The sequence below is a fragment of the Mycoplasma zalophi genome, assembly GCF_025486335.1.
Taxonomy (GTDB): domain Bacteria; phylum Bacillota_I; class Bacilli_A; order Mycoplasmatales; family Metamycoplasmataceae; genus Metamycoplasma; species Metamycoplasma zalophi.
The window spans coordinates 115343-173013 of the sequence record NZ_JAOOPZ010000002.1; the positions used below are offsets into that span (position 1 = coordinate 115343).

Consider the following 57671-nt stretch of genomic DNA (forward strand, 5'->3'; position numbering starts at 1 on the left):
TGTAATTTTTTGATTCTCATCTTCTATTTGATTTGAATCAATGCTTAGAGCTTTGTTATTTAAAAATTCTCTAAATTCTCTTCTACTACTTAATATTTTATTTTCAACTATAAAATCAATAATAGATTCATTTTTATATTCAAATGTTCTTAAAAAACCTTGTAATAAGTTAATATCTTCTAATGTTAAATCTAAAATATTATTTTTAAATAATTTATCAGAAATTTCAACACATTTTTGAGCTGTTTCTTTTCCGTGAATAATAGTTGTAGTTTCAAATGCAAGAGTTTTTTGAGCTAATCTTAACTTAGGATTTTTAGTATGTTCACTTATGATATTTTTTATTTCAGAAGTTTCTAAAAAAGTAAGTCAATTCAATAATTTTTCAACATCATTATCACTTTGATTTAATAAATATTGATAAATATTATAAGGACTGGTTAATTCTTTATCTAGTCATAAACTACCACCACCAGAACTTTTTCCTATTTTATTACCATTAGCATCTGTTAAAAGATTACTGGTAATTGCCAGCGCTAAATGATCATCACCATGAAAATTTTTAATAAATTCTAATCCTGTTGTTATATTTCCTCATTGGTCACTTCCACCCATTTGTATGCAAACATTTTCATTTTCATATAAATATTTAAAATCTCAACCTTGAATTAGTTGATATGAAAATTCAGTAAATGTCATACCATTTGCTAATCTTTGTTTAACAGAATCTTTTGCTAACATATAGTTTATATTAATTTTTGTTCCAACAAGTTTTAAAAAGTCAGCTATGTGCATATTTTTGTAAAACTCTAAATTATCAATAACTTCAAGGCCGAAACTTTCAAGTTGTTTAATTATATGATTTTTATTATCTAAAAGTGTTTTAGGATCTAAAAATTTTCTTTCACTATCTCTAAAACTTGGATCACCAATCATTCCAGTAATTCCACCAACTAAAGCAATCGCTCTATAACCTTGTTTTTTAAATCTCATTAAATTAATGATATGAATAAAATTACCTAAATGTAAACTTTTAGCAGTAGGATCAAAACCAGTATAAATTGCATGATTTGTGTTTATTTTGTTTAATTTATCAGTATTTGAAATATCTTTTAGTATTTTTCTTTCAATTAAATCATCAATAACTTTTTTCATAAAACTCCTTTAATATAATAATTTTATATTAAATTTATACATTTTTATTTAGATAATAAAAATAAAAAAATATTAACTCTAAGGTTAATATTAAATTATTTAATAAATGTTTAGTTATCTTAGTTAGAAGATGCTAATTTTTGTGCTCTTCTTAAGTCACGTGCTTGTTCTTTTGCTAATTTTTTAGCTCTTTTCTCTGCACGAACTTTATTTCTTAGTCTAATTTCTTTACGCATATTAAGCCTCCTAAAATGTTATAAATAATATTATAAATGATAAAGCGATTATTTTGCTTTTTTAAGAGCAGAATTGATTAATTCATCTACATCTAATCATTCAGCTCTTTTGATTGTTTCTTCGCTATTTTGTTTTGGTTTTTGTTCTAAAAGAACAGGTTTTTCTATTTCTTTTGGTGTTTCTTTTTTTGGTTTTTCTAATTGAATATTTTCAGTGTCATTATATAAAAAATCTTTTAAATCAGAAGTTATATTTTCATTATAAATAAATCTACCTAAATTATTGATGCTAATTTTTGGATTACTAAAGTTTTCTTGTACATTAGATGTTGAAATATTATTTGTATTGTAAACATTAATTTTATTTTCATTATCTAAGTAATAAAATTCTAAGTTTTTTTGGAATTTTAAAGCATCTATTACTGAAAATGGTACTGTTTTTAAAGGTCAATATAATACTTTTGCAACATTTTGTCTTTTTACTTCTTTAATGTTTTTAGCAGCAATTCTTTTAAATTGTCCACGATTATTTGCAAGAATTAATTCATCTTCATCACTTAGTAATTCAATTTTGTTAACTGAATTTTCAAATAATTTAACAGCAGTAATTCCACTTGCTTTTAAAGAGTAAATTGGTATTTGAGTTTCATCAAAAAAGTGATATAAACCATCATTTAAAATGAAAATAACTTTTTTATCATTTGTTGATATTTTAACATCAATAATTTCATCATTTGATTTTATTTTCATGCAATTAAATTTTCTTGCAGTTGTTTGTGAAAATTCTGCTAACTTAACTTTTTTAGCAGCACCTTGCTTAGAAACTACTAAAAATAATAAATTAAGTGATAAATCTTCAATATTAAATACACTTATAATTTTTTCATTATCAGATAATTTTACATAATCACTTATATGATAACCTAAATCTTTTCAACCTGAATCTTTTAATGTAAATGCATCTAAAATAAAATAATTACCTTGTGATGTAAAACATAATAATTTTGAGTGTGAATTAATGTTTGAAATATATTGAATTACATCATTTTCTTTAATACCAAATGTGCTAATTTCGTTGGCTGAATATATTTTCTGTGAGATTTTTTTAATATATCCATCAACTGTTACATAACATCAAAAATCTTCACTTTTTACTAAATCTTTTTCATTTATATTAATTTCAATATTTTCAGCAGAAATTTCACTGCGTCTTTTAATTCCGTATGTTTGTTTTATATTAACTAAAAGATCAATTAAATATTTTTTAAAGTCTTCTTCATTGTTTAATAAATTAGAAATTCTAGAAATTTCAGCTTCTAATTTAATTTTTTCTTCTAAATATTGCTGTTGATCCATTTTTGATAATCTATATAAACGTAATTCAGCAATTGCAGTCGCTTGAATTTCTGTAAAATCAAAAATTTTGATTAAATTTTCAATAACACCTTTTTTGGAGTTATCTGAATTTTTAATTACTTCAATAACTTGATCAGATATTTCAGATACTTTAATAAATCCCAAAATAATTTCTAATCTTTTTGATAATTTTTCAAAATCATATTGAAGACTTAATTGTTCACAATTTTTTAAATGTTCAATATAAATTTCTAAAAGTTCTTTGATTCCCAATAATTTAGGTGCATTATCTGAAATAGCAACCATATTATAGTTATAATAAACTTTTAAATCTGTTTTTTGGTATAAAAAATCTAAAATAGCTTTTGCATTTGTATCTTTTTCTAGTTCAATATAAATACAAATACCTTCACGATTAGATTGATCTCTTACTTCTTTAATACCATCAATAGTTTTATTAATAATTAAATTTTGAATTTGTTTAACTAGTTCAATTTTTATAACTCCATAAGGAATTTCTTTAACTTCAAGTCCAATTATTTCGTTATTTTTATTAGTATCAAAATTTATTTTTGAATAAATTGAAATTTTACCTTTCCCAGTTTCAAAAGCTTCTTTAAAACCATCAATGTCACTTATTGTAGCACCAGTAGGAAAATCAGGGCCTTTAATAATTTTTTGTAATTTTTGTAAGGTAATTTCTGGGTTTTTAATAATTTCAATACTTGCATCTAAAAGCTCATTTAAATTATGCGGTGGAATATCTGTTGCATAACCTTCTGCAATACCTTTTGCACCATTTGCAAGTAAATTAGGAAATAATGCAGGTAATACAGTGGGTTCATACTCAGAATCATCAAAATTCGGAACAAAAGAAACAATTTTTTTATCAATATTTCCTAAAAGCAGAGTAGAAATTTTTTCTAATCTTGTTTCAGTATAACGCATAGCAGCAGCAGGATCATCATCAATAGATCCTTTGTTTCCGTGCATTTCGACAACAGGAAGAGCCATTTTTCATTCCTGTGACATTCTTATTAGTGCTTCATAAATACTACTATCACCATGAGGATGATACTTACCAATTACTTCCCCGACAACTCTTGCAGATTTTTTAAAAGGTTTATCATGAGTTAAATTCATTTGAAACATACTAAATAAAATTCTTCTTTGAACAGGTTTTAAACCATCACGAGCATCAGGAATCGCTCTTTGTTGGATGATATATTTTGAATATCTGCTAAAACCTTGCGACATAATTGTATCTAAAGATTGATTTATTATTTTTTCAATAATTTCATTATTTTTTATTTTAGCCATGTTATTCCTTAAATTTTAAAATCATCTTCTATACTGAAGTCAATATTGCTTTCAATTCATTGTTTTCTTGGTTCTGAATTTTTTCCCATAAAAATTGAAACTCTTTTTTCTGCCTTTATTGCATCATCAACTGTTACTTTAATTAATGTTCTTGTTTGAGGATTCATTGTTGTTTCTCATAATTGATCCGCATTCATTTCCCCTAAACCTTTATATCTTTGTATATTATACGAACTAAATTGTTCAACTGTAGGTTTTAAATCTTCTTCTAATCAAACATATTCAATTGTATTTGTTTGTCTTGCTTTAGTACCAGAAACTTTAAATAAAGGTGGTAAAGCAATATAAATGTTTCCATTTTCAATTAATTGTTTCATATATCTAAAGAAAAATGTTAATAAAAGAATTTGAATGTGAGCACCATCTGTATCTGCATCTGTCATAATTATGATTTTGTCATATTGAAGATTTTTTATATTAAAATCATCTGCTAAACCAGTACCTAAAATATTTATAATAGTTGCTAATTCTTCATTTTTTAAAATATCTAATAATTTTTCTTTTTCAGCATTAACAACTTTACCTTTAAGTGGTAAAATCGCTTGAGTTTTAGAATTACGACCTTGTTTGGCTGAACCACCCGCTGAATCACCTTCGACTAAAAACAATTCTCTTTCTTTTGCATTTTTAGATTGAGCTGGTGTTAATTTAGAACTTATTAATTTTTTATTATCTAATTTACTTTTAACTTTTCTTATTTCATTTCTTGCGTTTTTTGCAGCATTTCTTGCATCATATGATTTTTTAATTTTGTTTAAAATTTTTTGTGCTTCGTTTTTATTTTCAATTAAAAAATGTCTAAATTTATTAGATAATAATTCTTCTAATGCTTCACGTGCCTGAGGTGTACCTAATTTATCTTTAGTTTGTCCTACGAATTCTAGAATCTTTTCAGGAACTTTAAGACTAATAATAGCACTTAAACCCTCTCTTATATCAGATCCATCAAAAGATTTATTTTTCATAAATCCTTTTTCATTTGCGTATTCATTTATTAATTTTGTTAATGCTGATTTAAATCCGGTTTCATGAGTACCACCATCATGTGTTTTAACATTATTAACAAATGATAAAATTAACTCTGAATATGTATCAGAATACTGAAAAGCAACATCAATTTCAATACCCTGATAAGTACCTTGAAATGAAATTACATCACTAATAATATCTTTATTTTCATTAATGAAACTAATATATTCTTTTATTCCATTTTGAGTTTGATAAGTATTTTCAAAATTACTAATTTTATCAATAAAATGAATTTTTATTTCAGGAATTAAAAAACTAGTTTCACGTAATTTTTCTATTATTGTATCTTTTGAAAATTTTATTTTTTTAAAAATTAATGGATCAGCTCAAAATTGTATTTTTGTTCCATGTTTTGTTGTTTTTTGTACTTTTGTTGTGTGTTTTGTAATAGTTTCTTGAGAAAATTCAGTAACATATTCATAATTATTTTTATAAACAGTAGCCACTAATTTTGTACTTAAAGCATTTACAACACTACTTCCAACACCATGTAAACCACCAGATACTTTATATGCATTACCATCAAATTTTCCACCTGCATGAAGTTCCGTAAAAACTAACTCAACACCAGTTTTTTTTGTTTCAGGGTGTATATCAACAGGTATTCCACGTCCATCATCTTCAATAATAATAGAATTATCTTTTTCTAATGTGATACTAATATTTTTTGCATAGCCTGCTAACGCTTCATCAAAAGCATTATCTAAAATTTCTCAAACTAGATGATGTAATCCATTTATATCAGTTGAACCAATATACATTCCAGGTCTTTTTCTAACGGCTTCTAAACCTTTTAAAACTTTTAAATCATTTGAATTATAATTTGACATGTTTTAATTATATAGCAATTTTAAAATTATCAAAAATAACTAAGTTTATAATAAATAATCAAAAAAAATGCGAAATAAAAATATTTCACATTTTATTATTATTTTACTACTTCATTTAAATTATCAACTAGGTTCTTTTTAGAAACATTATATATTTCTTGTTGACTTTGTTCTATTATTTTTCTATATAATGAAAATATGTTATTAGCTTTTTCAATTACTATATTTTTTTGATTTGAAGAAAGATTAAATTCATCTAATTTTTTACTTAGTAATAACTCTAATTCACTTGCATGCCTAGCGGTTGAAAATAATATATCCCATCCACCAGTTCCTAATCACACTCTTCCCATTTTACCTAATTTTTCTTTATCTAAACCAGTCTTATACATATGTGATTTATCAAAACCAGATTGTTTACTACCAAAAAATATATATTTTCAATCATTAGAATCATATTTTAAATCTTCATTCATCTTATTATTTGCTTGTTCTATTATATCTGCAACACTTTCAAGCATTATATCAATATCACTTATACTATATATTTCTGGAATTTGTTTTAATTGGTTTAAAAATTGCCTATTCATTCTTTTTAACTTATTATTAATTTCTTTTATGTGTTCAAAAAAATCAACAGTTAGATTCCCAAATTTTTTTAGATTTTCTCAACTTAAAACTTGAAATTCTGGAAGTATTAAGAAACCGAATTTTTTTTCAGGGTTAACAATGTATTTTTCAGATGCTTTAATTAATATTTGTAAAAATATTTTTGAAAATTGAAGAGAATCTAATATATCTTTTTGTAAATTCATTATTTCTTTTTTTTGATAACCATATACATTCACAAATTCATCTATTATATTGTCAGCGATTTTATTTATTTTTTTATCAAGTTCATTATATACTGCTTCTAAATTTTTATCAGCAAGTCTTTGCTTAGCAATTTCAAGTTTTGTTTGTTTTGTATTATCATTATTGTTTGTATTTAATTCATTTAAAATTTCACTTTTGTAAGAAGAAAAATATTTTGAATTTTGAAGTGTCATCTTCTCACGAACTTGTTTCTTATCATTATTTAAAGAATTTTTATTTTGTAATCCTGATATGGTAATAGTTTTATTAAATACTAAATCACTAAATTGTGGTTTTAAACTAATAATATCAACATTAAATGTTATTGTTCCAGTATCTATATTTTTTCAATTTTCATCTGTTTTTATATTATCTAATTTAAAATTGATTGCTTCATATGTAGTTTTTAAGTCATCTATATTTAATTCTTCTATATATGTTTTAGATAGTGGTGTTCCATCATTTTTGAAATAATTATTTTTATCTTCTGAAATTGAAGTTAATCTTTGTTTTTCTTCATTTATTTCTTTTTGACGTGTTGTTAAAAACCCTGAAATAATTTCAGTAATAGGTTTTGTTACAACATTTTCTTTTAATAACTCATTGAATTTTTGTAGTTTATATTCAATATTTATTGTTCCTAAGTCATTATTTTTAGTAATTTGTTTATCAATAATTTGTACGTTTTCTTCAATATTATTAACTAATATTTGATCATCATTTACATCACTTGGAAGTGTATTTTCTTTATTTTGTGTATCTTTTAATGTGTGCAATTGACCTAATGAATTTAAATATTTTAATGTTCGTTGTCTTTCATCTTCATTATTTGTTAAAAAGTTATTGATAATAAGTTCTTTGGGTTGTGTTTGGATATTTGAATTTTCTTTAGATTGAATTTTAAAATTAATAGTTAATTCACCAGTTTCATCGTTTGCTATTAATGAATTAATAATAACGTTATATTTTTCATTTTCTATAACTTTAAAATCTGATTCTTTATTTATTTTTGATGCCTTTGTTTCTTGTTTATTAATATCATCTTTTAATTCTAACTTGTTAATTTTACTAAATTCAGAATTTAAATTATTTAGAATATATTTATCTGTTGTTAAAAAGTTATTAAGAGTAACTTTTCTTTCATTTGAAACAATAGAATCTTTAAATTTACTTTTTAATTTTAAAGTTATGTCAATATTACCTTCATTATCTTTAGCTTCTATATTTACAAAATCAAGTAAATAATTTTCGCTATTGTAGTGTTTTATTTGAAAATTTGTTGTATTAGTAGTAATTTGTGAAGGTAAAAATTGTTTTAATTCCTCTGCTACATCAATTGAAAGATTATTTATTTCTTGATTAATATCTTTTGATATAGTTTTAAAACCTATGAAAGTTTTTGTTATAACATTTGAATTTTGTCAAATGTTTTGATTATCTTTTTGTCTTACATAATATTTAATAGTTAATGAGCCATCTTCATCATTTGAAACCATATTTTGAATTTGAAAAATAATTTGATTATTATCTTTGTTTTTTAAAGTGATGTTGGTATAGTTGATATCAGATGCAAAAACATCGTCTATGCTATTAATATTTAAAGAAATATCTTTGCTTTTTAAATAAGTATCTAAAGGTGATTCTTTCTTTTCTTGTTCATTTTCTTTAGGGACATTTGGATGAATAACATTTGGTTGAGCACATGAGTACAATGCAATTGGACTAATAGATAAAATACTAATTGCTGTTGTACATAAAATGATTTTACTTTTTTTCATAGTTTTCCTTTTAAAAAAATTAGAAGCACCCTATATAGTATTTGCTTCTAATATCTACAATTATTTAATAATAGTGTTAATAATTTCTACTAATTCTTTTGTTTTTTCTTTTAATAATGTTTCACTTTGTAATGCAACATTAAATAATGTTTCAAATTTAGGATAAAGAATACCTTTAATTGTGTTGTAATCTTCTTCGTTTGTTAGTAATTCGTGAGCTTTAACTCTTGAATCTTCTTTAAATTTATCTAAAACGGCTTTAAATTTAGCAACTTGTGCTTCAATTCCTTCAGATGGTAAATTATCAAAACTTATGTTTTGAATTTCTGTTATTAATGTTTTAATTTCAGTGTTGTAAAATTCGTTCATTTTTTCTATAAAAGTATCAAGTACAGCAATATTTTTTGTACTTTCATTTTCTTTTAATGAATTAAATACTGATTTTTCTATTCCCTTTATGTTATTTAGGTTTCCATCTAATACTGTTACTAGTGAAAATTTTAGATTATTTAATGTTTCAACGTTTAATTTTCCTTTAACAAATGCAAGACCATCACTAATTTCTTGATCGTTATTTACTGCAATAATTAGTGAATCCAAAATATCTTTTAATTGTTTATTTAAAATACTTGAAGCTTGTGAATACATATTTGTAACTTGAATTAATTGTTCTTCAGAAACTACATCTTTAAGTGTTGTTTGAACTTTTTCGATATTTTTATTTAAATTATCCAAAATTGAATTTGATAATGTTTGAACTTTGCTTTGAATAGCTGTGTTTTTTGTTGTGTCATTTAATGATTTTAATTGTTTTCATTCATTTTTAATATTATTATTAAATTCTACTTTAACTTCTGGCAATGTTTTTTTAGCAATATTTAATTCAATATTAATTTCTTTTTTAGGTGTAATTTTTTCTTCAGGTTCATCTTTTTTAGTTGAAATAAGTGAAGTAGTTATGGCAATAGGTGTAATAATCAACCCTAAACTAACTGTAATTCCAATAATATTTGCTAGTGGTTTATTTTTAAATTTCATCTTTTTTCTCCATATGTTTTATTCTTGTAAATAATGTGACATTATATTCCTTTTTAATAAAAAAGATTCAATATATTTGCATATTATTGATTTTTGCATAAAATAATTTCCAAAAATAAAAATGAAATTTGTCGTTTAACAAATTTCATTTTCTTATTAATTATTCTTCTTCAGAAATTTCTTCATCAAAAATTTCTTCTTCTACTTCACTTTCAGATTCTATTTGATTTTTAATTTCATCTAAATCATTTTGAAATTGATATGAAGCTTCATTAATGAAATCTAAATTTAGATTTTCTTCAGTTTCATTTGTTGTGAAGTAACTTATTGATGGTTTTATATTGTATTTTACTGTACTTGCAGCTTGTGCAAAGTTTGTTCCAGCTGGAATTTTTTTACCAACTATAATATTTTCTTTTAGTCCTTCTAATGGATCTACTTGATTAGAAATAGCTGCATGAACTAATATTTTAGTTGTTTCTTGATATGAAGCAGCCGCTAAGAATGAATCAGAAAGTAATGGGGTTTGTTTTGCTCCTTTAATAATTACGTTACCATAAGGAGGTTTTTTACCTTCTGAAAGTAATTTTCCAGCTTCATCTTGATAATCAAAAATATCAACAATAGCTCCAGCAAAGAATTTACTATCTCCTGCATCATAAATAACCACTTTTGACATCATTTGACGAACAATTATTTCAATATATTTATCACTAATAGCTATACCTTGAGAACGGTAGATTTTTTGAATTTCTTTTAATAAATAATTTTGTACTGCATGAGCATCTGCAATTTGTAATAGATCTTTTAAAATAATTGGACCTTCTGAAAGTTTTTGTCCTATTCTTACTTGATCTCCTACTGCTACTCTTAGTTTTTTCTTAGTATAAACAGCTTCATTTTTAATTGCTGTTTGTTTTTGTGAATTTTGATATTCAATTTTAATTACAAAATGACTATCATCTGAACCAGGAGCAATTTCAATAACTTTTCCATTTACAGGACTAATTACTGCAGGTGTTCCTCATGGTTGTTCATAAGCATCTATTAATTCAATTAAACGAGTAAACCCACCAGTAATATCTTCAACACCAGCAACTCCCCCTGAGTGGAATGTACGCATTGTAAGTTGTGTTCCAGGTTCTCCGATACTTTGAGCTGCAATAATTCCTACAGCTTCTCCAATATTTACTAATCTATTTGTTGCTAAATCTTTACCAAAACAGTGTTTACATACACCATTACGTGTATTACATCCAAAAATTGAACGAATTTCAACTTCTTTTATTCCTTCATTTTTAATTCTCTTAGCAATTTCTTGACTAATTAATTTATCTTTAGCAATAATTAAATTTCCGTGTTTATCATAAATATCTTTATTTGTAAAACGACCTTCAATTCTATCTACTAACGAAACAATTGTTTGTTGTGTTTTGGTATCAATTATATCTCTTATAATGAATCCATAATCACTTCCACAATTTTCTTCTTTTACAACTATATTTTGAGCAACATCTACTAAACAACGTGTTAAGTAACCACTTTTCGCAGTATTAAGTGCGGTATCTGTTAGACCTTTACGAGCTCCATGGGTTGATGAATAGAATTCATAAGCTGTTAATCCTTCAAGGAAAGAACTTTTAACAGGAACTTCAACTGTAGATCTAACAACACGATCATTTTTAGCATCGGCTTTTAGAGTTTTGGTATTATTGGCCATAAGTCCACGCATACCAGCTAATTGAACGTAGTTATTAATTGTTCCCCGAGCACCTGAATCAATCATCATAATAACTGGGTTTTCAACATTATCTTTTATAACTTGTTTTAATTCTTGTTGAATATTTTCTTTAACTTCAGTTCATTTTTTAATAGTTAGGTTATATCTATCATCATCAGTTAGTTCTCCACTTTGATAGAATTCTTTTAATTTTTCAATATATTCATCACCTTCTTGAATATATTCTTGTTTTTTATCGGTTTCAATAATATCATTAATTGAAATACTTATTCCACTAATTGTTGAATATTTAAATCCCAATTCCTTAATTTTATCAAGAATAGATGCAACTATATTTGTATATTTAAATCAAACACCATCTAAAATTTTAGCTTTTTCTTTTGCATTAACTACAACAGGGTTTTCTCCCTCTTTTACAATTTTATTTGCATTGTAATTTAACTCAAATTCTTCTTTTGTGAATCTTGCTAATAATTTAGCGTGGATTGATGATAATTTTTCACCACGATAATTATCGATTTTAATAAATTCTGTCATTACTTCACGGTAATTATCTGCTGTTATATTATTAATAACTTTTGCAATATCTTCGATTGTAATTGAACTTACATATTGATTAAATGCTAAACGAACAATTTTAGCAATATTTTTCTTTGTGAAAGCTTTTTGAATAGGACTTTCCATCTTAATAAATTCATAAATATTTTGACGTGGTTTTAAAATGAATTGGCGTGAATAACGTTTAATTTCTTCTAAATCATCTGAAAAATCACCATTATGGATAAAAGGGAATGATTTAGGGAAAACGCTATTAAAAATAAATTTACCAACACTACTTACTATATATTTATCATCTGGATTATAAAAGTCTAATTTTTCTTTGATAGCATCAATTGGTAATGCAACACGAGCGTGAAGATCCACTTTTTTCTCTTCATATGCTCTCATCATATGTTCAAAGTTACTGAAGAATCTTCCTTCTCCCTTTGCTCCACGTTTTTCTAATGTTAAATAATATAACCCTAGGATCATATCTTGTGATGGGTTAATAATAGGTTCTCCATCTTTAGGTCCTAAAATATTTTTATTTGCTAACATTAATTCTCTTGCTTCTAAAAGAGCTGCTTCAGAAACTGGTACGTGAACTGCCATTTGGTCCCCATCGAAATCGGCATTAAATGCGGCACAAACTAATGGGTGTAGACGCATGGCTTTTCCTCTTACTAAAACAGGTTCAAAGGCTTGAATACTTAAACGGTGAAGCGTTGGAGCACGATTAAGTAAAACTAATCTTCCCTTAATAGCTTCAGCTACGTGAGGTCAAATGATTGAATTTTCATCTTCTATTAATTTTTTAGCTTGTTTAATTGTACTTACAACTTCTTTTTCAATTAAACGATTAATAATTCATGGTTCAAATAATTTTGCAGCCATTTCACGTGGAATTCCACATTGGTGCATTTTTAAATTTGGACCAACAACTATAACACTACGCCCTGAATAGTCAACACGTTTTCCTAGTAGGTTTTGTCTAAAACGACCTTTTTTACCAGTTAAAGCATCAGAAATACTCTTGAATGGACGATTATCTTTACTTAAAACAGGACTTGGACTACGACGAGCATTATCAATTAAAGCATCAACTGCTTCTTGAATCATTCTTAATTCGTTTTGAATTAATAAAACAGGAGCTTGTTTTTCTTGTCATTGTTTTAAACGATTATTTCTAATAATTACCCGACGATATAACTCATTAATGTCAGATGTAGAGTGACGACCACCATCTAATTGAATCAATGGACGTAAGTCGGCAGGTATAACTGGTAAGTCGTAAATCAACATAGAAGTTGGTTCTTGACCACTTTCTATAAATGAATTAATAACTTGTAAACGTTTATATAATTTTTCACGGCTTGTTTTAAGTGTTGAAGTTATTTGTCCATTTGCATATTCTTCTTGATTAATTTTTTGAATAGCATCAGAAACTTCTTTTTGTTCCTTGTGTAAGTCTATTTTTTTAAGTAAATATTCAATTGCTTCTGACCCAGTTCCTATTTTTGCATCTGAATATTCTTCAATAATATCATTGAATTCATAAAAGTCAATTCCATGGTCTTGACCAATTTTTGATTCTGATTTTTCAATAACAGATGCTATTGCTTCATCAATTTCTTCCCTTTCTTCACTACCTTCTTCATAATTTAAGGCAATTTCATTAAGAGCTTCATGATAAATTGGACCAGCATTATTTATATCAATGATTTTATTTTTAGGTAAACTTGATAATCCACCACTTTCTAAAACAATATGACTTTTGTAATAGATTAAGTTTTCAAGATTTGAACGCTTAACGTATTCTTGAGTTCCTTCAACTTTTAATCCTAATAATTTAGCTAAAATTGAGTGATCTACTTTAAAGTATCAAAAGTGAACGACAGGACTGTTTAAATGAATATGTCCCATGTGATTACGGCGAGCTATTTTTGGTAGAATTTCTGGTCTTTCAATTCTACAAAGTTCAGTTCTAACACAAACATTAACTTCATTAACTTTTTTATATTTATGACCACAAATTGGACAACGATAGTCAATCATTGGTCCAAAAATTAACTCATCAAATAACCCATGACGTTCTGGCTTGTATGATTTATAGTTAATAGTTTCGGGTTTTGTAACTTCCCCATGACTTCAAGTTCTTATATCTTCTGAAGTTGCAAGCGCTAGAGATATTTTTTCAATTTTATTTTCATCTAAATTTGCATATTTACGGCTTTTAGGTGTATTAGACATATTAATTATCTCCTTTTGCTTCTTGATTGTTTTGTGGTTTTTCAGTTCTTTCATGAACTTCTAGTTTTATTCCTAAACCTCTTAATTCATAAGCAAGAACGCTAAATGATTCAGGCATTCCTGGTGTAGGAATTTTTGTTCCAGTTGCTAGTGCATTATATAGCATATTACGTCCAATTATATTATCAGATTTATATGTTAATAATTCTTGAAGCACATTTGTTGCTCCATAAGATTCAATAGCTCATGTTTCCATTTCACCAAATCTTTGTCCCCCATTTTGACTTTTTCCTCCTAGAGGTTGTTGGGTGATTAGTGAATAAGGTCCAACACTACGTGCATGCATTTTGTCATCAACCATGTGGTAAAGTTTTAGATAATACATAACCCCCACTGAAATTGGATTATCAAATGGTTCACCTGTTTTTCCACTATATACTGTCATTTTTCCTGATGGATCAATTCCAGCTTCTTTTTGTATTTCTTGAATTTGTTTATAACTAATTCCATCAAATACAGGAGAAACAAATTTACAATTTAATTTTCTTGCCGCAAGTCCTAAGTGCAATTCAAGAACTTGACCTATGTTCATACGAGATGGTACACCTTGTGGATTTAATAAAATATCTAATGGTGTTCCATCTGCTAAATATGGCATATCTTCTTCAGGTAAAATGATTGATACAACCCCTTTATTACCATGACGACCAGCCATTTTATCTCCAACTTTAATTTTACGTTTTTGAGCAATTGAAACTTTAACAATCATTTCAATTCCATCTTCTAAATTAGTATCATCTGTATCTCTTCTTAAAACATCAACAGCAACAACAGTTCCCCCGTGTCCATGTTTAACTTTTAAAGAAGTATCTTTATGAGTTGAAGTTTTTTGACCAAAAATAGCAGCCATTAATTTTTCTTCAGGTGATGGGTTTTCTTCAGCTTTTGGACTGATTCTTCCAACTAAAATATCACCAGGTCCTACTTCTGAACCAATAATAACTATTCCATCTTCACCAAGGAAACGTTTTGAACGGTTTGAAGCATTAGGAATATCACTTGTTAAAATATCATCCCCTGCTTTTGAACGACGGAATTGAATAGTTTGTTCTTCAATGTGAATTGATGTATAAACATCTTCTTTGACTAATTTTTCATTTAAAATAACAGCATCTTCATAGTTATATCCAAATCATGTACTAAATCCAACTAATACGTTTTTACCTAAAGCAAGTTCACCATTTTCCATACTTGGTCCATCGGTTAATAAATCTCCTGTTTTAATTTCTTGCCCCACTTTTACAAGTGGTTTTTGGTGGATAACTGTTCCTTGATTTGAACGTTCAAAAGTTCTTAAGAAATAAATTGATGGTTTCTTTTCATCTGGGCTTTGAATTCTAATTTCGTTTGCATCTACATAAGTTACAATTCCATCTTTTGTTGCTCTAACGTTTGAAGCACTAAATCTTGCAATATCAGCTTCAACTCCAGTCGCAACTAATGGTGCTTCTGGTTTAATTAAAGGAACTGCTTGACGTTGCATGTTTGAACCCATAAGAGCACGGTTAGCATCATCATTTTCTAAAAATGGAATTGCAGATGCTGAAATTGATGTCATTTGTCTACTTGTAACCCCAATATAATCAATTTCTTTTTTATCTAATTCAATATATTCATTATTTTTTCTACTCATTACTCTTTCATCTAATATTTCACCAGTTTCTTCATCAATATTAATTGATGATTGAGCAAAAGTAAAATTAATTTCTTCTATAGCTGTTAAGTATCTAATATCATTAAAATCAACTATACCATCATTTACTTTAAAATATGGTGTTTGGATAAATCCATAATCATCTATCTTAGCATATGATGCCATATTTAAAATAAGTCCAATGTTTGGTCCTTCGGGTGTTTCAATTGGACATATACGTCCATAATGAGTTGAGTGAACGTCACGAACTTCGAATTGAGCAGTATCACGGTTAAGTCCTCTAGGCCCTAAACTTGTTACACGTCTTTTATTTGAAATTTCTCCTAGCGGATTTACTTGATCCATAAATTGCGATAATTTTGATGAATTGAAAAATGTTTTCATTTGGTTATAAATTGGTTTATTGTTAGTTACATTACGTGCTGTAATTTTTTCTAAGTCTTTTCCAGCAATTTTTTCTTTAGTATTTTTTTCTAATTTTAATAAACCAATTCTCAATTGATTTTGTAATAACTCACCAATTGTAACAATACGTTTGTTAATTAGTGAATCCGGATCATCATCATTTCCAATTCCATGTAATAAATTAAAGTAATAATTTACTGCCGCAACTAAATCTGGAATAATTAAGTGTTTTTGAGTTGCATTTGGATCGTTTCCAATTACTAATAATGGTTCTTGACCATTTTCCATTTCTTTTAATGTTGGTCAAATTCTAACCATTGCAACATTCATTCTTTGTGCTAATTCCATAGCTCCTGGAAGTTCTAATTGATTTGCATAAACTAATTCAGAAACATTTGGAATTCTAGTTAAACTAATTTCTCCATTTTTAAATTGTTCATTTATGTCAAGTGCCATTTGTGGAGTTATGAATGCTCCAGCTTTATAAAGAACTTTAACTTCTCCATCTTCATTAGCTACAGAATGAATATCCTCTGCTAAATATGTATTTGAAATACGATCAATAACATTTAATTTACGATTTAAAGTAAAACGCCCAGTTCTTGTTAAGTCATAACGTTTTTCATTAAATAGTATATTAGGAAGTAAGTTTCTACAACTTTCTTCAGTTAAACGATCTCCACGACGTATTAAACGATAAATTAATTCACGTGCAAGTCTTTGATTGATTTCCATATCAGGATCTTTTACTTTATCGCGACGGAAAGTTTCTAATAAAACATCATTGTTTCCAAAAAGTTCTATTGCAGTTTCTTCGCTAATACCTAAAGCTTTTAGGAATGTACTTAAATAAACACCTTTATTTTTATCAATTTTTATTTTTACACTATCAACACTTGTTCCTGTTACTTTATGACTTATTTCAATTCATGAACCAATTTGAGGAATAATTTCTAATTTATTAAATAGGTCATTAGCTTGTTTATTTCTAACTCCCAATCCGTAATACGCCCCAGTTGAACGAATCAATTGACTAACAATAACTTTTTCAGAACCGTTTATAACAAATGTTCCACCATTTGTCATAATAGGAATTTCACCAAAAACAACTTCATAGTCTTTGATTTCCCCTGTATTAATGTTATGTTGTCTTAATTTAGCTTTTAATTTACCTGTGTAACTTGAACCTTTTTGCTTAGCGATTTTTATACTTTCAAATTCTGTTCTACTTGGTTGTTCAAATGTAACTGAATTAGGTATATATTCTATTCTAACTTTTGAAGGTGCTTCAATTGGGTAAATTGATTGTAGTTCTTCTTCGATTGTTTTTGTAAAAAATTCATGAATTGATTTTCTTTGCATATCTAGAAAATCAGGTGTTTCAAAAACTTTTGGTGATTTAGAATAATCACGTCTTTGTGTGATTGGTCCGAAGTAACGTTCAGTATATTTTTGTTTTAGTTGTTCCATATGTCACCCTTTTTGTGTTTTATTTAATATTTTTTGTGTAAAATATTCAGTTTTATGATTAGAATATATTAATATATTCTAATTGTCATATAAATAACAAAAATGGCAAAATTGCCATTTCTTATTTATTTGTTATTAGTCAATAACAACTTCTGCTCCAACAGCAGATAATTTAGCTTTGATATCTTCAGCTTCATCTTTTTTAACGTTTTCTTTAATAACTGCTGGTGCACTTTCAACAAGTTTTTTAGCATCCATTAGTCCTAAACCTGTTAATTCTTTAACAGCTTTAATAACGTTAACTTTTTGATCTCCTGCTGATTTTAATGTTACGTTAAATTCTGTTTTTTCTTCTGCTGCTGCTCCAGCTGCTGGTGCTGCTGCAACTGCAACTGCTGATGGATCAATTCCAAATTCTTCTTTTAATCCTTCAACAAGTTCCATAACTTCTTTAATATTCATTTCTTTTAATGCAGAAATAAATTCTTCTTTTGTTAATTTAGCCATAATAATTTCCTTATAATTTTTGTATTTTATTCTTGAATTTTATTTTCATCAACTAACATTTTCATTCCTAGACCTAATTGTCTTATTGGTGTTAGTAATGAGTTTCCTAATATCATTAATGCTTCTTCATATGTTGGAAGTGTTGCTACAACAGCTACTTCTTGAGCATCAATAACACGATTTTCATAAATTCCAGCAACAATTTCTAATGCTTGGAATTTTTTAGCAAAATTTGCGATAACTTTAGCAGCACTAATATCATCATCATTTCCAAACACGTAGATATTTGCACCAACTAAATAATCGTTTAGAGCTTCGTAATTTAACTTACTAGTTGCTTGTTTAACAAGTCTATTTTTATAAACTTTTAAACTTACACCATGAGCTTTTGCTTCTTTTCTAAGTTCTTGTAGATTTTCAACGGTTAAACCTTGGTATTTAGCTACTACAAGTGATTTAGATTGTTCAATTGCTCTAGTAATTTCATCAACTACTAAAACTTTAGCTTGTCTTAAATCGCTCATTATTTCTCCTTTTATTTTTATTGGACACAATACATTTAGATTTATACTTGGTAACAAATTAAGCATTTAGCAGTTACTGTCTTCATATATTGCTTTTATATTGTAACATAAATTAAGTGATTTATGCAAAAAATGACTATTATTTTTTATATTAATTTTTTATAGCGCAAAAATCTATCTAAATTTATTTTTTTATTTAAAATTAATTTTATGAAAAAAGACATTTCAAGTGACAAGATACAAGTAGTTTTAGATGATTCAACATATTTAATTTCACTAAAAAAAGCAAGAGGTAAATTTAGTAATTTAAAAATAAAAGATGGTGAAATTATTTTATCAATCGCTAAAAATGATAATATAGTAGATCTTGAAGCTTTTATTAAAAACGGTTTAAGAAATATCTTAAGACATATAAGTACAAATTTATTATATGAAAGAACAAAAATTAACTTTGAAAATAACACTTTTTATCTTTATGGTTTTAAAAGAAAATTTTTAGTTGAAAAAAATAAATTAACAATTTATTCATTATTTGAAACATTTCAATACGATTTAATACAAAATACAAAGACAGAAATTAAACAAATTATTGAAAATTTTTTTGAATTACAGTTATCAAAAACAATTCACATGTTAAATAGAAATTATTTAGATTTAATAAATGTTCAAGAAAAATATAAAGGGTTTTCAATTAAAAAAGTAACCTCATATTGAGGAAAATGTAAATTTGATGGTAATTTAATTTATAATCTTTACTTAATTTGTTTCCCACTTGAAACAATTGAAAGTGTAGTAGTTCATGAATTAAGTCATTTAATACATTTTAATCATTCAGAAAAATTTTATAATTTAGTTAATAAAATCTATCCAAGCTATAAAAATAGTCAAAAATACTTAGAACAGAAAAGAGTAAAGAAAATATGGAAAAAACAATAAAAACAGGTTTAATAATTTCAATGATTTTGTTGCTGCTTATTTTGATTACAATCATTGCTAAAATGATTGTTTACAAAATAAATGTAAAAAATAAAAAAGGTAGAGGAAAAAAATTTGAAGAAGAATTTTCTTTAGACATTGCAAAATGAGCACAAGAAAACAATTATTTTTATATTAAACCAGCTTTATATAAAAATGGTAATAAATTATTTGAAATTGACGGAATAATAGTTACTGAAAAAGGAATTTTTGTAATCGAAACTAAAAGTATAACAGGAAACATTGAAGGAGATTACAATACTAAAACATGGTACAAAATATTTAAAAACACTAAATATGAAATCCAAAATGTAATTTTTCAAAATGTAAAACATATGAAACATATTGAAGAAATTTTTAATAATTCTGAAATTAATTTATATTCAATATTAGTATTTGAAGATTTTAATAAAACCATAAAAATCACTAATAATCCAGAGTGAAATTTGATCACAAAAGATACAGTTTTTTCTACTGATTTAAGTAAATTTATGCAAAATACTGAGTCAACACTCAACCAACACACAATAAACACTGTCTACAATACACTGCTGTCACTTAAAACAAACTCAACAAAAGATAAGATAAAATTTAAATCTTACCGTTATAAATTTTAGATTTTGAGTGTTGTTTTGTATATTTTTCAATAAATTTTCAATAAATACAATATGTTTAATTAAAATTGTGATATAGTAATTACATATGACTGCAATTTGCCACTAGAAATCAAGGAGAAATATGAGAAAATTTTACATAATAGAAAAAACAGATGATGAAGACAAAAAAATATGACAATTAAAAGAAGCAAAAATTGATGAATACTTAACATTTTATTCATTTAATGAAAGTTTAGAAAAATTCATGGACTTAGCTAAAGATGATGAATCATCAAGAGTTTGATTCCATCAAAACGGAGCATTTAGAGGAAGTATGAGTTTTGAAAAAGCTCACACAGCACTTGAATTGTTAAATGAAGAAAACATTGAATCAGAAAGCGCAACAGACTACCTAGTTTCAAAAAGTTTAATTGAATCATCTTCAACTAAAAAAGAAGAAAAAACAGGACAACAAGACACACAAGAAATTACAAATGAAACTAAAACATATCCAACAATTATTACAACAACAGAAGAAAAAGGATCAAAATGATTCTGAGTACTAATTTGAATATTAGTTGTTTTAATTTTAATATGCATTGGTTTAACATCATTTGGAATATACAAACTATACAACTAAAAATAGAAAAATTAAAACTCCAGTTTTAATTTTTTATTTACCTTTTTTTAATTAAATTAGTATAATTTAATTATTAAATTTAAAGGAAATAAATGAATTTAGCAACTTTACTTAGACCCAAAAAAATTAATGATCTTTTGTTAGATAAAGAATTTAAAGAGTTATTTAATAAAATTATCGAATATAAAGACTTAAGATCATTAATTTTTTACGGTTCCCCAGGTACTGGAAAAACCACTATAGCTTTTATTTTAGCAAATGAATTAAGTCATGAAAATAATTTTGGTTACTTTAATGCTGCAACTGATAACAAAAATAAATTAATTGAGTTAATAGAAAAAAATAGAATTATTATTATTGATGAAATTCATAGATTAAACAAAGATAAGCAAGATATTTTATTGCCATATCTTGAAAATGGATTAATTACAATTTATGCAACTACAACTGAAAATCCGTTTTTTAAAATTAATCCAGCGCTTAGAAGTAGAACAAATATTTTTGAGCTAAAAAAACCAACAGTTAACAATATGTCAAATTATTTGGAATATCTTAATAACAAATTTCAATTAATAAACATTAAAGATAAAAAAATATATGACTTTTTAGCTGCATCTTCAGCTGCTGATTTCCGAATTGCAATAAATAATTTAGATTTATTAAATAAACTGTATTCAAATCAAGACATAGATTTGGAAAAAATTAAAAAAATACTACCAAGTGTAAATTTAATTATTGATAAAGATGGTGATGAACATTATAATTTACTTAGTGCTTTTCATAAATCATTAAGAGGAAGTGATGCAGACGCTGCATTATATTATGGCTATTTATTATTTAGAGCACAACAATATGATGCGCTTTTTAGAAGAATGTTGTGTGCTTCATATGAAGATATTGGATTAGCAAATCCTATTGTAGCAACTCAAACACTTAATGCAATAGAAAGTTTTGAAAGATTAGGTTTTGCTGAAGGATATTTACCAATTGCATTTGCGATTTTAAATATTGCTTTAAGTCCAAAATCAAATAGTACTTATTTAGCTTTTAACAACGTTAAAAATTTTATTGAAAATGGTAATGTTTATGATGTTCCTGTTTTCTTAAAGGATGCACACTATAAAGCAGCTAAAAAACTCAATCGAGGTGTCGATTATAAATACCCGCATGATTTTAAAAATAGTTATTATGATATTTCATATTTACCACAAGAAATTACCAATACAAAATTTTATAGTCCTAAAAATCAAGGATATGAAGAAAAAATTAAAATTTATTGACAACATATAAAAAATAAGGAGTAAAAATGATTTTTAATTTAGAAAAAATTCAAACACTAGAAGATCTTAAAAAAATTAAAGCAGAATTTAATTCATCTAATGGCGAACTAGCAACACTAACAAAGCAAATTAAAGAAGTACCAGGTGAACAAAAAGCAGAAATTGGTAAAAAAATTCAAAAACTTCGTGAACAAGCAAATGAATTTTTTGAATTAGCAAAGCAAAAAATTGAAAATTTAGAAATTCAAAAATCGCTTGAAAATGAGTGAGTAGATATTTCAGAACCAACATATAAACAAGGTGGTATTCATCCAACTAATTTAGTAATTAAAAGAATGAAAGATTGATTTAATTTAAATGGATATTTTGAAATTAAAGAAACAGAAATAGAAAACGATGAATACAATTTTGAACGTCTAAATATTCCCAAAAACCACCCAGCCCGTGACATGCAAGATTCTTTATATATAGATGAAGAAACATTAATGAGAACTCACAACACAGGAATTAGCGCAAGAGCATTGGAAAAAAATAAAAATCAAGCATTTAGTCAGTATGCAATTGGTAAAGTTTATCGTAATGATGAAGAAGATATGACCCATAGTCATCAATTCACTCAACTTGATTTTGTTTCAGTAGGTTATACAAATTTTGGTAATTTGATGTGAACTTTAAAAAGCTTATTAAGTTATGTTTTAGAAGAAGAAGTTGAAATTAGATTAAGACCATCATATTTCCCTTTTACTGAACCGAGTGTTGAAGTTGATGTCTTTTATAAAGGTAATTGAATTGAAATTCTTGGAGCTGGAATGCTACATAATAAAGTTTTAAAATTAGCAGGATATACAAATGATATGAATGGTTTTGCAGCGGGATTAGGAATTGAAAGAATTACTATGATTAAATATCAAATTACTGATATACGAGAACTATATATAAATGACAACAGATTTTTAAAACAATTTAAGTAGGAGGAAAAATGTTATTTTCATACACAAAATTAAAAAAATTAGCTAATTTATCAGATGATATTTCCGTTGAAGAAGTTGTTGGCGCAATTAATTCAATTGGTTTTGAAGTTGAAGAATATAAACCTTTTACAGACTTAGAAGGTTTAAAATTTGGTCATGTTTTAAAAACCTACAAAAATCCTAACGCAGATTTATTAACTGTTTGTGAAATAGAATTTGAAGATAAGGTAAGAATTATTCAAACTAATGCTCAAAACGTAAAAGAAAATGACTATTTAATGGCATTTGTGCCAGGGTCAAGATCAAAAAAAATAACTTTTGCACCGCGTGAAATGAAGGGTATAATTTCTGAAGGAATGCTAGCTGGATTAGAAGAAATAGGTTTTGATGTTGATGTTTTACCTGCTAAATGAAACGATGGAATTTTTACTTTCCAAGAAAAAGTAGATTTAAGTTTAGATCCAATTAGTTATTTTGAACTACAGGATTACATTATTGATATAAGTATTCTTTCAAATCGAGCTGATGCAAACAGTTATTATGTAATGGCTCGGGAATTAGCAGCTTATTTTAAAGCAAATATTAATTTTCCAAAAAACGATATAAAACGTTACAAAACTGGATTTAAAGTTGAAAACTTACAAGAAACTGATCACTTTACTTTATTTGAAACAACTCAAGATAATATCCAAATAACATTACAAGACGAAGTATTTTTATTAAAACACGGTATAAAAATATTTTCAAATGCTGTAAATTTAAGTAATTTAATTCTTTTATACACAGGAGTTCCTAGTCACTCATATGATTTAAATAAAATTGAAAGTAAATCAATTAGTGTACAAAAATACACAGGTGAAGTTGAAATTTTAGGAAAAAATAAAATTGAATTAGAAAATGTATTAGTTGTTAAAGATCAAAATAAACCAATTTCAGTAGCTGCTACAATCGGTCTTGAAAATACAGGTTGTGATAATAATACAAAAAATGTTTTATTTGAAATTGCAAGTTTTAGCACAAAAGAAATTAGACATTCAAAAAAACAAGTAAAATTAGAAACTCTTTCAGCTAATAGAGCATCTAAAAAAATAAATAATGGATTAATTCATCTTGCTCATGATTTTGCTACAACGCATTTAAATGAAGCTAGTGAAATTGTTAATTTAGAAAAAATAGAAACCACACATTTTAAATTAGATGAAACTTTTTTAAATAACTTTGCTGGTTTTGAATTAACAAAAACCTCAAAATATCAAGAAGTATTAAAACAATTAGAAATTCTTGGTTTTGAAATTAAAGATAATACGGTTTTTGTTCCTGATTACCGTTTTGATGTTGAAACTATGCAAGATTTTAGTGAAGAAGTATTTAGATTTTATGGTTATGAAAACTTTAAAATGATTAAACCAACAATAATAAAAACTAAAAATAGCATCTTTAAAGACTATGAAACAATTTTAGCAAAAATGGGATATCAAAATGTTAGAACATTCACACTAACAAATAAAGAAAAAAATATTTTTGATCCTTTTGAATTTAATAATGTAATTAAACTACAAACTTTTGCATCTTTAGATCATAGTGAAGTTAGAAATTCATTTATTTATTCACTATATGATGTTTTAAATTACAATGCAAAAAGAAATATCAATAAACTTTCAATTTTTGAAATTGGAATGATAAATAAAACAAATAATGTTTTAGCACTTGCTACAAATATAAAAGATTTTAACACTATAAAACAAGATATAGTTGAATTATTAGATATTGAACTAACATACAAAAGATCTGATTATTCACTATTTCACCCTAATTTAAGCGCTTGAATATATCATAAAGATAAAAAAATAGGTTATATAGCAAAAACACATCCATCAACATTAAATTCTGATGCTTATTATGTAGAAATTTTATTAAATGAAGATATTGATACAAGTAAAGTATTTAAAAAATACAAAAATGATCCACTAAAACAAAGAGATTTTACATTTAGTTTAAAACCTCAACAAGATATTGAATTTATTTTAGATAAATTAAAAAATCTAAAAGGAATTTATGAAATAAAAGTAGTTGATTCATTTAAAAAAGATGAAAACACAACAAATATAACATTAAGTATTTTAGTAGAAGATTGAGCTATTAAAAAACTTGAACAAACAATTAAACAAATAAATGAATAAAAACAAAAAGCGTTTTTATAAACGCTTTTTTTATATATAAAAACTTCAGTATTTTGTACTGAAGTTTAATTATTAATATTAATTATTTGATTCTGTATTTGTTACAACGTCAAGTAAATCTTTTGGTATTAAGTAGTATTTTACAGATCCTAAATTACTTTTTGTTGTAAATTCACCTATATATTTTGCATCTGTTAGTTCTTTATCATTTCAGTAAACTTTTTTTGTTGTGTCATCATATTTTAAGTGTGCATCAGCAGAAACGAAATTAGTTTTTAAATCACTTGTATTATTTATTATGTTTTCTTCAAATAATTGTTTTGAGTCATCATTTGTAGAATATAAATCAGCATTATTTTGTACATTTGTTTCATCTTTTGCCATATATTTAACAGTTGAATTTTCTTCAAGTGTTAATTTTTTAGCACCACTTTCTAAATTTTCTACTTCTTTAATTAAGTAAGTTAATTGTAATTTATCTGAACTAATGTTTTTTTCTTTAAAATAAATTCCTGCTTTATTTGTTTCAGTAACTTCTGGAGTAGGTGTAGGTGTTGTTGTTGCTAAATCATCGTAATTACCTAATTCGATTGTGTAAGTTTCAGTTGAAATAATTTTATCTTCTCCTGATTTTAATACTCTAAATGATAAAACTACTTTTCCATCATCAGTTTTTGTTAATGATAAAACATTGTTTTCAGTTGTTGTTGAAATTAATTCAATATTTTCTGGTCAATTAACATTATTTAATTCAATATCATTTGAATGACTGTCATTATCTGTTAATAATGTTTTATTTGCTTTATCAAATGAAATATTTTTATTTGAATCAATAGCTGCTTTGATATTTGCTTTACTTGCATCATCCATTTTTATTTTGATGCTTTCTTTTATTGAATTAACAAATTCATTTAGTTCATTTTGCTTTTGTTCAGGTGTTTTTTCTTCTGGGGTTGGCGTTGTTTCATCAGGTGTTGGATTTGTTGAATTAGAATCATTATTATCATTAGTATTTGTATTATCTGTAGTAATATTCAATGAATCTTTAGCTTCTTTTAAACCATTTAAAATCATTTCAATTGCTTTATTAACATCTGCTTGTGTTGATCTTTCATTTAAAGCTAATCTCGATGCTTCTTCTAATACTTTTCTTAATTTTGTTTTAGCTTGTTGTTGATTTGGCTCTTTTAAAGTGTTTGAATACTCTGCGGCTCCATCAAATGTTTCTTTATATTTGTCAAGATCATTTTGTTTATATGTACATGATGCTGATATAGCTGGTACAGATACCAATGATGCAGCTGCTAAAATTGTTACTAATGATAAAAATATTTTTTTAGATTTTTGTGTTTTCATATTGTTTTCCTTACGATATTCAAAATATGATTAAATAATGAATTTTCTTATAATAATATTATAAATAATACTATAAAATCGCGTTTTTTTTGCATAAAGATAATTTTTAAGGCTAAAAAACACTTTTTTGTGATAATTTAGTTTTTTTTATAACAAAAAGCGCCAACTGGCACTTTTTTCTAATATTTACCTTTTTGAATTTTTGGAACGATTTGTCAATTAGGTCTTCATCATGAACCTTTGTTTTGTCACTCTGCAAAACCACTAATTATATTTAATGAAGTTTCTTGTGCTTCATTCATAAATCTTCCTCAACTACCTTCACGAATAGTTCATAGAACATATTCTTTTTTAGATAGTGGTTTACCTTTATTAATTTGAGGACCAAATTTTACATCTGAACTATATTTACTTTTATTTGGATCATTATCAGGGAATTCTGATGTAGTTAATATATAAATAATGTCATCAGGTTTATAATTTTGTTCATTTGCATAATAATCTCGCTCTGTAAAATTTGCTTTTAAATAATGAGCATAAACATTTAACTCATTACGTATAGGTCAAATATCACGTGGACTTTCAAAACTTGCTTTTAAAGTTTTGTTTAAACGTTTTACACCTAAAACATTATCTTCTAACAGAATTCATAAAATTGGTGGATTACCTGTTGAACCAAATCATCATCTAATAAATTTTTGTTCTCTTTCACTATCAGTTGTTTCTCTAAAATACATTTGAAACACAGCATAGTTTACTGTTGTATAAACTCTATATAAAGCTTTATATGCAAAGTTTTGTCTTCTTTGGCTGTAACCCGCTGCATCTTCTGGTAATTTTTGTTGTCAATAAACTTTAGAAATTGTTTTATAAACTTTATCTAAAATATCTAAAGCTGTTTTATCAGATGAAACCATGTACTCTGGATTTTCATCTGAAGGTACTGGAGCAGCTTTTGGTTTAATTGCAATTAATTTTCCAATAGCTTCTCAAACAGAATTTCCAACCATGTTATCTAAATCTTTTTTGTTTGTCCGTTTAGTTTTATCTGGATCTGTATTTAGATTTCTTAATCCGTTATATAGTAATGAATCTTCAAAATTAGATTTTTCAAAGAATAGGTTAATTAGTTGTGTAAATTCTAGTGAAGTAATAGCATGTTGAGCTTCATCACCAACAAAATCTAAAATAACACCAATATCACCTTCTCCAATTACACTCATTACTTTTGCAAAAGCATCTGAAATTCATTTAGTTGGTTGTTCAATTTTGAACTCTAAAGCTTTTTTAGATAATCATCAGAATGAACGAAGTAATATTTTCTTATTAAATCAATCGTTATTTAATAATTTAGGTACTAATTTTTGCAATACACCACTTAAAAGATTGATATCTTGATCATTTGTGTTTTCTAATTTCATGAACTTGAATATTAATTTAGTTACATTATCAGCATTTTCTTTTTTCTTAAAGAACTCAGTTAAAGTGCCTTTTAGAAGTTTTATAATTGCGTCTTTTTCATGTTCAATTATCAATGATATTAATTTTGGTAATTTAAAATCATTTTCATTTTTATATTCTTTTCATGATTTTATATCAGTTTTTAGAATATCTTCTGCAATTTTATTTGTAAATGTTTCAACAGATTTATATGATACTAATTCCCCAAGTAATTTTTGAATTTCTTCTTTATTGATGTTTGGATTAGATGCAATGATTGAACTTAAATCAATATTAACTGCAACGTCTTTAATTATTTTATGAAGAGCTTTTTGAATAATTTTTAATTTTTGATCACCGTGTTCAGCACCTTCTAATGAATTATTAAATGACATAAATATTTTTAGAATTAAATCTTCAATATTTCTGTATTTTTGAGTATTTTGCTGCTCAGAAGTTGTGTTTGCTGAACTAGAATCAGCATTATTTGAATTTTCTGATGATGCTTGATTTTGAATATTTAAAATTAATTTCTTAATAAATTTATATAAATTAAATATTTTTTCAGATTGTTGTTCATTTATTTGATCTGTATCAGCAGTTAAATCTTTATCTTCAATTAATATATTAATAAAATCTTTACCAAATTCTTTTGTTAATATAGTATTTCATTGTGTTTTTGTTAATATTTTTTCTAACAATGATAGAAGTAAATTAGCATTAAATTCATTATTTACAAAGAAATCTAAGTCAACTACTTGATCTAAAATACTATTAAATAAAGTTTTAAAGTAATCTTTATTTGTTAATGTATCAATTGCTTTTGAAACAACTGAAATAAATGAAGTTGCTTCTGCACTAGTTTCAGTAAATTCAAGGTTATATGTTTTATTTAAGTAATTAAATATATCTTTTGCAATAAAGTTTTCGTTATTATTTTCAGAAACTCCAAATGATAATATATTAATTAATGATGTTTTCAGTTCTTCTAAATTAGATTTAATAATTGCTTTTATAACATCGTTTAAATTATTTGCATTTTGAATATCTGAATCACTTACATGTAAATAATGTTTAACTATTTTTGAAACAGTTTCTTCTAATTGTACACTATTGCCAATTGAATGAAGTACATTATTAATTGTTTCGATTTTAAATATTCCATTAATATTAAATTCTTGAGCATCAAATTTTTCTAATTCATATTTTAGTATTTTTGAAATAGTTTGTGAAACTCTTGAAGAAACATTTTCATCACTCAATGAACCATTTAAAGTTTTTAAAACCTTAGCAATGAAATCAAATAATGAACTCTTATTAGTTTGTTGTGAGTTGCCTTCATTATTTGAATGTTCTGAATTATTTGCTTGATTATCTGTTGTTTTTGAAGAGAAATTAATATTTGATCTTAATGTTTTATATAACTCAACAATATCATTTACAGAAGAATCATTATTAAATAAATTATTCAGTAATGAAGAAGCATTTTCTTTTGTCACTAAAGAAAGGATGGTTTCAAAATTAAATTTCTTAGCAATTGTATCTTTAATTAACTCTGAATCAATTTGACCATCTTTAATGAAATCAATTTCTTTTAAAGCATCAATCAAATGACCTAGAATGTCTTTATATGACTCATTTTCTTTTATAAATTTAAATATTCTTGCAGAAATATTTTTTATTGTTTGTTTATTTTGATCTGTTAATTTATTAATTAATTGTTTGTCTATTGCATTTATTATAAATTCATCTAATAAATCCTTATCAGTATCAATTAATTCATTAATAAATTCTTTTATATTATCTAAAATACCATCTTTTGCTTTAGATAGATATTGTTTTATTATTTCATTTATATTATTTGCAGAACTTAAATCGTATGTTTTATCTAAATACTTAATTAATATAGTATCTAACATTTTATCTAAAGAGGTATAATCAACAACTTTTGTTAATAAGTTCTTTAATTTATCAGCATTTTCTTTTCCGTTAACAACTTTAGAAAAATCAGCTTCAGTTATTTCTACTTTTGCTATTTCTTTTAATAATTTCTTGATATTTTGTTTTAAGGTTTCATTATTGTTTTCTTGTAAAATACCATTTGCAGATTTTAGAATTTTTGTAATTAAATCAAAGTTAACTGAATTTTGTGTATTTGTTGAGTCGTCTTCAGTATTTTCTTCTGAATTTTCTTCAGTTGATTTTGAAAAATCATTAAATCTAAATCATTTATAAACTTTAATAATTTCTTCAATATTTTTATCTAAATTATTTTGAATTAATAAATTATTTAAAATATGTTGAATATTTGCATTTGAAAATAGAGATTTTAAATTAGTTTCATTTTGTAATTTATCAGAAATAGAATTTAAAATTTCTTTATTAAATTGATTATTTGTATCAAATATTTCATTTGTAGTTAAAACTTCTTTTAAGATATTAAATAATTTATTTACAAATGTAGTTCTATTAATTTCTTTTGTAGCACGTTCAATAATATTTTGCAATGCTAATTTAATTTCTTGTGGAATTTCTTTTTCTAATTTAGTTTCAATAATATTAATAATTAACGCACTTAAATTATGATCTTGTTGATTTAAATTAACAATTTCATGAATTATTTTTTCTGCATCACCTGAAATATTACTTATGTTAGTTTTTACTAACTTATTAACTAATTTATAAATATCTTCTGAGTTATTATAGTCTTGTGTTATAAAGAAATTACTTAAAACTTTATTTGTAAGTCCTTTAAATTCATTTAAGTTTAAAGTAGATAAAATAATAGTTTTTAAAATATCTTGTGAATCACTGCTTAAAATGTCAATATTTGATAAGTTTAATTGTTTTTGAACATATTCTTTAGCAACAAATAAGACTACTTCATTTATATTGTTTATGTTTTGATCATTGCTATTATCTAAAGAACCAGAAGCAAGTTTTGCGACATTAAATATTCAGTCAATGATTTTTGATTGATTATTTTCTTGAGCTTCATTTGTTGTTTCTGCATCAGAATCACTTGTTGTTTCATTTGAATTTGTTGTTCATTTTGAATTAATAATTTCTTGTAATACACTTATTATTTTTTCTTTATTTTCATCTGTGAATAGTTTTGAAATAAATGTTTTAAATGAATCTTTTGATAATAATTTTTGAATTATTATTTCAGAAGTAAATAAATCTTTTAGAGAATTAATTACTTCAGGATTTAAAGTTTTATCTTCTAATAAAATGTCTTTATTTTCTAAAGTATCTTTTATATTTGAAAATAATTTATCTAAAACATCACTTTCTGTAGCAAATAAAATAATAGAATCAATTATATCTTTTAAATTATTTTCAACTTGAGTATCAAAATCAATATTTAAAGATTTTTCGATAATTTGAATTGCAATTTCTTTTAAATTAGCTTTAATATTTTTATCTTTTAATGCTGCTTTAGAGATTTTTGTTAATTCGTCTTTAAATGTTTGTAAATTATTTTTAACAAGAGCATTAACTATTTTTGAAATAGAATCTAAACTTCCGTATTTATCACTTGTAAAGTAATTTTCAAACAATTTAACAAGTAAATCCTTAGTTTCATTTAATTCTAGAACTTTTGCAACAATTTTTTTTGTTTTTTGTTTTGAATTGTCATCTAAAATTGTAATTTTATCTAAATTTAACTTACTATCTACTAAATCTTTTGCAATTAAAGTTATTAATTCTGAAACATTATTTATAACATTATTATTTTTATTAGCTTGATCGTAGATATTCGAAGCGCTTTGTAGAGCTTTTAATAATAATTGTTCAAAGTCAATTTTTTCAGCTTGATTATATGTATTTTCTTTGTTTGTATTTGAAGAAGAATCATTAGTTTCTTTTTGTGATGATGAAACAAAGAAATTAATAACTTTTAATATATCTTGATTGATATTTTCATCAAAGAAAGTTTCTAAAAATTGTTTTATATTTTCTTTTGATAAAAGATTATTTATAGTTTCTTGTTTTGTTAATAATTTAATTAATTCATTAACTAAATTTGAATTTAATTTAACATTTTCATCTAATAAATCATTACTGTTTATAAAAGATATAATTGTTGTTTTAAGTGAATTTAAAATTCCGTCATTTGAAACAAAAGTATATAGTTTATTAAATACTTTTTTAACTGATTCTTTTGTATTTTTATCAAAAGTGTTATTTAATTTATTTTCAATAACATTTATTAATATTGAAGTTAATTTGTCAGTATTTTCAGTATTTTTTAATACATTTTTAATTATTTTATTAATGTTTTCAATTGAAGTTTCTGCATTATTTTTAACTATACTATTAATAAATTCACTAATGGTTGAAACATTTGTGTATTTATCTGTGGTCATGTAATCAGTTAAAATGTTTTTTAATAGTTTAGAAAATTCTTCATCTTTTGAAATTGAAACTAAAATATCTTTAACATTGTCTTGATTTGGTTTTGTAAAAATATCTGTTAATTTAAATATATCAATGGTTTCTTTTAAGTATTTTTGAACAAATTTAACTGCAACTTTTGTAATATTTTCAACAACGTTAGAATCAGTAGAATTATCTAAAACATTGCTAAATGCTTTTAAAATATCTAAAACATAATCTGGTATCGCTTGTGATGTTGTTTCGTTAGTTTCAGTTACTGAATTTGTTTCTTGATCTTGAGTTTTTATTCATTTTGCTTTGATGAAAAAGTCTATGATTTCAACTATTTTATCACTTCTATCTTCATTAAAAATCGCAACTAGAATTGGTCTGATATTTTCTTTATTTGCAAAACTAATAAGTTTATCTTTATTTGTAAATGTTGATTGTAAAATTTCAACTATTTTATCATTAAAAATTAGTCCTGGTTTTAGAACATCGTTTTTAGAAATTATTGATTTTAATTCTTTAATTAACTCATCTAAAATAGGCATTTTATCAATATTATTTAATATCGCAACATAAATTTCTTTTAAATTAACTTTAGTTGTTTGGTCAACTTTAGTTTCTAATCTACTATTTAAAAGATTTATTAAAATTTCAAATAAATCGTTTTGATTTTGACTTACTTTTAATGTTTTAATAATTAATTCTTTAATATTTTTTGATATTTTATCAAAATTATTTTTTAGAACATTATTTATAAATGTTTCTAGATTTTCAGTATTTTGATGAGTAGTAGTTGTTAAAAATTCTTCAGTAATTGTTTTTAAAATTTCTGTAACATTTTCATCTTTTAATGAACTATCGATAATTTTGTTAATAAATGTTTTGTTTTCACTACTTAAAAATAAAACATTATCTAAATTTAACTTATTATTAATAAATTTACTTGCCATTGTTTGAATTGTTGAAACAATATTATTAATTACTTCACTATCTTCTGTTTTTGATAATGTATTTGCAAATTTCTTAATAAATGTTCAAATATCAAATGGGTTGTTTTCTGAAGTATTTTCTGTAGATTCACTATTTTCAAAATTTTCAGTACTTGAAGTTGATTTTTTCAAGATTCCATCTAATAATGTTTCAACAACTACATTAAGATCATTTTTATTTTGTTCACTAAATATATTAGTTAAAATTCATTTTGCGTTTTTATGTGTAATTATTTCACTTATATTAAATTTAGTTAAGAAGTTATTATCAAATAATGAAGATAAATCGGTTGGATCATCTAATGTGATTGCATTTAGTGTATCAATAAATTTATTTAAAACAACATCAATTAATTCTGATTTTTCTATATTTGAAATAACATTTTTAAATAAAGTTTTGAAATTGTTTTCTATTGATTTAAAATCAGCAATTTTATTTAGTTGTCCAAATACAACATTTGCTAAAAATTCTTTTAATTTTTCTTCTTTTGATAGTCATTTTATGTATTCTGAAACTGTGTCTTTATTTAAATTAATAACTTGTTTAAATAGTTCAAAAATGTTTTTAACTTCAGATATTTGTTGTTTATTATTTACAAAAATACTATCAATTAATGATTTTATAAATTCTGTTGTTTTTTGATTTTGTAATAATTCATCCACTAAATAATCAACAAAAGAATTTCATGAATCTTTTGATACATTTAAAGTGTTTTTAGTTTCAGGATAAATATTTTTTAAAGTTGTTTTTAAGAAATTATGTGATTGTTGATTTTCTAATATGAAAACAAGAATTTCTTTAATATTTTTTGAAATTTCTTGAGCCCATGAAGAACTGTTAATTTTTTTAACAAGTTTTGGAACTATTCTGTAAATAATTTTCTCAATACCTTTTAAACTATTTGTATTAGTTTGAGTATTATTTTCAGCATTTTCTGTATATTCTGGAGTGTTGTTTGTTGTAGTTTGTTCGTTTAATTTGTTAAAAAGTTGTTCTTTATTATTATTTATTATTTCTAATAAATTCTTTATATCTTCTTCATCTAATAAATCAACAAATTGTTCAATATTTATTTCTTTTAATAATTCAAATATTTTATCAATCTGGAAATCACCTTTAAAATTAATACTTAAAACAACGTCATCTGATAAAACAACGATTTTAGAAACTGCATTAGTTAATTCTTCTGATATTGTGTTTATAAATTTTTCATTATTTAAGTTATTTAGTATTTTTTCTAATGTAGTTGTTAGTGTTTTAGCTTGTTCTTCAGTTATATCTATATATGGTTTTAGATATTCTTTAATAATTTGACTAACAACAACAAGAGCTGATTGTTTATATTCTTGATTTGTAAATATTTCATTTAAAATAACTTTTGATAAATTAGATACTTTACTTACTAAATTTTTAATAACATATTCTTTAAATCATTCTGAAGGACTGTTTTTTGAAGTTTCAATAGATTGATCACTAAAAATTGTGTCAAATATAGATTTAACAGTTGTTTTTGATCAATTCGATAAGTTTGCTAAAATAATATCTTTTGATTGTGAAATGAAATTATTAAAGTTATCAATAGTATTTTGATCTCAGTTTTTATCAGAAATATCGATCTTTTTAAATAATTGATCAACGGCTTTATTTAAATCTATTTTTTCAAAAATAAAATTAATAAAATTATCGTTTGTAAAAATTGGTTTAAGTGCAACAAGTCATTTATCAATTCCTACATGAATTACATTATTTGAATCTTTTGCAACTATAACTGAAAAAATGTTGTTAATTATATTTATTTGTGAAACATCAAAATATTTTTTTAATTGTTGAACTAAAATATCAAAAATTGATTCAAAAGTATTTGCACTAGAAAAATCTATATTTTCAATTAAATCAAGTAAGTCGCTTAGTAATTTAGAATCGCTAATATTTTCTAAAACTTTTGAAATATTTTCATTTAATAAAGTTAATTGTTCATTTGAAATTTGTAATTGAGAGTATTCTTTTAAAATGCTTGTAAGAATTTTAATAGCAAGATCTTTTGAATTACCGTTTTTTACAATTACTTTTATAAATTTATTAACTAATTTTTTAGGTTCTAAAATTTTAATATTTTTAATAGTATTTATTAAAATTTCATTTAAATCTTTGCCTTTTAATTTATCTAAATTGTCTATTATGTTACTAAATGATGAAATAATTTGTGTTTTTAATTCATTATCAGCAAAAAGATCATTAACTAAACTTTTAAATCATAATGTTAAAGCATTTTTAAGTCCGTTTTCTGCTGATAAATCAATATTTAATTTTTCTGTTATATTTAAGAAATCAATTTGTTCATAAAGTTTATTTATTATGTTTCCTTCTGAGTAAATTGCAATAAATTGATTTATTAAATTATTGTTTAGTATATTTGATTCTAATAAGTATTTAACAAATAATTTTAAGTTATCTTTTACTTTTTGATTGTTATTAACATTGTCATTGTTTATGACATTTAAAAATATTGTTTTTAATTTTTCAAAGTTAAATGTTGAATTATTTTGTACAAATTCACTAATGTTAAGATTCTCTAAATAATTTTTATCTGCTACTGATTGAATTAAAACCCTCATTCCTTCAACATATTTTTCATCATCTAAGTTATCTGAAAGTAAAGAAATGACAATTTCTCCGTTTTCATTTCCTGGATATGAATCTAAAATTGTAGAAGTTAGAGATAAAGTAATAATTGAATCAATATTTATATTTGGTTTATTAATGTTTTTAAATATTAAGTCGACAAATTTACTAATTACATTTTCAAAAAATGGTTTACTTTTAAAATTATTAATTAATTTCACCAAGAAATATTGAACTTTTTGTCTCTCACTTTCGCTAAACAATTTTGAAGTTTTTTCTTCAATTTTATCCAATAATATATTTGTAATTAAATTGATTGACTCAGTGTTGTTTGTAACAGAATTAATAATTATATTTACTATCTCATTTATTTTAGAGCTATTTGTTTCATAAACCTTAGCTAAAAAATTAACTAAATTTGGTGAATCTTCAAAATACGTTAAGTAATTATCTACTATTCCAGAAACAATTTCTTTTAACTTATCAACTATATTAAAAACGATATCTTGATTACTATATATCATTTTTGCAAAAGTTTTAGATGATTTACCTAATACTGGTATAAAGTTTTTTTCATTAACAAAATCAGTTAGTAATGACAAAATAATTTGTTTTAAGGTTTGATTTTTATCATTTTGTTTAAAGAAATCACTTAAAACAAATTTTCTAAGTGAATCATAAATAATTTTCTGGTCAAAAACCGTATCAGTAATAATTTTTTCTATTTCACTTGATTCAATATATTCTGATGGTTTTGAATCAATTAAAGCTTCTACTTTACGTTTAATTTGGTTAAATATTTTTCCAAAAATTCCTGTGTTTATAAATTCAATAACAACATGTTTTAAAAATCCATCTTCTGCATTATGTTTTATGATATTGTCAATCATTTTTTCAAAATTAGGGAAATTTTCTAACTTAAATCCAATATTACTTAAAGCATTTTTAATATATGTTTTAACTTGATCAGAGTTAAAAATTAAATCATCTTTTGCTAAATAATTTTCTAATATGGTTTCAATATCAATGTTAGGATTTAATGCAATGAATTTCATTATGTTTTGATTTATAGTATTATTTTCAAAATCATATGAAACGTCAAAAGTATTATTATTTAATGCATATACCCCATAAATTAAAAGTTTAATTTCATTGTTTGTGTAATCTTTGAAATTAATAACTTGTTTGCGTGCATTTTGATCACTTTTTTCAAACTCGGTTATTTCTTTTGGTTCGTTATTTTCACGATTTGGATTATAAGACATTTTTAAAAAGATATCTTGAGCCATTTTTTTATAACCTAAAATATCAGGGTGAATGTCAAAAATATTACTTGCTAATTCTTTTGATTCTGCTTTTCATAATTCTTTATTAAATGAGTTTATGTAATTTAAATTGTTTTCTATTGCAATGTCTTTTAAAACATTATTTAGTGAATTTATTACAAAATCAGAAAAATTCTCCTGAACTTTTGCATATTTTTTGTCAATCATATTTGCGATTCTAACAAAAGGCATTGGATATGAAATTATATTTATATTTAATTCAGGGTTAATTTCACGAAGTTTTGTTAGAAGTTTTGAGTATTTTTTAGTAATATCTTCTTTAAATCTTGCAGATTCTTTGATAAATTTATCATATTTATTTTGAATATCTGCATCACTTATTTCAGAATCATTCATGCTTAAAACACTTATTAAATCAAATAAATCAACATATGAAAGATAATCATTAGCACCAAGACTTATAGTTAAAAGATTAGCATTTTTTATTTCAGATGCTAATTTACCAACTTCATTATTTGTAACTTGAAAATCATTAAATAAATATTCTAATCTGTTTTCAGCATACATCTTAATTGGATTTTTAGGTGATTTATCAATTGATAAATCAAATGCTAAACGATTTTGAATTACATGATAATCACTTGAATTTTTATCATAAGATAAAGGGTCAAGTAAATATAATCAATCATCAACAGTTGTTCCTGTTAAACCAAAATTTGTATAACTTGCTAATTTTGTATTTCTGTCATTTGTCATTTTAATTGCATTAGCAAGATATGATGGATAACTCAATCCTTCAATTTTATTAGTTTCTACATTTAAGTAACCACCTTGATCGTATCCAAACTTAGCATTAAATCCAGCTGCTATACTATCCCCGATAGCAACATAATGAATATCACCTTCTAAAGTAGAAATATCACTTTTTTGATTTTTTTCTACTTTAGGATTTATTCGTTGCTGTGTGGGTTTAGTTAAAATTATTGACAGCGGAGTAACAACTGAAGTTGCTGCTACAATTGATAAAAATGCTAATGTTATTTTTGTGGATTTTTTCATAATTACCTCTTTTTATCCTAATGGAACATCTTCATAAATATAGTGATAATTAGATACATAAGATTTTTGATTTCCTCAAACCAAAATTGTTGAGGTTATACCTAATTGTCCTATAAACATATAAACAATTAAAAATAATTTTGATGTTAAATTAAGTTTTTCAGTTATCCCAGTACTTAGTCCAGCACTACCAAAAGCAGAACAGACTTCAAAAAATACTGAAACTATTGTGTATTGTTTCTGATTATTTAAACTTGCAAATTGTGTTATATCCGATAAATTAAATGAAACAATAAATGTGCCAATTAAAATTAAAACAAGACCTATAGTTAAAATATTAATAGCTTTAATCAACGTTTCTTTACCTATTTGTCTATGAAAACTATTAATTGTATTTCTACCTCTAATTGTATTAAAGACACTTAAGAAAATAATTGCAACAGTAATATTTCTAATTCCTCCCGCTGTTGAAACAGGTGCAAAACCAATAAACATTAAAATTGCGTGTAAAAGTGTTGTTTGTGTTGAAAAATGGTAGTAATCAATTGTTGAAAATCCAGCACTTCTTGTACTTATAGTATTAAAAATAATTGCAAAACTTTTATTAAAATTACTTCCATACTCAGCTTGTTTTCAAAAACCTGTTGGATTTTTATTAATTATTTCAAATAAAAAAGTTAATAAAATTCCAATTATTGTAACTAGAAAATAGGTTGTTAAATTTAATTTTGTAAATAACGTAAATTCATAACGTTGTTTTTTTAGCTTTGCTTGAATTTTTTTATAAAAATCATATATAGTAGGGTATCCTACACCACCTACAATTATTAAAATAATAATTCAAACTTGTAATATATAAGCATGATTATAAGCGCTGATTGAATTTGGCCCAATAATATCAAAACCAGCATTATTAATAGCACTAATACTTTCAAAAGTAGCATATCTTAATGAAAGCAAAATGTTATGATGAGGATTGTATTTTTCTTTTATGTAAGGATTAAAAATATCCACATCACCAATATTAGCTTTGCTATTATCAAAAAAACCATCATTGCTAAAATAAAAATAAAATGTCATAAAAACAATACTACTAAATAAAACGACAAATAATGTAGTTAAAGATACCTTAATAACTTTTTGTGTATCACCAACAACAGTAGAACCTCGTTCAACTTGAATTAAATCACGCTTAAAATGACTTGTTTTAGTTTTAAACATCCAGCCAAATAATATTCTAAAAATGTAAAGTTTTAGTGTAAAAAAACCAAAACCTCCAATTAAAATACCCACTGCTATAATAGCTTGACCAAATTCATTAAATCCTTCACTTATGTTTATATTACTTAATCCTGTATCACTAAAAGCGCTAGCCGCAATAAACAAAGCATCACCATAATTAAAATCAGGCTTTTCAATAATCATGTTTTTATGACTAATAGGTCAGTATAAAAATAAAGATAAAATAATTGTAATAATTAAATAAACTAAAAAGATATATTTTATCTTTCCTGTTTGTTTAAAATAATAAAATATATTTTTGCCGTTTATATTTCATTTTCTTAGACGGCGTCTTGTATTTTTCATAGTGTTAATTTTACATTAATAATAAAATTTTTTGTGATATTTATTTATAAATTTATAATTTATACATTTTTAAAAGTGCAGCTAAATAAACATTAAAATTCTTATTTTTAATCAACTTTATTGCAAAAAAGATAGTAAAATACTAATATATTACAGTTTTTTAAGAGGTAATTAAAAATGAAAAAACAAAAAAAAGTTTCTGAAATTTGTATCATAGGAATGGGGAGATACGGACAAAGTGTTGTTAATAATTTGTTAAAAAAATCAGCTAATATTAGCTTAACTTTAATTGATAAAGACGAAAAAAATCTAGCAAGTTATAAAAATGAGGTTTCAAAAATTTATGTTGCAGATGGTGCGGATCCAAAAGTTCTTAAATCACTAGGTATAATAGATAGTGATGCAATCGTTGTTGCAACCGGAGATAATGTAGAAATTATTGCTTCATTACAAGAAATTGGTGTTAAAAATATCATAGGAAGAGCAAACAGCGAAAGACATGCTAGAGTTTTAAGACAAATTGGAGTAAATCAAATTATTAGTCCTGAACAAGAAGCAGGAATTAAGACAGCAATCATTGTTGCAAATCAATCTTTTTTAAGATACTCTCAAGATTTAGAAGATATTGGTGAAGACTTTGTAATTGGAACATGTTATATTAAAAACGAAGAAATTTTTGATAAACAAATCAAAGATTTGGATTTAAGAAAAAGAAACGCTAATATTGTTTTAATTCAAAGACAAAATACAAGTTTTTTACCAGATGGTAATTTTAGAATTCAAAAAGATGATTTAATTACTGCTATTGCTAAAGTTGAAGATTTAAATAGTGTTTTTGACTGATTTTCAGAATACGAATAATTGTTTTGTATAATAATTAAAATATCCTTACAAAATAGGGTATTTTTTGTATTTAGGAGCAATTAAAAAATTTAAAAATTATTCAGCAATTATTTTTTTAAATTTTAAGTGTTGTTTTGTTATAAAATTATTAAATGTAATTTAATATTTTAAATTAGATGGTTAGGGGAAAAATGAAAACAAATTATATTTTTGTAACTGGTGGTGTAATCAGCGGTATTGGGAAAGGAATAAATGCAGCAAGTATAGGAAGATTGCTAAAATCACGTGGATTTAATGTATTTTCAATGAAGTTAGATCCATATTTAAATGTTGATCCAGGTGTTTTAAGTCCATTTGAACATGGTGAAGTTTATGTAACAGATGATGGTGGAGAAACTGATTTAGATTTAGGACATTATGAAAGATTTATTGGTGAAAATTTAAGTAAATTATCATCAGTTACAAGTGGAAAAATATTCCAAAAATTGCTTCACAAAGAACGTGATGGACAATTTGAAGGAAAAACTGTTCAAATTGTTCCACATTTTACAGATGAAATTGAAAAAATAATTTTGGATATTGAAAAAAATAAAAGTCCCGATTTTGCAATTATTGAAATTGGTGGAACTGTTGGTGATTTGGAAAGTAATTCATTTTTCTATGCACTTGCACAAATAAGATATAAAATGCGTGATAGAGTATTTTTTGTTCACACATCATATGTTCCATTTTTAGAAGCAAGCGGAGATTTTAAATCAAAACCTACTCAACATTCAATTAGTTTATTAAGGGAATTAGGAATAAATCCTAATCTTGTGTTTCTAAGAAGTCACAAAACTCCAAGTGATTATGTTGTACAAAAAGTAGCAAAATATACTTTTTTAAATGAAGAAAATATTATTCCAGTTCCTGATTTTAAACAGGTTTATAAAATGCCTTTATATTTAGAAAAACACAAGGTAAGCCAAATAATTTTAAAATATTTCAATATTAAAAATAAAAAACCAGATCTTAAAAATTGAAAACATTTTGTTTCATTAATTGACAAAAAATATGAAACAAAATTAAATATAGCAATGGTAGGAAAATACACAACATTTGAAGATGCATACAAATCGATTATTGAAGCTTTAAAAATATCAAGTGCGTATTCAAATGTAAATATTGCATTAAAATGAATTGAATCTGAAAAAATTCAAGATGATAAAGAAGCAAAACAAAGTCTTGAAAATATTGATGGTGTAATTATTTTACCTGGATTTGGTTCAAGAGGTATTGAAGGAAAAATTAAAATTGCAAACTACACAAGACAAAATTTAATTCCAACATTAGGAATTTGTCTTGGTATGCAAATTATGTCAATTAATCAAGCGAGATTAAAAGGAATAAAAAATGCAACAAGTTATGAATTTAAAACTGATAATAAAAATGAAGTTTATGTTTTAGATTACATAAGAGGAAAAGATTCAAATGATGCAATTGGTGGTACTTTAAGACTGGGTGCTAGCGATACAAAAATTAAAAAAGACACATTAGCATTTAATATTTACCAAAAAGAAATTGTTAGTGAAAGACACAGACATCGTTACGAAATAGTTGAAGATTATCGCAATATATTAGAAGATGGGGATTTTATTTTTTCAGGTGAAGAACCTAATACTCACTTGGCTGAAATTTGTGAATTAAAATCTCATCCATTTTACATCGGTACTCAATATCACCCTGAATTTAATGCAAGACCATTAAATCCACATCCATTATTCAGTAGTTTTATAGAAGCAATCAAAAAGGAAAAATAAAATGACAATAGATTATAAAAATACATTATTAATGCCAAATACTGACTTTTCAATGAAAGCTGATTTAGCAAATAAAGAAATTGAATATCATAAAAATTGACAAGAAATTAACATATATAAACAAATCTTAAAAAACAATGAAAATAATCAAAGTTTTATATTGCATGATGGACCCCCATATGCAAACGGAAGTATTCATGTTGGTCATGCTTTAAACAAAATTTTAAAAGATATCATTGTAAGACAAAAATCAATGCTTGGTTTTTATACTCCGTTTGTTGCTGGTTGAGATACTCACGGTTTACCAATTGAACACAAAATGTTACAAATTGCAAAGAAAAACCAACATGATTTTAAAGTCGTTGAATTAAGAGAGGCATGTGCTAATTATGCATTAAGCCAAGTCGAATTACAAAAAGAAGAATTTAAAAAACTATCACTTTTAACAGATTTTAGTGATATCTATGTGACATTGGATAAAAAAATGGAAGCTAACCAACTAAGACTTTTAAAAGAGATGATAAAAAAAGGTTTAATTTACAAAGACTTCAAACCAATTTACTGATCACCATCATCACAATCAGCACTTGCAGAAGCAGAAGTAGAATATGCAGATCATATTTCACCTTCAATGTATGTTGCTTTTAAAGTTGTAAATGGTAATGAATTTGTTAAAAAAGATGATTATATTGTAATATGAACAACAACTCCTTGAACTCTAATTGCAAATAGTGGAGTTGCAATAAATACAGAATTTGATTATGTGTTAGTTGCAAATAACAACAAAAATTACGTAGTTGTAAAAGAATTATTAGAAGATCTTGTTACATTATTTAAATGAGAAGATTACAAAATATTAAACACATTTAAAGGTGAAAAATTAATTAATATTCAATATGAATCACCAATAAATAAATTAATTGCACCAGTAGTAGAAGGACACCATGTTACTTTAGAAAGTGGAACTGGTTTAGTTCACATGGCACCATTATTTGGTGAAGATGACTTTCTAATTGGTAAAAAACACAATTTAGAAATGATTATGCACGTTGAAGATGACGGAAAATTAAATCACTTTGCAGGTGAATATGAAAACTTATTTTATGAAGATGCAAATATTCATGTCGGACAATATTTAGTTTCACAAAATCTACAACTTGCTTTCAAAAAAATAAAACACTCATACCCACACGACTGAAGAACACACTTACCAATAATTTATCGTGCAACCCCGCAATGATTTGTTAGTTTAAAACCTATTAAAGAAGATATTTTAAAAGCTATTGATGAAGTAAAGACTTTTAATGAATGATCTAAAAAAAGATTACATCTAATGCTTGAAGCTCGCCAAAGTTGAACAATAAGTAGACAAAGATCATGAGGTGTACCTATTACAATTTTTTATGACAAAAACAAAGAACCTGTAATAAATGATGAAATTTTAGATTATGTAATTGATTTAGTTGAAAAACACGGTACAGATATTTGATATAAATCTGAGGTTGATCAATTATTACCTGAAAAATATCGTAATTTAGGTTATACAAAAGAAAATGACATTATGGATGTTTGATTCGACTCAGGTTCAACTTCAATAGGACTAAAACCAGGTGGAATTGAAGCTCCTTTTGATTTATATTTAGAAGGAAGCGATCAATATAGAGGATGATTTAATTCATCAATGATTAATTCAGTTGCTTGAAGAAATACAAGTCCATACAAAAGCTTATTAAGTCATGGTTTTGTTCTTGATGGTAAAGGACAAAAAATGTCAAAATCAAAAGGTAATGTTGTAAAACCTTTAGATATTGTTTCAAAATATGGTGCAGATATTTTAAGATTATGAGTTGCAAATAGTGAATATACAAGTGATGTTACAATTGATGATAAAATCATGCAACAAAATATTGAAATATATCGTAAATTAAGAAATACATTTAAATTTATGTTGGGTGCTATTAGTGATTTTGAATATGAAAAAATTAAATTAGAAGGAATTCATCTTTTAATAGCTAATAGATTAGCAAAATTAAAAAATAAAATTATTGAAGATTACAACAACTATCGCTTTATAAATGTAATAAAAGATATTAATAATTTTGTAATCGATTTAAGTAGTTATTATATTTCAATTTCAAAAGACTCTTTATATGCTGATACAAAAAATAGTAAAGAGAGAAAACAAATTCAATTTAACTTATATCAAATAACTCACACACTAATGATTGCACTTGCACCTATTTTACCAACCACAAGTGAAGAGATTTATAAATTCTTCCCATTAAAAGACAAAAAAGAATCAGTACATTTAGAAGAATTTTTCAAAGAAGCAAATTTTGATGAAACAATAGAAAATAACTGAAAAGAATTTTTTGAATTAAAAGATTTAGTTTACAAACAAATTGAATTATCTATTCAAAATCAAGAAATTAAAAGACAAAATGAAGCTTTTGTAATTATAAATTCTAATTCTGAGTTTATAAAATCACTTGATTTAGTTAAATTATTAATGGTTGCAAAAATAGAATTTGGTTCTGAAACAAAAGTAATGAAATTAGAAGAATCACAAAAATGTTTAAGATGCTGAAACCATTTTGAAAAATCACAAATGTTTGAAGATGTTTGTTTAAGATGTAAAGCAGTTTTAGATGAAATGAATTAAAAATATTAACAAAGAAGAAATTAAAAATAAAATAAAAACGCATTTTAAACAAAATAAAAAGCAAATTATTATTAATGTCATAACTTTTGTAATATTTTTCGCTATTTTACTAGCTCTTGATTTAATTATTAAACAAGTATTTTATGTTCATGGTGAAAATATTAATTACGGCGATAAACGAGTTGTAGACTGAAAAATTATTGCTTTCGGATCATATTTACATGAAGGAACAACATTATTTGGGCAAAAACTACCAAACCCTGTTTTACATATTTTTAGTTTCATTGTTTTTGTTTTAAGTATTAGTGGTTGTTTATTTATAAAAAACAAAAAACACTTTCCAATAGTCTTTGCATTAGCAGCTGTTAGTGCTGGAACTTTTGGAAACATGATTGATAGAATGATGTTTCAAGGTGTAAGAGATATAATTTTTATTCCTTGAGGTAGAAATTGACTTCCTGGTGGAATATTTAATTTTGCCGATGTACAAATCACTCTTGGGGCAATATTTACAATTGTTTATATTATAATAATGACAATAATTACTTTTTATAATGACAAAAAACAACAAAATATCACAAGCATTGAAAATAATAAGGAAAATATTGAATTTAATCAAGAAAATAAGGAATAATAATATAAAATTTAATTATAACTTTGATAATTTTAATTAAGGAGAATATATATGATAAATGTTAATGAATTTAAACCTGGTATAACTTTTGAAATGGATGGAAATATTTATGTTGTTTTAGAATCACAACACTCAAAACAAGGGCGTGGACAAGCAACAGTTAAAGCTAAAGTTAAAGATTTACGTTCAGGTTCAACAACAATTAAATCTTGAACAGGTGGAGATAAAGTTAAACCTGCAAGAATTGAAAAAACTTCAATGAACTTTTTATACTCAGATGGAGAAAATATCATTTTAATGGATCAAAACACTTTTGAACAAGTTGAAATTGCTATTAATAAAATTGAATGAGAAATGAACTTTTTAGTGCCATCAACAAACGTTTTAGTAAGAAAATATGAACAAGAAATTTTAGATATTGAACTTGCTCCAAACGTTGAATTAAAAGTTATTGAAGCTCCAGAAGCAGTTAAAGGAAACACAACCAATAATCCACAAAAAAAAGTTACAACTGAAACAGGATTTGTTTTAGAAACACCTATGTTTATAAAAGAAGGTGAAGTTATTTTAGTTTCAACCGAAACAGGTAAATACGTAGGAAGAGCTAATAAATAATAAATGAATAATTTTATCAAAGTAAATTCAAAAATGAATATGTCTTACTATATACACCAAGATGTTTTAGTTGACACAATAAAAAAAATATTTTTGTTTTTAGAAAATACTCAGTTAGTTGATGATATAAATCTACAAATTGAAAAACCCAAAAATAACATTTCTTATTTAATTAAATATAAAATAAGAAAAAACAGTGATTTTGTTTTTGAAACAAAAAACTTATTATTTCTAATTGAACAAAAAATTTTTAGTTTATTAAACACAAAACCCACAAATATTACATTAAAATTTTGTGGAGAGTTCTAGCATAGATTATATCTATGCTTTTTTTATATTAAAAATTGAAAAAATAAAAAAATACTAAAAAAAATAATGAAAAAAGCGCTTTTTTCATTATTTTGTTGCAAAAGTTTATAAAATAAATATACACATATTAATTAAATTAAAAAAGGAGAGGAAATGACAAAAAAATTTAGCGAAAAAAGTTTTGTTTTTTATGGAATTAATTTTATTGTCGGTTTTGGTTTTATTGCAACTATTCAAAGCGTTATCAAAACCGGTAATTACAGTTTTTTAATTTTTGCAATAACATCTTTTATTGCAGCTGGTATTATGTTAGCTTTTGCACGCGGCACTCAATATTTTGGAAATCAAGTAGGTGGTTCTTATGCATATGCAAAAGAAGCTTTTACTAAAAGTAAATGATTTTGATTTTTAAATGGTTGAAATCAATTTATGCAAGCACCTTTATTTTCTGCAACTTCACCCTTATTTTTTTCATCAATAGCAAGTTTATTTGTAGAAAATGAACAATATCAGTTTTTATTATTGATAGTTTCTTTAGTATTTTTTATTACATTAACTATCATTTCATCATTTAGTTTGCATGTTTCTAAAAAATTTATTTTAGGAAGTGCAATTATTAAATGAATTATTTTTGGACTTATTTTAGGGGTAATAATTTATTTAGTATCGACACAACCTACCCCTCATCTTTTTGTTGAAAATAGTTCAATTCAAAAAATAACCCCATTTATTATTGTTAACTCTATTCTAAGTTTTATTTATGCTTATGGTGGAATAGAAGGTTTAGCAGGACTATCAACAAGTGTAAAAACTAAAAATTTTAAAAAGATATTATTTTATCTTTTTGGTTTTGTGATATTTATTTACTTAGTTTTCTTTTTATTATTTTCATTTATTCCATCGTTTCAAACATGACAAGGTGATTATGTTGCAACAATAATGAAAAATGTATTGGGAACAACTGGTTTAATACTTTTTGCAATTGGTCTTTTATTTAGACAAATGACATCATCTATATTTTCTATGGTTTATTATGCAAAAACAGTAGTTCCATTAGCATTAGATGGATTTTTACCAGCATCACTTGCAAAAGTAGCAAAAAACGGTCAACATAAAAATGCAATTAAATTTGTAACAATTGTAAGTATTTTAGCAATGATAATTTTTACAATATTACCTAAATTGTTAAAAATAAGTGATTCTTTTACAACTATTTTATTATCTGGTAATTTAGTATTTTTCGTTATTTACTTAATAACTTTAGTGTCTATTTTACATATTTCATTTAAAAGAAAAGAATTTAAAATACCTATTTGAGAAAAGATAATTTACATGATAACTACTTCACTAATAATAGCGATTATTTTAATTACACTTTTCCCTCCTATTGTTAATGAATCATACCAACCTTCACAATTATTAGTGATATTAAGTTATATTTCACTTATGGTTTTAGGATTTATAACTTGATTTGTATATGTACTTATTAAAAAAATAAATCCAATACATAGATACACAACTAACTATACAAAACTCACACAAAATAAAAAGACTTCATTAGAAGAATTAGAAAAAAGCGGAATAAAAAAAGTTGTAGAAACATTATTTATAAATACATTTAAAACACAAAATAGATTTATATTATTAACTAATCAAAGCGAATCTTTTAGAGATTTAATAATTCGTTCACTTGCTTCTGTTTTAAATTTCAATAACAAAAAAAATGAATTACCTTCACAAATTGTTTATAAACTAAACACAGAAAAATTAGCATTTACAAAAGATAAAAAAATTATGAATATTTTCTATAAAATGTTTTTTAGTTATCAAAATAAAAATTCTAACTTTATTTTATTTATAGAAAATATAAATTTATTAAATCAAGATGTTTTAGATATTTTAGAAAGAGCAAAAAATCATACTAATATAAAAATTATTGCTACTTCTCAAAACAAAATACTTGATTCAAAATATCAAAAAATATTTCACACAGTTTCTATTGATGAGTTAACTAATGATCAAAAAATAGCAATTACATTACATGCAAAAAATAAAATTCTTTTACAACATAATTTAATAATGGATAAAGAAGCAGAACAATTATTAATAAAAATGGTAAAAGATGGAATGTATATTAGTGATATTTTAAATCAAATTGATACAGTAGCAGCATATATACAAACTCAAAATAATCAATTATCTGTACATATAGACTCATTAAACAAAGAAAAAAATGAATTACAAATTCAAAAAATTAAATTACAAAATACAAATAATTCTAAAGAGGTTAATGATATAGATAAACAAATTGAAAATACTGAACAAAAAATCAATGAATTTAAAAATACTATTTTAGACGAAAAAACTATTGTTAATAAATTTATCTCTTATTTAAAGACAAAAAACTTATACAAACAAAAAATAAAAGATTACAAAGAAAATGGTAATATATCAGCTGCATTTATATTAGAAAACGAAATAATTGTTGAAATAGAAAAAGAAATTAATAAATTACTAAAAATTATAGAAAATTTAAAATTTTATGATGCAATCATAACAAAAGAAAAATTTACAAAAATAAACAAAAACATAACTATTGGATAGTTATGTTCAATCCTAAGGATTACACAGATATTTCTGTGTTTTTTTATAATTTTTCTTTAATTTGTTTTGCAATTAAAACAACATTTTTTAAAAATAACTCTTTTTCAGAATCACTTAATTTCTTTAAAATGCTTTGAACAAAGTGAAAATCATATTCAAAATTATTTAATTCAATAGATTCTAAAATTAAAAATGAAATCATATTTTCTTCTAAAGTTGTATTTTCTAAAACTTTTTTGTACCCATCATATCTTAGAATAATTCTAATTAATATTTTCAATAAACTAAGAGATAATAGATTGTCATAATAATTTATAAAAATTTCTTTTGTTTCATAATTAATTTTTTCATTATTTGTATCAGTTTTTGTTATTTGAACATCGAATTTCAGTTTTTCTAAGTATTTTATTAAAGTTTTTTCTAAACTATCATAAGAATATTGTTTATGAGTTTTTCTTTTAATTTCTGTTAATTGATTATCACCAAAAACAGGAATTAATGATACTATTTTCTTTTTAAAAGTTGAACCTATACCGTTTTTAATTTGTTCTTTTGTTTCATCATCTGCATTTTCTCATTCAAGTGGCTGATTTTCATTGTCTTTTACAATAAAAGTTTTTTCTTTGTATCCTATTATATACGCAGCTTTTTCGCCTTTTTTTATTTGAACACCGCGTTTTTTTCATTGATTAAAAGTTAAAAATTTATTAGCTTCTTTGTTTTGTTTAAATAAAAGTCATTGATTTGCTACATCATAAGGAAGAAATTTACTAAGCAATTTTAAATTTGCAATGACATTTTCAGTTGAAGCAAAAAAATTATTGTTTTGTTTTTTTATATATTCTAATCTTTCTAATAAATTTGCATTTAATTTCATATTTTCAAGATTAGAAATAGTAATATACTGGTACAAGATTACTCTCCTTTGTTTCGTTATTTCATTTATACGTGTTACCGTCTTTTGTTTTTAGTTCACCATTATTTGAAGAAGCTACTTTAACCGTTCCTATTATGTTTCCGATTGTCCCAAATGCTAACGGTAATATAGCACTTAAAAAACCAATAAAACTTCCACCTTCTAATTCAATTGCTTTATCATATTCCATTTCTTTAAAATTATCCATTTGTTCTATCCGATCTTTTCTTAAGAGTTGTATCTTGAAATTCTTTTAATGGTTTAAATAGATTGTTATTAGCATCTTGAATAATGATGTTGTATGCTTTGATGTGTTCGTTTAGTTTATCTTTAAAGTATTTTCCTCTACTTATATTCGGTGAATCTTTTATAGTTATATAAACATTTTTTAATATTTCATACATATTGTTTAATTTTTCTTTTTCTAAGCCTGTTATATTGTGAATTTCATTATCAAAATCTTCATCAGTTTTATTTAATAAAGTATTTATATTTATGTTATCATATATACTTTTAAATAAATATTTAGCCTCATCATTTGCAAAAAATAATCCTTTATCATTTCAAATGTCTGAAAAATGATTAATATTTTCAATCATTAATTGAATTATTTTTAATTTTTCATTTACTATTTCTTTTGCATAAGAATGTTTTGAATTTAAATATAAATTGTTAATTAGATCGTTTTCTTGACTTAATTTTTTTACTTGTTCACCTAGATTTTCATTTTCTTTTTCTAATGAAGAAACTCTACTTGTTAAAAATGTTATATTTTGCTTATTTTTTTCTATTTCTGCAATAAATGAAGTTCTTTGATTATTTAAATTATTTATATTTTCTTCTAAATTCATTTTTTGAGTATTTAGACTCAAAATATCAGATTTTAATTTATTTATTTCGTTAGTTTTTATTTCAATTTCGCTATTTAATTTTTCAATTTGCGAAATATTTGCAATTTTATCTAACTCAAGTTCTTTAATATTTTCTTGATATTCTTTAACTAAATTTTTTAAATTTAAAATATCAGAATTTTTATTTTCTATTAAAACTAATAGATTTTGATAATCATTATTTTTATTTTCTAATTCTAATTTCAATTCTTTTATATTATTTTTTAAATTTTCATTTATTTCATTTAAATTTTGTATATTTTGTTCAAGCAATGCAATTTGTTCACGATTTTTTTCTAAAATTGTGTTATTTATTTCTATTTGTTTTTTTAGTGATTCCATTTCATTTCTTAAATTTAAAACAGTTACATTTAATTCATTTAATTTATTTATATTAGCATTATTTAATTCAGAATATTTAGTCAAAATATTTTCAAAATGATTATTTAAATTGTAAATATAATTTAATACATCATTATGAAATGTTGCTATTACATTTCCATTTTCTAATAAATTTTCAAAACTATCATTTTCATCAACAAAATTTAAAAAATTAGTATATGCATCTTTTAATTCAAGATACCTAGAATCGTTTTTATAATTAAATTCCATTAAAGAATCATTTACTAAATAATTTGCATTTTTTAAATAAAAATCTTTTAAATTATCTATACTTATTTGATAATTATTAGCAACATCAATAAAACTATTTTTGATTTTATTTAATTCAATATTTTTTAATTCCAATGCTTGTTTTTCGTAATTAATTTTTTCATTTTCACTTGATAATTCATTATTTTTTAGTGTTAACTCATCATTAGCTTTATTTTTATTATCAATTTCTATTTTTAATAAGTTATTAGTATCAGTGATTTTGGAGTTTTCTGTTTTTAAATAAACGTTTTCTTGTATTTTTTCATTCATATCATTTTTAAGAGATACATTTTCAGTTTTATAAGCGTTATTAGAAATTAATATTTTTTTATTTTGATCTTTTATTTTTAAATTATCAATTACAAGTAATTTATTTTCATCAATTTTTGTTTTAATGATTAAATTTTTGTCTTTTATATTGTTTGATTTCACATAATTCATTTTTGTTAATATCAAACTTGGAATAGTTATAGCAGCAGAGGTTAATAAAATTAAACCTAGTATTAGGAATTTTTTATTATTTCTATTGCTTTTATTTTTTTTAACTTTGATAAAGTCAAAATGTTTATCTTTTGTATTTTGCATTTTCTCCTTTCACTATTAAAAGTAAAAAAGATTGCAAAAAAATAAAAAAAGATGTTTTTTAAACAAAAATAAATTTTGTTTGTTTACATCTTTTATTTTATTCTGGTAAATAATATTTCTTTTACATCAATTGGTTTTTTATCAAACTTTGTTTTTATATTTATTAATTCAAAATTTAATTCATTTATACTTAAAAACTCAGCAATTTTTTGCATATTATTTGGTAATACAACGCTCAACATAACAGTTGTGGCATAAATTCCGTTTAATAATGTATTTAAAATCACATTTAGTCTTGGTAAATTATCTTTTAATTTTCAAGGAGTTGTTTTGTCTATGTATAAATTTAGAGATTTTGATAAATTAATTGCTTCTTTTAAAGCTTTATCTATTTCAAAGTTATCAAAATAGTTTTTATAATTTTGAAAGTGTTTATCAATATCTTTATAAACTTCTAAATCAACTTCTTCTAAATTATTTTGATCATAAAAAGTTCCATTATCAAAACTTTGATTAATCATTGCTGAAGTTCTGTTAACTAAATTACCAAAATTATTTGCTAAATCAGCATTTAAACAATTTTTAAAAGCAAGTTCATCATAAATACCATCATTATGAATTGAAAGTTGTGACATAAAAAAGTATTTGGTTTGTTCGGCTCCGTATGTATCAATTAATTTATAAGGATCAATTACATTTCCTTTTGATTTTGACATTTTACCTTCATTTGTAATAATTCAACCATGACTTAATATTTTAGTAGGTAAGTTAATATCTAAACTTTTTAGGAAAATAGGTCAATAAATGCAGTGAAATCTAGTAATTTCTTTTCCCACAACATGAACTCTTTCAGTTCCATTTGCTCAAAATTTTTGATATAAACTATCATCTTCTTGTAAATAATTTAAAGCAGTTAAATAATTAAATAAAGCATCTAATCATACATAAATTACGTGTTTAAATTTAGATTCAAAAGCAACTTGAATACCTCAATCAAAACTTATTCTTGTTATGCTTAAATCTTCAAGTCCTTTATTTATAAAATTATTTAAAAGTTCATTTTTTACTTTTGAAGAACTAATAAAATTATCGTTATTTTCATAAAATTCTTTTATTCATTTATTGAATTTTTGCATGTTAAAAAAGTAAGTTTCTTCAGATATTTCAACCAATTCGTGTCCACTTGTTGGATGGTAGTACTTATTATCTTTTTCAATTGCTTGTGTCTTAGTTAAGTATTCTTCATCACTTATTGAGTATAAACCTGAGTATTCTCCTAAATAAATAAAACCTTTTTCAATCATTTTGTCAAATATTTTTTGAATAGTTACAACATGATTTGATGAAGTGGTTCTACTGAAAAAATCATAGTGTAAATCTGCTTTTTTTCAAAGATCTTTAAATTGTTCAGTAGCTAAATCAACAAATTTTTGAGGCTCAATATTTTGTGAATTTGCTGCTTTTTGAATTTTTTGTCCATGTTCATCAATACCTGTAACTAAGTAACAATCATAATTATTTAGTTTTTTAAAATTGTATAAAGTATTTGCAATTGTTGTTGTATAAAAATGTCCTATATGTAATTTACCATTTGGATAATATATAGGTGTTGAAATATAAAATGTTTTCTTTTCCATACTATTCCTTTATCTTAATTGGTTTATATAATTTTTTAACTTTTTGAGTGTATGTGTGATTATTTTTATTTTGAGGGTGTAAATAAATATTTTCTAAAAAATGAGTACCTCAACCAGTATTAAATCTAGCTTCTACTAAACAAAATTTTGCAATATCATTAGTTCTTGGATATACTAATTGAATTCTTTTTGGCTCAAAATTGTATTTTCGCATCAGTGTTATACAATCTATATATCTACTAATAGGTAACACTAAAGCCAAATAACCTTTTTGTTCTATTATTTTACTGCTTGCACTAATTAATTGTTCTAAATTTAAAGTAATTTCATGAGTTGCAATTTCTTTAAAATTGTTTGTATTTTTTCTTTTAATGTTATTTAATTGATTGTAATAAGGTGGATTTGCAACGATGAGTTGATATTTTTTAAAACTTCCATTACCTATTTTTTGACAAATATTTTTTGCATAATCATTAAAATCAGCGTAAATTATGTTAATTTTATCTTCAAGGTTATTCATTTTTACATTAAAATTAGCAATTTCACATGCTTCTTTTTGAATTTCTACTGCATCAATGTGAATTTTTGTTGCTCTTTGTGCAATAAAAATACTTAAAGCTGCATTATTAGTTCCAACTTCTAAAATATGATTTATTTTACGATTTAAACTACAAAAATTACCAAGTAAAATAGTATCAACTGAATAACTAAACATTTCTTTATCTTGATAAATTTCTAAACCATCTTGATAACCTAAATTATTTTTAACTCAACTAGATTTCATGAGTAAATTATAACAAAATTTGATAGTTTTTAAAGGTTTAAAAACTCAATAATAATAAAAAACCATTAACGAATGTTAATGGTAAATATTTTATTCTTTATTTTCTAAATCTTGAAGTTTTTTAAGAATTGTTGCTCCATCTGTAGTTGATAATGGATTATTTTCATTATCTAGTTTTGATAATTCTAATAATTGACTTGATATTTCTGCAATTAATTTAACAGATTTTGAATCACCAACATAGTTTGTGTCATGTGCTTCACCTGTTGCGAATTTTAGAAGTGATTCAAGAGATAATATTGCTGAATTTAAATTATATACAGCAGTAGATAGTTTATCTCTTTGTTCATCTCTTACTAAGAAGTTTTTGCCATTTTCACCTAATTCTTGAGCTCTTTGTTCAAATTTTGTTCTTAATTGTTTTTGATGTTCTTTTATTTTTGCTAGTTTTTCTTGAGTTAAAATAGCTTTTGTAGGAACAATATATCCTGAATTTTCAGCGATAAATATTCAGTTTTCAACCATTGTACCATCTGCTGATGGTGATTCTCCATTAAATAGGAAATTTAAAAATTTAATAGCTGCGTTGTTTGTTTCTTGATCATTTGTTTTAACTGCTAATAAACTTGATCCACCTTCTCAAAATACTTGCTTTGAATCAGTTGAATATTTATCTATAGAAGGTAAATATAACATATCTTCATCTTTTGTTCATAAATCATATTCTGCTTTATTTTGAGCTAATTTTGTTTCTTTATCAGGATCATCATTTTTAATTGTTGGTAAATGATATAAAACTGACATCATTGATTGTTTATTTCTTGCATCCCCTACAGCTGCCCCATAAGTTATTGCAGCTTCATAACGCATTAAATCAAATCCACCTCAATCAACATTATCATTTGTTTTAAATTGGATTGTTTGGAAATTAATTGGACTTCCTTCTGTTGTCGCTTTTGCTTTAATTTCTTTATGTTTTATTGATTGTTTATATTCATTTCATAGTGACACAAAATTTTTAACTTGTTCTGAATTATTATTTAATAAATTTTCATAACTAATTACTGATTTTTCAACAGGATCATTTTTAGTTTTTAAATTTCATAATTTGTCATTACTTTGAGTTTTTGAAACTAATTCTTTTAAAAATACATCACCTTGATAGTCGATTGATAATAATCTTGCATTTTTTGTAACATTTGCCATTTTTGTTTGATCAAATTCAGTATTTTCATAAATTTTGTTTATAAATTCTCTTACACCAGCAAATGTTTTAAATGTTTCGTCTGTAACATTCATACCATTTAATTGATTATTTGTTTTAGCTTTAATTGCATAAAATGGACTTCTTTGTGGAATTGAGTTTCCTTCCTTTGAAGCTTTAACTGAAGCATCATAAATTGAACCTGAAACAGTTCCGCCAGCTTCTTTTATTATTTCAAATAATTTATGCATAATGTCTAAGTTAAATTCTAAAGCATCTGTATCTGACAAATCAAAAGGAATGCTATAAATTTTTGATTTATCATTTATATCTTCACCTGGAAGAGTGCTGTGAATATTTTTAATTTTTTCATTAAATTCAACATTGAATTCACTTGGTAATTCTAAAAGTTTGTCATTTGATTTTAAAATATATGCACCGATTTGATTACCTAATAAAATATTGCTAATTTTTGCATCATTTTCATTAAAAGCTTTAACTGTATTTTGAACTAATGTTGTTTCTGAAAATGTTTTAACTTGTTCTTGTGTTTGTAAAACTACTGGTAAGAATCCTGGTTCATTTTTTTTAGATTCATTGTAGTAATTTATAATTGGCGCAATAGCAGTCATTAATGGTCAATATTTTCCTTGTGGTGCTGAAAAAATTACTGATTTTTTTGTTTGATTATCATCATTAGATTCTGATTTTGCACCTTCATTTGTTTCAGGTTTGTTATTTGAATCTTCTTTATAATTTGAATCATTGTCAGTTTCTTTTTTATTATCGTTTTTGGTTTCTTCTTTTGTTGTGCCGGTATTATTCGCTTGACACGCAGCAGCAAGAGCAGGAACTGAAATTAAAGAAATAGATGCTCCTAAACTAGCAAAAAGAAAAAGAATTTTCTTTGATTTTGTCATTTTTCTCCCTTAAAATTTTTATAATCTTTTGTAGAATTTTTGATTACATCTAAAATTATAATCCTAAATTAAAATTTAAAAATTAAAAAATGGCTTATTTTTTAGCCATTTTTTTCATTTTTCTAAATTATCTTGTTGATTTATTAATTCATTTAGAAAATATAAAATAAATACTTAATGGAATTGCAGAAGCAATAAAACTACCAGCAGCAATTATATTATTATATATATTTTTGTATTCAGTTGTAACTGGTGCTAAAAATCATTGAGATATGTTTTTATCTTCTGTATTTCTAAATAAATACATAGGTCATAAATAATCATTTCAAACTTGGATTATTGTAAAAATAATTAAAAGTAAATATGATAATTTTAAATCTGAAAAATAAACATAAAATATTTTTTCATATCATCTTAAATTATCATTTATTGC

At 24.3% G+C, this 57671-nt stretch carries 32 protein-coding genes (2 of these 32 running past the window's edge); 13 read left to right on the forward strand and 19 right to left on the reverse strand.

What is annotated here, in order from left to right:
• The 9 genes from tyrS to rplJ form a co-directional block, all read right to left on the reverse strand.
• Nucleotides 1-1155, reverse strand: the 5' portion of a protein-coding gene (gene tyrS, locus N8G13_RS01705; protein ID WP_262289211.1) for a tyrosine--tRNA ligase. It extends 72 nt beyond the left edge of the window; only the first 1155 of its 1227 coding nucleotides appear in the window; it begins with the start codon at nt 1153-1155; its stop codon lies off the left edge, out of view.
• Between the two features lie 284 nt (nt 1156-1439).
• Complete coding sequence (gene parC / locus N8G13_RS01710; protein WP_262289212.1) at nt 1440-4067, reverse strand: DNA topoisomerase IV subunit A; 2628 nt, start codon at nt 4065-4067, stop codon at nt 1440-1442.
• Between the two features lie 8 nt (nt 4068-4075).
• On the reverse strand, nt 4076-5986 hold the full coding sequence (gene parE / locus N8G13_RS01715) for a DNA topoisomerase IV subunit B (protein ID WP_216488846.1): 1911 nt from the start codon (nt 5984-5986) through the stop codon (nt 4076-4078).
• Between the two features lie 98 nt (nt 5987-6084).
• Nucleotides 6085-8619, reverse strand: a complete 2535-nt coding sequence (locus N8G13_RS01720; protein WP_262289213.1) for a lipoprotein 17-related variable surface protein — start codon at nt 8617-8619, stop codon at nt 6085-6087.
• A 60-nt stretch (nt 8620-8679) separates the two neighbouring features.
• Nucleotides 8680-9657, reverse strand: a complete 978-nt coding sequence (locus N8G13_RS01725) for a hypothetical protein (RefSeq protein ID WP_262289214.1) — start codon at nt 9655-9657, stop codon at nt 8680-8682.
• A gap of 160 nt (nt 9658-9817) precedes the next feature.
• On the reverse strand, nt 9818-14188 hold the full coding sequence (gene rpoC / locus N8G13_RS01730; RefSeq protein WP_262289215.1) for a DNA-directed RNA polymerase subunit beta': 4371 nt from the start codon (nt 14186-14188) through the stop codon (nt 9818-9820).
• A gap of 1 nt (nt 14189) precedes the next feature.
• On the reverse strand, nt 14190-17777 hold the full coding sequence (gene rpoB / locus N8G13_RS01735; RefSeq protein ID WP_262289216.1) for a DNA-directed RNA polymerase subunit beta: 3588 nt from the start codon (nt 17775-17777) through the stop codon (nt 14190-14192).
• 135 nt (nt 17778-17912) lie between these two features.
• Nucleotides 17913-18284, reverse strand: a complete 372-nt coding sequence (gene rplL, locus N8G13_RS01740; protein ID WP_262289217.1) for a 50S ribosomal protein L7/L12 — start codon at nt 18282-18284, stop codon at nt 17913-17915.
• Between the two features lie 26 nt (nt 18285-18310).
• Nucleotides 18311-18808: a 50S ribosomal protein L10 gene (gene rplJ, locus N8G13_RS01745; RefSeq protein ID WP_262289218.1), complete on the reverse strand. Its 498-nt coding sequence runs from the start codon at nt 18806-18808 to the stop codon at nt 18311-18313.
• A 210-nt stretch (nt 18809-19018) separates the two neighbouring features.
• Here rplJ and N8G13_RS01750 point away from each other — a divergent pair, with 210 nt between their 5' ends.
• From N8G13_RS01750 to N8G13_RS01775, 6 genes are all read left to right on the forward strand, one after another.
• Nucleotides 19019-19744, forward strand: a complete 726-nt coding sequence (locus N8G13_RS01750) for a M48 family metallopeptidase (protein ID WP_262289219.1) — start codon at nt 19019-19021, stop codon at nt 19742-19744.
• Nucleotides 19729-20400, forward strand: coding sequence for a nuclease-related domain-containing protein (locus N8G13_RS01755; protein WP_262289220.1), 672 nt, complete (start codon nt 19729-19731; stop codon nt 20398-20400). Before N8G13_RS01750 ends, N8G13_RS01755 begins: the two co-directional genes overlap by 16 nt.
• A 121-nt stretch (nt 20401-20521) precedes the next feature.
• Nucleotides 20522-21019: a hypothetical protein gene (locus N8G13_RS01760; protein ID WP_262289221.1), complete on the forward strand. Its 498-nt coding sequence runs from the start codon at nt 20522-20524 to the stop codon at nt 21017-21019.
• A 92-nt stretch (nt 21020-21111) separates the two neighbouring features.
• A complete protein-coding gene (locus tag N8G13_RS01765; RefSeq protein ID WP_262289222.1) occupies nt 21112-22323 on the forward strand; it encodes a replication-associated recombination protein A in 1212 nt (403 codons plus the stop codon).
• Nucleotides 22324-22325: 2 nt separating this feature from the next.
• A complete protein-coding gene (gene pheS / locus N8G13_RS01770; RefSeq protein WP_262289223.1) occupies nt 22326-23270 on the forward strand; it encodes a phenylalanine--tRNA ligase subunit alpha in 945 nt (314 codons plus the stop codon).
• 8 nt (nt 23271-23278) lie between these two features.
• A complete protein-coding gene (locus tag N8G13_RS01775; protein WP_262289224.1) occupies nt 23279-25450 on the forward strand; it encodes a phenylalanine--tRNA ligase subunit beta in 2172 nt (723 codons plus the stop codon).
• 78 nt (nt 25451-25528) lie between these two features.
• Here N8G13_RS01775 and N8G13_RS01780 read toward each other — a convergent pair whose 3' ends face one another.
• From N8G13_RS01780 to N8G13_RS01790, 3 genes are all read right to left on the reverse strand, one after another.
• Nucleotides 25529-26806 (reverse strand): hypothetical protein, encoded by a 1278-nt coding sequence (locus N8G13_RS01780; RefSeq protein ID WP_262289225.1) that lies wholly within the window; start codon nt 26804-26806, stop codon nt 25529-25531.
• Nucleotides 26807-26985: 179 nt separating this feature from the next.
• Complete coding sequence (locus N8G13_RS01785) at nt 26986-38595, reverse strand: SGNH/GDSL hydrolase family protein (protein WP_262289226.1); 11610 nt, start codon at nt 38593-38595, stop codon at nt 26986-26988.
• A gap of 12 nt (nt 38596-38607) precedes the next feature.
• Complete coding sequence (locus N8G13_RS01790) at nt 38608-40182, reverse strand: potassium transporter TrkG (protein WP_262289227.1); 1575 nt, start codon at nt 40180-40182, stop codon at nt 38608-38610.
• 177 nt (nt 40183-40359) lie between these two features.
• Between N8G13_RS01790 and N8G13_RS01795 the strand changes: the two genes are divergently transcribed.
• From N8G13_RS01795 to N8G13_RS01825, 7 genes are all read left to right on the forward strand, one after another.
• Nucleotides 40360-41043 carry a potassium channel family protein gene (locus tag N8G13_RS01795; protein WP_262289228.1) on the forward strand — a complete coding sequence of 228 codons (684 nt, stop codon included), beginning with the start codon at nt 40360-40362 and terminating at the stop codon, nt 41041-41043.
• 173 nt (nt 41044-41216) lie between these two features.
• Nucleotides 41217-42824 (forward strand): CTP synthase, encoded by a 1608-nt coding sequence (locus N8G13_RS01800; protein ID WP_262289229.1) that lies wholly within the window; start codon nt 41217-41219, stop codon nt 42822-42824.
• A 1-nt stretch (nt 42825) separates the two neighbouring features.
• Nucleotides 42826-45486, forward strand: a complete 2661-nt coding sequence (gene ileS, locus N8G13_RS01805) for an isoleucine--tRNA ligase (RefSeq protein ID WP_262289230.1) — start codon at nt 42826-42828, stop codon at nt 45484-45486.
• On the forward strand, nt 45473-46120 hold the full coding sequence (locus tag N8G13_RS01810) for a signal peptidase II (RefSeq protein ID WP_262289231.1): 648 nt from the start codon (nt 45473-45475) through the stop codon (nt 46118-46120). Before ileS ends, N8G13_RS01810 begins: the two co-directional genes overlap by 14 nt.
• Nucleotides 46121-46171: 51 nt before the next feature.
• Nucleotides 46172-46735: an elongation factor P gene (efp, locus tag N8G13_RS01815; protein WP_216488811.1), complete on the forward strand. Its 564-nt coding sequence runs from the start codon at nt 46172-46174 to the stop codon at nt 46733-46735.
• 3 nt (nt 46736-46738) lie between these two features.
• Nucleotides 46739-47044 carry an MMB_0454 family protein gene (locus N8G13_RS01820; protein ID WP_262289232.1) on the forward strand — a complete coding sequence of 102 codons (306 nt, stop codon included), beginning with the start codon at nt 46739-46741 and terminating at the stop codon, nt 47042-47044.
• A gap of 153 nt (nt 47045-47197) precedes the next feature.
• Complete coding sequence (locus N8G13_RS01825) at nt 47198-49648, forward strand: amino acid permease (protein ID WP_262289233.1); 2451 nt, start codon at nt 47198-47200, stop codon at nt 49646-49648.
• Between the two features lie 43 nt (nt 49649-49691).
• Here the strand turns inward: N8G13_RS01825 and N8G13_RS01830 are convergent, their stop codons facing one another.
• The 7 genes from N8G13_RS01830 to N8G13_RS01860 form a co-directional block, all read right to left on the reverse strand.
• On the reverse strand, nt 49692-50561 hold the full coding sequence (locus N8G13_RS01830; RefSeq protein ID WP_262289234.1) for an ArdC family protein: 870 nt from the start codon (nt 50559-50561) through the stop codon (nt 49692-49694).
• Complete coding sequence (locus N8G13_RS01835) at nt 50536-50772, reverse strand: hypothetical protein (RefSeq protein WP_262289235.1); 237 nt, start codon at nt 50770-50772, stop codon at nt 50536-50538. Before N8G13_RS01835 ends, N8G13_RS01830 begins: the two co-directional genes overlap by 26 nt.
• On the reverse strand, nt 50765-52693 hold the full coding sequence (locus N8G13_RS01840) for a hypothetical protein (protein WP_262289236.1): 1929 nt from the start codon (nt 52691-52693) through the stop codon (nt 50765-50767). Before N8G13_RS01840 ends, N8G13_RS01835 begins: the two co-directional genes overlap by 8 nt.
• Nucleotides 52694-52785: 92 nt before the next feature.
• Nucleotides 52786-54330, reverse strand: coding sequence for a methionine--tRNA ligase (gene metG, locus N8G13_RS01845; RefSeq protein ID WP_262289237.1), 1545 nt, complete (start codon nt 54328-54330; stop codon nt 52786-52788).
• A gap of 1 nt (nt 54331) precedes the next feature.
• Nucleotides 54332-55114 carry a tRNA1(Val) (adenine(37)-N6)-methyltransferase gene (locus tag N8G13_RS01850; protein ID WP_262289238.1) on the reverse strand — a complete coding sequence of 261 codons (783 nt, stop codon included), beginning with the start codon at nt 55112-55114 and terminating at the stop codon, nt 54332-54334.
• 90 nt (nt 55115-55204) lie between these two features.
• The gene (locus tag N8G13_RS01855; protein WP_262289239.1) at nt 55205-57238 is read right to left on the reverse strand and encodes a P68 family surface lipoprotein; all 2034 of its coding nucleotides are present in this window, start codon (nt 57236-57238) and stop codon (nt 55205-55207) included.
• 127 nt (nt 57239-57365) lie between these two features.
• Nucleotides 57366-57671, reverse strand: the final stretch of a protein-coding gene (locus N8G13_RS01860) for a glycerol transporter subunit C (RefSeq protein ID WP_262289240.1). The gene runs 510 nt beyond the window's last position; the window shows 306 of its 816 coding nt (coding positions 511-816); its start codon lies beyond the right edge, outside the window; its stop codon occupies nt 57366-57368.